We start from the raw sequence: 55814 nt of genomic DNA, 5'->3' as shown, positions 1-55814 counted from the left end.
ACGTGGCCGCCCTCGTCGTGCTGACCCTGCGCTACTCGGCCCAGACGCAGGAGTGGCTCGCCGGCCTGGCCCAGGCGGGCGGCTGGGCGGGCGGCGGCGCGCGCTGGCTGTCCGGCGCCCTGCTCGGCGGCCAGTACGCCGCTTCGGAGTGGCGGCAGGACGACGGCGGCGCGCTGTACGACATCGGCCCGCACGCGCTCGACATGCTGGACGCCGCGCTCGGCCCGATCACCGAGGTCGTGGCGGCCCGGCAGAGCCCCGGTGACCTCTGGCACCTGATGCTGGCCCACGAGGGCGGCGTCGTCAGCACGGCCACGCTCTCGCTGCGGCTGCCGGTACAGCCGACCGTCGTCGAGGTCGCGGTGTGGGGGCAGCACGGCTACCGGACGCTCGGGCGCAAACCGGGCACGGCCCAGGAGTCCTACACCGCGCTGCTGGACGACTTCGCGGCGATGATCGCGAGCGGCACGACGACGCACCCCTGCGACGTCCGGCGCGGGCTGCACCTGCAGGAATTGCTGGAGCAGGCGCGCGAGCTGGCGGCGAAGTAGTACACAGGCCCGCTTCACGCGTTTCCCCTGCGCCACAGGGGTTTTCCCAATGCGCCCCGAATTCATCCACAGGGTTGTCCACAGCATCCACTGTGGACGGTTTGCGGCCTCCTGACCAAACCACGGGCGGACAAACGGCGCCACCGGAAAGATCACCGGGTGGTGCGGGGTACGCGATATCTGATCCATGAGGGCCGGAAATCCGGTTGCCGTCCGTGCGACCATGGCCGGGAGAGCCCGTTCGAGTTCAAGGAATGACTGCCTATGCCTGGCGCCGTCTTCGGCGTCGGCCTCCGCTAGGCCCGACGCCCAGCGCCCCGCCCGCACGCCGGCCACCGGCTGCGGTTCCTTGACCTGCGCTCGAAGGGCTCACCATGTCCACCATCCAGACCTACGTCCGCAAGACGGCGCCACGCGGCCGCGAGACCGAGCGGGTCGGCCCGTTCCTCGCCACCTACTCGCCGGGCACACCGCATCCGATGCTCAACTACGCGATCCCGGACGACGGCGCCCAGCCGACGGCGGCCGAGATCGCCGCGCTCACCGCGGCCTACCGGCGCCGAGACCTGCTCCCGCGGCTCGAGTACTTCACCGACGTCGCTCCCGATCTGGAGAAAGTCCTGGTCAGGGCGGGGTACGAGCTCGAACGGCGAGTGCCGCTGATGACCTGCGCGCCGGGCGCGCGGGTCGACCAGCCGGTGCCGGCGGGCATCCGGCTGCGCGTGCCGGAGTCCGCTGACGACCTGCGGCGGATGCGGGAAGCGCAGAACATCGCGTTCGGCGAGCCCGCGGAAGCCGGCGACGGCGAAGAGCCGAGCGCCGGGGTGCGGCACCTCCTCGCGGAAGCCGGCGGCGTGGTCGTCGGCGGCGGGCTCGCCCTCGAAATCGTCGACGGCACCACCGAGATCGCCGGGATCGCGGTGCTCGAGGCCTACCGTGGCCGCGGGATCGCCGCGGCGATCACCGGGCACCTCACCCGCGAGGTGCACGAGGCCGGCGCCCACACGGCGTTCCTCACCCCCGGCGACCTGGTGATCGGGCACGTCTACGCCCGCGTCGGCTACCGGCCGGCGGGCGAGTGCGTGCACCTGTCCCTGGGTTAGTCGTCGAAGCGCCCGGAGCGGCCGCGTTTCACGTCGCTCCGGCGCTTCTTCGAGGCCAGGCGGCGCTCCTTCGAACCCCGGGAGGGCTTCGTGGGGCGCCGCTTGGCCGGCGGTGGGGCCGACGCGTCGAGCAGCAGGTTCGCCAGCCGGCCGCGCGCGGCCTCGCGGTTCTGCAGCTGCGAGCGGTGTTCGCTGGCCGCGATCGTCAGGACGCCGTCGACCAGCCGCGAGCCGAGCCCGGTCAGGACCCGGTCACGCAGGTGCTCGGGGATCGACGGCGAGGAAGCGACGTCGAAGGACAGCTCGACGCGCGAATCCGTGGTGTTCACGCCCTGCCCGCCCGGGCCGGACGACCGCGAGAAGCGCTCGCTCAACTCGGCTCCCGGGATCGTGAACCGGGAGCCGATCACCACGTCTTCGGCTGCCACGTCAACCAGTGTGACAGCCGGGTCGAAGGAATTTCAGAACCGCGGGTGGTCACCCGAGAGCACGGCTCGCGGGCCGTCGACGTCGCCGGCGGGCTGCACCTCGCCCAGGATCCACGCCGGGACGTGCCGCGCGGTCAGCATGGCCAGCGCCCGGTCGACGTCCTCGGCGCCGACGATGGCGACCATGCCGACCCCCATGTTGAACGTCTTCTCCAGCTCGGCCCGCTCGACCTTGCCGCGCTGGCCGATCAGGGCGAACACCGGCGCCGGCGTCCAGGTGCCGCGCTCGAGCCGGGCGACCAGGCCGCGCGGCATGACGCGGGCCAGGTTGGCCTCCAGGCCACCGCCGGTGATGTGCGCGAACGTCCGGACCTCGGTCTCGGCGGCGAGCGCCAGGCAATCCTTCGCGTAGATCCGCGTCGGCTCCAGCATCTCTTCGCCGAGGGTGCGGCCGAACTCCTCGACGTGCCCGTCGAGCGGCATCCGCGCGATGTCCAGCAGCACGTGCCGGGCCAGCGAGTAGCCGTTGGAGTGCAGGCCGGACGAGCCGAGGGCCAGCACGACGTCACCCGGGCGGACCTTCTCCGGCGAGAGCAGCTGCGACGCCTCGACGACGCCGACGCCGGTGGCCGACATGTCGTAGTCGTGCTCACCCATCAGGCCCGGGTGCTCCGCGGTCTCGCCGCCGAGCAGCGCGCAGCCGGCCTTGACGCAGCCCTCGGCGATGCCGCCGACCAGCGCGGCGATCTTCTCCGGGTGCACCTTGCCGACGGCGATGTAGTCCTGCAGGAACAGCGGCTCGGCGCCGGTCACGACCAGGTCGTCGACCACCATGGCGACCAGGTCGATGCCGACGGTGTCGTGCTTGTCGAGCGCCTGCGCGACCGCGATCTTGGTGCCGACGCCGTCGGTCGAGGACGCGAGCACCGGCTCCTTCCACCGGTCGAGCTTCAGGGAGAACAGCCCGGCGAAACCGCCGACACCACCCATGACCTCGGGTCGCGTCGCCCGCTCGGCGTGCGGCTTGAGCAGCTCGACGGCTTGGTCGCCGGCGTCGATGCTGACTCCGGCGGCGGCGTACGTGGCGCTCGTGGACTCGCTCACGGTGGACGGACTCCCTACTGGAAGGAACTCAGGGACGCCGGACGGCGTCTTCGGCACCGTACCCGGCGGGGCTGACCGGGGTCGCCGCGCCATTGACCGCGTCGAGGCTTTCGAGCAGGTGCTTCCCGATCAGCGCGTCCTCCGGCAGGGGGATCGGGTACTCGCCGGAGAAGCACGCCGTGCACAGCCGCGACTTCGGCTGTTCCGTAGCCGCGACCAGGCCGTCCAGGGAAATGTAGCCCAGGGAGTCGGCTCCGATCGAGCGCCGGATGCCGTCGGTGTCGACGCCGTTCGCGACCAGCTCGGCCCGCGACGCGAAGTCGATGCCGTAGAAGCACGGCCAGCGCACGGGCGGCGACGCGATCCGGACGTGCACCTCGAGCGCGCCGGCCTCCCGCAGCATCCGGACGAGCGCGCGCTGGGTGTTGCCGCGGACGATCGAGTCGTCCACCACGACCAGGCGCTTGCCGCGGATGACGTCCCGCAACGGGTTCAGCTTGAGCCGGATGCCCAGCTGGCGGATGGTCTGCGACGGCTGGATGAACGTGCGCCCGACGTAGGCGTTCTTGACCAGGCCGGTGCCGTAGGGGATGCCCGAGCCCTGCGCGTAGCCGATCGCGGCCGGGGTGCCGGACTCCGGCACGGGCATCACCAGGTCGGCCTCGACCGGCTGCTCGCCGGCCAGCCGGCGGCCGATCTCGACGCGGGTCGCGTGCACGCCCCGGCCGGCGATCGTGGTGTCGGGGCGGGCCAGGTAGACGTACTCGAAAACGCAGCCCTTGGGGTCCGGGTTCGCGAACCGGGAGGACCGCAGGCCCGCGGCGTCGATGGCGATGAGCTCGCCGGGCTCGACCTCGCGGACGAAGGACGCGCCGACGATGTCGAGGCCCGCGGTCTCGCTGGAGACGACCCAGCCGCGCTCGAGCCGGCCGAGCACCAGCGGGTGCACGCCGTGCGGGTCACGGGCCGCGTACAGCGTGTTCTCGTCGGAGAACACCAGGCAGAAGGCGCCCTTGAGGGTGGGCAGCAGCTCCATGGCTGCGGCCTCGATGCCCTTGTCGGCGGCGTTCGCGGCGAGCAGGCCGCAGATCAGGTCGGAGTCGCTCGACGAGCCGGTCAGGCCCGCGTGCGGCTTGAGGCCCGCTTCGATGGTGCGTTCGCGCAGTTCGGCCGTGTTGACGAGGTTGCCGTTGTGCGCGAAGGAGAGGCCGCTGCCGGTCTCGGTGGTGCGGAAGATCGGCTGCGCGTTCTCCCAGATGGTCGCGCCGGTGGTCGAGTACCGGCAGTGCCCGACGGCGATGTGGCCCTGCAGCGACTGCAGGATCTGCTCGTCGAACACCTGGCTGACCAGGCCGAGGTCCTTGAAGACCACGATCTGCGAGCCGTCGGAGACGGAGATGCCGGCGGCCTCCTGGCCCCGGTGCTGCAGGGCGTAGAGGCCGTAGTAGGTCAGCTTCGCGACTTCTTCCCCGGGAGCCCAGACGCCGAAGACGCCACACTCCTCACGGGGTTCCGGGTCGGGCTGGTCGGACACGACTTGCGGGTCGGAAACCACCGAGGAGCTCCTGGGAAGACGTGGTCAGGCCGATTTCAGTGTAAACGGTCCGATCGCCGGCCAGGCCCCGCCCGACGTGGCACTGACCACTTCGGACGGGCGCCGCGAGCCTGCACGTCTAGCACGCGTCCGGCAGGGAGAGGACCTCCGTCAGCACCTGCGCGCCCTCGCCGCGGCGGTACCACAACCACCGCTCCGGCTCGAAGATGTTCTCTTCGGTACCGGGCATCCTGGTCGCCACGACGTCGTCTTCGGCGTTGAGCCGCACCACGTCCACCACGTCGTCGTGCACCCGCACGCCGACGACGGCGAGGACCTCACCGCGCTCGTCGGCCGGGTGCACGAACTGGTAGCCGCGTGCCACCAGCTCCTGCAGTCCGGTTTCGATGTCGAAGACGGGGGCGACGGCCTCAGCCGAGGACATCGTCGAATTCGCCGTCCTTGGCACCCGCCAGGAACGCCGCCATCTCCGCACGCGTGTACACGAGCGCCGGACCGGTCGGGAAGCGCGAGTTGCGCATCGCGATCTCCCCGTTGGTCAGCGGCGCGACCTCGACGCAGTTGCCGACCGCGCCGCTGTAGCTCGCCTTGCGCCATTGGGCACCGGACAGCCGATCGGCCGGGATGCCGTTCTCGAATCGCTCAGCCATGATCCACCTCTCGAAGCGGAAGATCTTTCCGGGCCGATGCATCTGCATGTGCATTTGCCCGCGTATCGGAGACTAGCACGTTCGCATGCAGCGGTAAATGCACGTGCAGAATTTCTTGCAAGGTTCTCGGACAGTAAAGTATCACCGCACACTCGTTAACCCATCGGGTGACAGACAATTGCACGAATGGCGTAATCGCTACCCTTGGTTACCGATCACGAGGGCAAAAACGGTTACGGACCGAAGTCGCGGTGGTGCTACCGAGCGGCTCAGATCTCTTGGCGCCGCTTGCCGAGCATGGACCGGCTCCGCTCCGGAGTCTCCGCGTCCACGGCCAGCATGTCGAGCGCGCGGCTGTACTTTTCGATCTCTTCGCGCTTCTCGATGTAGTGCGCGCCGGTCAGGTATTCGACGTAGGCGATGTTCGGCAGTTCCGGCTCGCCGAACCGCAGCAGCGAAAACGCGTGCTCGGCCGACAGGCCGCTGCGCGAGTACGGCAGCACCTGGACCGACACGTGCGGCAGCGCGCTCATCTCGAGCAGGAATTCGATCTGCTGCTTGAGGACCTTCAGGCCGCCGATCGGGCGGTACAGCACCGATTCGTCGAGCACCATCCAGACGCGCGGCGCGTCCGGCCTGCTGAACATCTTCTGCCGCCGCATCCGCAGCGCGACGAGCTGGTCGACCCGCTCGTCGGCCATCTCCGGACGGCCGTGGCTGAAGATCGCCCGCGCGTACGGCTCGATCTGCAGCAGCCCGGAGACGTAGATCGGCTCCCAGATCTGGATTCGCGCGGCGGCTTCTTCGAGGCCGACGAGGTCGGTGAACCAGTTCGGCATGGTGTCGCCGAAGCGCCGCCACCAGCCTGGTTCGTTCGACTGCTTGACCATCTCGAGGAAGGTCCGGCGCTCGGTCGGGTCGTCGACGCCGTACATCGTGAGCAGGTCGGTGACGTCGCGTTCCTTGAACCCGACGCGGCCCAGCTCGAGCCGGCTGATCTTCGACTCGGACCCACGGATGTTGTAACCGGCCTGCTGACGGGTGATACCCGCCTCTTCCCGGAGCCGGCGTAGCTGCGAGCCCAGGATCATCCGGCGTGCCGTGGGGCCGATGTTCTGTTCACCTGCGGACGCGTTCACCGCGTTCATTCCCGGACCTTCCGCGCTCACGTCACCAGGGGGTTCTAGCCCGACTACCGAAAGTACACGTTGGGCCGTCCTGCGCAAAGAGGTGACCCGGTTTACCGCGTGCGTGTGTAGTCCTACTCTACGTAGGGTACGAGACTTTCGACACAAAACTTGCGAGGTTCAACATGCCCGACGCCGCGACCCGGACCGAACGAGTTCCCGTGGGGGTCGACCCGACCCGAGCGAGCATCGCGCGCGTGTACGACGCCTTCCTGCTCGGGAAGGACAACTACGAGATCGACCGGGAGGTCCTGCACAAGGTGCAGAAGGCCGCTCCGGAGGCTCAGGACCTGGCGTTCGAGAACCGCGGCTTCCTCATCCGCGCCTGCCGCTTCCTCGCCAGCCAGACCGGCATCACCCAGTTCCTCGACCTCGGCTCCGGCCTGCCGACGGCGGAGAACACCCACCAGGTCGTCCAGCGGATCAACCCGGAGACCAAGGTCGTCTACGTCGACAACGACCCGGTGGTCCTCGCGCACGGCCGGGCGCTGCTGGAGGAGAACGAGCACACCCACTTCGTCGCCGAGGACATCTTCGAGCCGCAGCGGATCCTCGAGAACGAGGTCGTGCGCGAGCACATCGACTTCAGCCAGCCGCTGGTCCTGCTGCAGATGGGCACGCTGCACCACTACAACGGCGAATCCGCCCGGCCGGCCGAGATCATGCGGGAGTACGTCGACGCCCTGCCGTCCGGTTCCTTCGTCGGGCTCAGCCACTTCTTCGACCCGGAGAACGAGGACTCCGCGACCGCGCGCCGGATGGAGGACTTCTTCCTGCACAGCCCGATGGGCTCCGGCACCTTCCGGACGCACAAGGAGATCGAGGAGCTGTTCCCCGGGCTCGAAATGGTCGAACCGGGCGTGACCCTGTGCGCCGACTGGTGGCCGGACGGCCCGCGGCTCAAGGAGCTCAACGTCGCGCAGCGGACGATCGCCGGCGGAGTCGGCCGCAAGCCGTGACCCGCGCTCCCCGTCCGTCAGAACCGGACGAGGGGGAGCCAGTGGGAAAGGTCGGCCCGGGTGCCCGATGCGGTCACCCGGCCGTCCGCCACCGCCGTGGTCCAGTCCAGCCGGCCGGTCGCCAGTTCGAGCCACGTCCGCGGGTCGGTTTCGATCACGTTCGGCGGGGTGCCCCGGGTGTGGCGCGGCCCTTCCACGCACTGCACCGCGGCGAAGGGCGGCACCCGCACCTCGACCGTCCGGCCCGGCGCGTCGGCCGCCAGCGCGCGCAGGGACAGCCGGACCGCCGCGGCCAGTTCCGGGCGCGCCGGATCGGGCGCATCGCCCTGCAACCACGGGGAAACCGCCAGCACCGCCGCACGTAACTGTCCGGGGTCGACCGAACGCGAAGAGGCCATGGGCAAACAGTAGAGTGGCGCACCAAGACTTGGCAGGCACACCCGAGGACGTGGGGATGACGATGGCGCAGCGGGACGAGGCGGATCGGATGGTTTCGCAGCAGCCCACCGGAAGCGGAGCCGATCGCCCCGGCAGGCACGGCAAGCACAACCGCGCCGCGCGGCGCGAAGGCCAGCAGGCGCGGCGCACCGGCAAGCACGGCACGCCCGAGATCACCGCGGAGATGCGCGCGAACGCCCGCGCCAACCCCAACAGCTGGCTCTACGTCATCGACGAGGCCTTCGACCCGAACGGCCCGGTGCCGTCGTGGGCGGTGGTCGGCGCCTACCCGGTGAACGGCGTCGGGGACGTCGTCGCCGACTTCCACCCGAACGACCGCTACCGGCCTTCGCCCAAGGCGCTCGGCTTCCCGGACCCGGCGAACGACCTCGAGCACCTGCTGCAGCTCGTCCGCACCGAGCACCGGCCGGCGTCGGACCTGCCGAAGGTCGTGCTCGACGCGACGCTGTTCGTCTACGCGATGTCGCCGGTGCAGCGGACCGTCATCGGCTTCCACAACACCGACGGCCGGGTGATGGTGCCCGCCTACACACGCAAGGCGCTGGTGCCGAGCGAGTGGCCGCACGCGCGCGCGGTGCTCGGCCGCGACATCGTCGGCCTGCTCGGCGGCCACCCCGTCGCGGTCAACCCGCACGACCTGATCACCGCCGTCGTGCCCGCGGAACACTTGCTGAAGGCGCTCGCCGACGAACGGCGTTGACCTGCGGTTCTAAGTCCATCGAGTGACCACCCGAGTCGCCGATCCGGCGGCTCGGGTGCATCGTGAGACTGAAGAAGTCTGACGAGACGGATGGGGTGCAAGAGGGTGAAACGTCGTTCGCTGGTGCCCTTCGCCGCCGCTGTCCTGCTCCTCGCCGGGCCGGCCCCGGCGAGCGTCGCGGACGGCTACGCCGGCGCCGAGGACCACTACGCGGGTTCGCAGATCGCCAAGGTCGAGGGCGTCGGCGAACCGCCCGACGTGCTGTACGGGGGCGACGACCAGCAGCTCGGCCACGACGTCAGCGGGCACCAGGGCCCGGTCGACTGGTCCGGCGCGGCGGGGTCGGGCGCCAAGTTCGTCTACGTCAAGGCGACCGAGGGCACCGGGTTCGTCAACCCGCAGTTCGCCCAGCAGTACAACGGGTCCTACACCGCCGGGATCATCCGCGGCGCCTACCACTTCGCGCGGCCGGACATCTCCGACGGCGCGTCGCAGGCGCGGTACTTCCTGGCCCACGGCGGCGGCTGGTCGGCCGACGGCAAGACGCTGCCGGGCGCGCTCGACGCGGAGTACAACCCGTACGGCGAAACCTGTTACGGCAAGGACGCCGCGGGCATGGTCACCTGGATCCACGACTTCTCCGACACCTACTTCGCGGTGACCGGCCGGCTGCCGACGATCTACACGTCGACGAGCTGGTGGAAGCGCTGCACCGCGAACAACGCCGGGTTCGGCGGCAACCCGCTGTGGATCGCGCGCTACAACACCTTCATCGGCGAGCTGCCGGCGAGCTGGAGCATCCACACGATCTGGCAGTTCGCCGACCGCGGTTCGCTGCCCGGCGACCAGAACTGGTTCAACGGCTCGGCGGACCGGCTGCTGGCGCTCGCGTTAGGCTGATCGGACCAGCGTCTCGATTAATAGGTGTTAACCAGTCACCAATTGAAGATCGACTTCCCGAGAAAATCACCCACACGTATACCCAATTTCACGGAACTGAGTGACAAACGCCACGACGTCCTCAACAATCGTGCACGGGCGGCTACCTGCAGTAAGCCGCTCACCGCGAGGGTATCTGTGAAGGGATCCGACATGTCCACTTCCCGAAGAAGGCGGCTGTTCGCCGCCCTCGTCGTCCCGGCCACGCTGCTCCTGCTCGGCGGCACGGCCCAGGCGACGACCTTCTCCCCCGAAGTCGACCCCGTGGCCGCGATCAACGCGGACATCGCGCAGCACAACCACGAGCTGGGGTCGCAGATCCGGCGCGTCGAAGGCGACAAGTCGACACCGGCGACGCAGCAGGCAGCGCAGCAACCGCAGCCGGCGCAGGCCATCCCGAACCAGGTGCTGGCCACGGTGGCCGGCATGGACGTCGCCAGCTACCAGGGCAACGTCGACTGGGCGAGCTGGTGGAACCAGGGCAAGCGATTCGTCTGGACCAAGGCCACCGAGAGCACCAACTACACGAACCCGTACTTCGCGCAGCAGTACAACGGCTCCTACAACCAGGGCTTCATCCGCGGCGCGTACCACTTCGCCACGCCGAACACCTCGAGCGGCGCGGCGCAGGCGACGTACTTCGTCGCGCACGGCGGTGGCTGGTCGAAGGACGGCCGGACGCTGCCCGGGGCGCTGGACATGGAGTACAACCCGTACGGCGCGACCTGCTACGGGCTGAGCAAGGCGGCGATGACGGCGTGGATCCTCGACTTCCACGACACCTACCACGCCAAGACCGGCCGGTACCCGGCGATCTACACGTCGACGAACTGGTGGGGCCAGTGCGTGAGCGGTGACTTCTCCAGCACCGCCCCGCTGTGGGTCGCGCGGTACTCCTCGTCGGTCGGCACCCTGCCCTTCAACTGGAGTTTCCACACCGTCTGGCAGTACACCTCGAGCCCGCTCGACCAGGACACCTTCAACGGTGCCTACGACCGGCTCCAGGCCCTCGCCAACGGCTGATCCACCTTCGCCGGCTCCCGGATCGTGACGGGTTCGCGTCGTCATGATCCGGGAGCCGGTTCCATGCCGTACCGTCCGAGCTTGCACAATGCTGCAGCCACGTCCGGGGAACCGCACGCGCCCACCGGACGTCGGAAGCGCACGAACACCGCCAGCGCCCGGAAGGCATGGACAGATGACCTACCCGCCTCAGCCGGGCCAGCCCGGTCAGCCCGACCCGTACGGCCAGCAGCCGCAGTCCGGCGGCTTCCCGCAGCAGCCGTACCCGCAGCAGGGCGGGTGGGACCCCAACCAGCCGCAGCAGCCGTACCCGACCCAGCAGTACCCGCAGCAGGGCTACCCGCCGGCGTCGGGCGGTTTCCCGGCGAACCCGCAGCCGGCGTGGGGCGACCCGTACGCCCAGCAGCAGTGGGCCGACCCGAACGCCCAGCAGCAGTCGGCGTGGGCGGACCCGAACGCGCAGCAGTACGGCCAGCAGGCGTGGGACCCGAACGCGGGCGGCCAGGTGTCCGGCTGGGACCCGGCGGCCGGCGGCTACGGGCAGGGCTTCGGCGGGCCGCCGGCGCCGCCGAAGAAGAGCAAGACCGGGATGTGGATCGCCATCGGCGCGGCCGTGGTCGTCGTGCTCGCCCTGGTCGGCATCACGGGGTTCGTCGCACCCGGGTTCTTCCTGTCCAAGGAGGACACCGCCGCGCCCCCGGCGACGAGCACGTCCGCCAAGCCGACGACCCCGAAGTCGTCGACGCCCAAGAAGACGCCGACGGCCACGAAGCCGTCGAAGCCCAGCGGCGGCGAGGGCGCTTCGGACGCCAAGGCCCTGTTGCAGGGGTTCATCGACAAGCTGAACGCGGGCGACAACGCCGGCGCCGTCGCGATGGGCTGCTCGGACTCGAAGGACCTGCTCGAATCGTGGCTCTCGACGTTCCTCAAGCCGCCGCTGCAGCTGCAGCTCGGCGACGTGCCGAACGACAAGTACCTGGTCGAGGGTCAGGTCACCGGAACGTCCGCGGGCAAGCCGGTCAAGGGCACGCTGAGCGCGACGAACTTCGACGACAAGGGCTTCTGCGTCAGCACCATGCTGGTGTCCTGAGCCGGTGAAGCTGTGGCGATCGCCGCTGGCGTGGACGTTCCTCGCCTCGGTGGCCCTGCTGCTCGGGGTCGGCGGCTGGCTGCTGACCGACCCCGCCACCAGCCGCAGCGACGCACTGAAGACGGGCGGCCTGGCGGGCGGCGCGATCGTGGCGCTGTACGCGCTGTGGCTGAACGACCGCCGCCGCCGGGTGGAGGAGCGCCGCCAGGACATCGAGCGACAGCGGCACGAGCTCGAGTCGCAGCGGGCGGAGCAGGACCGCGCCCGGGTCGCGGACGAGCGGTTCGCGAAGGCGGTCGAGCTGCTCGGGCACGCGGCGGACCAGGTGCGCGTGGGCGCGTTGCACGCGTTGGCGGGGCTGGCGCGGAGCCGGCCGGAGTACACGCAGACGGTGCTGGACGTGCTGTGTTCGTACCTGCGGCGGCCGTTTTCCCACGCCCGTTACACCGACCCGGCGGCGCAGGGTGAGCCGGAGCAGGAGCTGGAACTGCAGGTGCGGCTCACGGCCCAGCGGCTGGTGACCGACCTGCTGCCGGCCCGCGATTCGGACGGCCCGGCCTACGACCTGGACCTGACGGGCGCGACGCTCGAGTACTTCGACCTGTCCGGCAAGCTGATCGGCGGCCTGGTGCTGCGGTACGCCGCGTTGCACAGCAGCACCAACCTGAGCGGCTGCCGGTTCCGCGGCCGGGCGTACTTCACGGCGGCGGGCACCGCGGACGGCCGGCTGATCGGCTACTTCCGCTGCCGCAGCGCGGTGTTCGAGAGTCACGCGTGGTTCAGCGGAACCGGCTTCGCCGAGGACGCCGACTTCACGGCGACGACGTTCGCGGGGCCGACGGCGTTCAAGAACGCGAAGTTCGCGAAGGACGCGCTGTTCACCGACGTGCGCGCGACGGGCGACCTCGACCTGCGGCGGGCTTCTTTCCGGGGGCAGACGGACCTGCGTTTCGCGGCGCTGCCGGGGTCGGTTTCGTTGTACAACACGGTGGTGCGGGTGGAGAAGGACGTGCGGCTGCCGGAGGGTTGGCGGCTCGAGGAGCTGGGTGACGGGGAGGCGCGGATCGTCGCCAAGGCGGGCTGAGCAGCCCCCGTTTTCCAACCTGGCGGAGGGCACCGACAGAAGCCGGTGCCCTCCGCTCAGTTGTCCACAGGTCTCAGCCGAACAGGGCCGGGAGCGTGCTTTCCCAAGCCGCGCGCAGCTCGTCGAGGGTGAACTCCGTGATCCCCTGCAGCTCCAGGGCTCCCGACTCCGGGTCCACCACGCCCGTCTTGCGCCACGGGAGGCCGCGGGCCGTGCACATCTCCGTGAAGCGCAGCTCCTCCGTGCGGGGGACCGCCACCAGCACGCGGCCCGCCGACTCCGAGAACAGCTGGACGAACGGGTCCTGGTCCGCGTCCAGGAACACGCGGGCGCCGCACTGTCCGATCAGGACCGTCTCGACCAGCGTCTGGATCAGGCCGCCGTCGGACAGGTCGTGGGCCGCCGAGATCATCCCGTCGCGGGAACCCGCCACCAGGATCTCGCCGAGGAGCTTCTCGCGGGCCAGGTCCACCCGCGGCGGGACGCCGCCGAGGTGGCCGTGCAGCTCGCGGGCCCAGGCCGAACCGTCCAGCTCGTCGTGGGTTTCGCCCAGCAGCAGCAGGGTTTCGCCCGCCTCCGCGCCGATGCCCGTCGGGATGCGGCGGGTGACGTCGTCGATCACGCCCAGGACGCCGATCACCGGCGTCGGGAGGATCGCCGTCGAGCCCGTCTGGTTGAAGAAGCTGACGTTGCCGCCCGTCACCGGGATGCCCAGCTCGACGCAGCCGTCCGCGAGGCCGTGCACCGCCTGCTCGAACTGCCACATCACGCCCGGGTCGGTCGGGGCGCCGAAGTTGAGGCAGTCCGACACCGCCACCGGCGTCGCGCCGCCCGTGGCCACGTTGCGGTACGCCTCCGCCAGCGCCAGCTGCGCGCCGCGGTACGGGTTCAGGTAGACGAACTTGCTGTTGCAGTCCGTCGCGACCGAGACGCCGCGGCCGGACGACTCGTCGATGCGGATCATGCCCGAGTCCGACGGCTGCGACAGCACCGAGTTGCCGCGCACGTACCGGTCGTACTGCGACGTCACCCATTCCTTGGACGCCTGGTTGGGCGCCGAAATCAGCTTCAGCACGTCCGCGCGCAGTTCGTCCGGAGTGGACGGACGCGGCAGCTTCGCCGAGGTGTCCGCGATCAGCGCGTCCTGAGTGGACGGTCGCTCGATCGGCCGGTCGTACACCGGGCCCTGGTGGGCCACCGTGTGCGCCGGGACGTCGACGACGACCTCGTCGTGCCAGGTGATGACCAGGTGCTCGCCGTCGGTGACCTCGCCGATGTCGGTCGCGATGACGTCCCACTTGCGGCAGACCGCCATGAACGCCTCGACGTTCTCCGGTGAGACGACCGCGCACATGCGCTCCTGCGACTCGCTGGAGAGCACCTCCGCGGGCGTCATCCCCTTGGCGCGCAACGGAACCCGGTCGAGGTAGATGTGCATGCCGCCGTCGCCGGCCGCGGCCAGCTCCGACGTCGCGCAGGACAGCCCGGCGCCGCCGAGGTCCTGGATGCCGACGACGAGCTTCTGCGCGAACAGCTCGAGGCAGCACTCGATGAGCACCTTCTCGGTGAACGGGTCGCCCACCTGGACGCTCGGCAGCTTCTTGCGGCCCGACGCCGACTCGTCACCCGAAAAGGTGTCACTCGCCAGGACGGAAACACCGCCGATGCCGTCGAGGCCGGTGCGGGCGCCGAACAGGATGATCTTGTTGCCGGTGCCGGACGCGAACGCCAGGTGCAGGTCCTCGACGCGCATCGCGCCGACGCAGAGGGCGTTGACCAGCGGGTTTCCCGAGTACGACGGGTCGAAGACGAGCTCGCCGCCGATGTTCGGCAGGCCGAGGCAGTTGCCGTAGCCGCCGACGCCGGCGACCACGCCGGGCAGCACGCGCTTGGTGTCGGGGGCGTCGGCCGGGCCGAAGCGCAGCGCGTCGGCGACCGCGAGCGGCCGCGCGCCCATCGCCATGATGTCGCGCACGATGCCGCCGACGCCGGTCGCGGCGCCCTGGTAGGGCTCCACATAGGACGGGTGGTTGTGGCTCTCCACCTTGAAGGTGACCGCCCAGCCCTCGCCGATGTCGACGACGCCCGCGTTCTCGCCGATGCCGGCCAGCATCTTGGCCTTCATCTCGTCGGTGGCGGTCTCCCCGAAGTAGCGCAGGTGCTTCTTCGACGACTTGTAGGAGCAGTGCTCGCTCCACATGACCGAGTACATCGCCAGCTCCGCGTCGGTGGGCCGGCGGCCGAGGATCTCGCGGATGCGCGCGTACTCGTCGTCGGCGAGCCCGAGCTCGCGGTAGGGCTGGGTGTGGTCCGGGGTCGCCCCGGCGCGCTCGGTGGTGTCAACGGTGCTGGTCACGGTGTCCGTGTCAGGGTTCGCCACGGCCGTCAGGATACGTGCCGTCCACCGGCGCCCCGGACGGTGGGCCGCCGAAATCGGACGCGCGCGCCGCAGTGTGAGCGAGGCGACATCCACGGCGGTCGCGGGGACTCGGCGCGGGGGCGTTCCCTGTGGACAACCCGGGTGCGCGGGAACGGAATTGTCGGTGCTCGCGAGTAACGTTGAAACCGGGGGTCCCCCGAGCGGCCGGGCGGCGACGAGGGCGCATCGGGAGTCCCGGGAGGGTGCACCTGTGGGCGCGAAAGGGCACCCGAGCGGCCATGGTCCCGGAAAATCGGTCGCCTTCTCCCCGGGGTCGGCTTACCGTCGGGAATCGTGCTTTCCGCCACATATCCCTTCCCGCCGCTGCGGCTGCCCGCGCGGCCGACCGCGCGCCGCTTCCTGCTCGCCGTGTTCCGGGCCCGGCTCGGCTCGGTGCTCGGCGCCGCCGCGATCGGTGTCGTCTGGGCGCTGCCCGGTGCGCTCGTGCCGCTGGTGATCGGGCAGGGCATCGGCGCGGTCGAGGCGCACGACGGCGCCGCCGTCTGGCGCTGGGCGCTGGCCGCCGCCGCGCTCGGCGTGGTGCAGGCGCTGTTCGGGACCTGGATGCACTTCCTCAACTACGGCCTGTGGCTCCACGGCGCCGGCTCGACGCAGCGGGTGGTGTCGGCGCACACCACCCGCGTCGGCGCCGCGCTGCGCGAACACACCACCACCGGGAACCTCGTCGCGGTCAGCACGACCGACATCAACCACATCGGCAACACCGTCGAGATGACCGGGCGGGCGTTCGGCTCGCTGCTGGCCTTCGTCGTGGTCGCGGTGTGGCTGATCTCGACGTCGCCGCTGCTCGGCGTGGTCGCGCTGGTCGGTGTGCCGCTCGCGGTGCTGGGGATCGGGCCGCTGCTCGCGCCGCTGCAGAAGCGCAAGGCGAAGCAGCGCGAGAAGCGCGGCGACGTCAACGCGCTCGGCGCGGACATCGTGTCCGGCCTGCGGATCCTGCGCGGCATCGGCGGCGAGCGGCGGTTCTTCGCGCGCTTCCGCGAGACGAGCCAGCGGGTGCGGCGGTCCGGCATCGAGGTCGGGCAGGCCGAGGCGTGGCTGGCCGCGGCGGAGATCGCGCTGCCCGGCCTGGTCACCGTGGTGATCACCTGGCTGGGCGCGCGGCTGGCCGTGGCCGGCGAGATCGGCGTCGGGCAGCTGGTGTCGTTCTACGGCGTTTCGGCGTTCCTCATCTGGCCGGTCACCGCGGCCACCGAGGCGGTCGGCTCGATCACGTCGGGGCTGGTCGCGTCGCGGAAGGTCGTCGCGCTGCTGGCCATCCCGCCGAAGCTGGCGGACCCGGAGACGCCGGTGCCGCTGCCCGCGGGGCCGCTGGAGCTGGTGGACACCGGGTCCGGCGTCCGGGTCGCGCCGGGCCGGCTGACGGTCGTCGACTTCGGCGCCGGCGGCGAAGCGGTGGCCGACCGGCTGGCCCGGTTCGCCGATCCGGCCGAGGGCGAAGAAGTGCTGGTCGGCGGGGTGCGGGCGGACCACGTCGCGCTCGCGGAGCTGCGGCGGCGGGTCGTCTACGCGCACAACCAGGACATCTGGTTCTCGGGCGTGCTGCGCGAGCAGCTGGCCCCGGCGCGCCCCGGCGGCGTGAGCATCACCGAAGCGCTGTCCGCGGCCGACGCCGACGACATCGTCGACGCCCTGCCCGACGGCGTCGACGAGGTGATCGGCGAGCGCGGCCGCGAGGTGTCCGGCGGCCAGCGGCAACGGCTGAACCTGGCCCGCGCGCTGGCGACCGACGCCGACGTGCTGGTGCTCGACGAGCCGACGTCGGCGGTCGACGCGCACACGGAGGCCCGCATCACCGAACGGGTCGCGGCGCTGCGCCGCGGCCGGACGACGGTGGTGTTCAGCCAGAGTCCCTTGTGGACACATGTGGCGGACGAAGTCTTCACGGCGAAAGTAGTGACGGTATGAAACGGCTTCCCACGGCGTCCCGGCGGGACGTCCGCCGCTGGGCGTTGAAGACCGCGGCGCTCCACAAACGCGAGTTCGGCCTGCTGCTGGGCTCGCTGGCCGTGGCCACCCTGATCGGGCTGGCCGGGCCGCAGCTGCTCGGCGCGCTGGTCGACGACGTCGCGGCCGGCACCACGAACGGGCGCGTCGACGTGCTGGCGGTGGCGTTCGTCGCGATCCTCGTGCTGCAGGCGCTGGCGCGGAAGATCGCGCGGATGCGCGGCGCCGTGTTCGGCGAGCTGGTGCTGGCCGAGACGCGCGAGGAGTTCGTCGGGACGGCGCTCCAGCTGCCGCTCGGCACGGTCGAGGCGGCCGGGACGGGTGACCTGCTCAGCCGCGCGACCACCGACCTCGGCCGGATCGACCACGCCGCGCGGTTCGCGGCGCCGGAGATCCTGGTCGCGGCGGTGACCGTGGTGTTCACGGTCGTCGCGATGGTGGTGACGTCGCCGCTGCTGGCGCTGGGCCTGCTGGTCGCGCTGCCGCTGCTGGTGCCGGTCAACGTCTGGTACCAGCGGCGGATCCCGGCGGTCATGCAGTGGATGCTCGACCGCTGGGCGGACCTGACCACCAGCGTCCACGAGACGGCGGAGGGCGCGCGCACGGTCGAGGCGCTCGGGCTGGCCGAGCGGCGGATCGGCGCCGCGTACGACGCGCTGGACCAGAGCATCCTCGGTGAACGCCGGATGCGGCGGCTGCAGCTGCGGTGGCTGCCGTCGCTGGAGATCAGCTACGTGCTGCCGCTGGCGGTCATGCTGCCGCTCGGGCTGCTCGCGTACACGAACGGCTGGGCCGGGCTCGGCGAGATCACCACGATGCTGCTGTACGTCCAGGCGATGGCGGCGCCGCTCAACGAGGCGCTGTTCTGGCTGGAGGACCTGCAGGTCGCGGCGGCCGCGGCGCGCCGGATCCTCGGGGTCCGCACGGTCTCGGCCGAGGACTCGGCGAAGGTGACGGACATCCCGCGCGGGCGTGACATCGACGTGCACGGCGTCCGGTTCGCCTACACCGCGGACCGCGAGGTGCTGCACGGCATCGACCTGCGGGTCCCGCGCGGCGAGCGGCTGGCGATCGTCGGGCCGTCGGGCGCGGGCAAGTCGACGCTCGGGCGGCTGCTGGCCGGCATCGCGGCGCCGTCGTCGGGCTCGGTGCGGATCGGCGGCCAGGACGTCTCGGCGCTGGCCGACGACGTGCTGCGCGGCGAGGTCCTGCTGCTGACCCAGGAGCACCACGTGTTCTCCGGCACGCTGCGGCAGAACTTGGCGCTGCCGGCGCGGCGCGAGGGCGGCGACTGGACGGACGACGAGCTGCTGGCGGCGCTGGACTCGGCCGGCGCGTCGGACTGGGTGGCGTCGCTGCCGTCCGGGCTCGACACGAAGCTGGGCTCGGGCGAACACCCGGTGCCGGCGGCGATCGCGCAGCAGCTGGCGCTGGCCCGGGTGGTGCTGGCGGACCCGCACACGCTGGTCCTCGACGAGGCGACGTCGCTGCTGGACACCGGCTCGGCGCGGGACCTGGAGCGGTCGCTGAACAGCGTGTTGTCGGGCCGGACGGTGATCGCGATCGCCCACCGCCTGCACACCGCGGCGGCGGCCGACCGGGTCGCGGTGGTCGAGGGCGGCCGGATCACGGAGCTGGGCCCGCACGACGAGCTGCTCTCCGCGGGCGGCTCGTACGCCCGGCTGGTGGCGGCGGCTTCGTAGTCCGGAATGTCCGGCCCCGCGGACGTGTTGCTCCCCGGTGGATGGCCGGCTACCTGGGGAGTGACATGTCGTCGTTCGTGATGACCGCGGCGGAGCGCGAAGAGTTTCTGAGCGGGGTGCACGTGGGGGTGCTGGCGGTGGAGCGCGCCGGCCGGGCGCCACTGGCGGTACCGGTCTGGTACGACTACTCGCCCGGCGGCGAGCTGCTGATCTGGATGGAACGCGACACGGTCAAGGACCGCTCGATCCGCGCGGCCGGCCGGCTGAGCCTGGTGGCGCAGGACGAGAACCCGCCGTACAAGTACGTGACGGTGGAGGGCCCGGTGGTGGCGAACGACGAGCCGCCGACGCGCGAGCAGGCCCTGCGGATCGCGAAGCGGTACTGGCCGTCAGACCAGGCCACGGCCTACGTCGACTCGGCCCTCGGAGAGCGGTCGGTGCTGGTCAGGGTCCGGCCCGAGAAGTGGCTGTCGAACGACCAGAGCAAGAGCTGACCTGGTCCGGGGCTGTGGACAACTCGCGTCCGCAGCCCCGGAACTGTCGGTGCCCCCCGGTAGCATGGTTACCGGGGGGCGCGGCCCGCCCTCACGCCTTCACGAGCGCGTCCACCGCGCTGAAGAACATGCCCAGCCCGTCGTCCGACGGCCCCGTCAGCGCGTCGATCGCGTGCTCCGGGTGCGGCATCAGCCCGACCACGCGGCCGTTCTCGCTGCGGATGCCGGCGATGTCGTTGCGCGACCCGTTCGGGTTGCCGCCGACGTACCGGAACACCACGCGGCCCTCGCCCTCGAGCTCGTCCAAAGTGGACTGCTCGGCCACGTAGCAGCCGTCGATGTTCTTCATCGGGATGAGGATTTCCGCGCCGGCGTCGTAGCGGGTGGTCCACGCCGTGCCGGTGTCCTCCACGCGCAGCCACTGGTCGCGGCAGATGAAGTGCAGACCCTGGTTGCGGATCATCGCGCCCGGCAGCAGGCCGGCTTCGCACAGGATCTGGAACCCGTTGCAGATGCCGAGCACCGGCATGCCGGCGCGCGCCGCCTCGATCACCGGCGTCATGACCGGCGCGAACCGGGCGATCACGCCCGCGCGCAGGTAGTCGCCGTAGGAGAAGCCGCCCGGGACGACGACGGCGTCGACTTCACGCAGGTCCTCGTCGGCGTGCCACAGCGGCACGGCCTCGCCGCCGGCGTAGCGGACCGCGCGCGCGGCGTCGCCGTCGTCGAGCGTGCCCGGGAAGGTGATGACCCCGATGCGGGCGCTCACGCGTCCACCCGCGTGATGGTCCACTGCTCGATGACCGGGTTCGCGAGGAAGCCTTCGGCGATCTTCTCCAGCGTCGCGTCGTCGACCGTGTCGTCGACCTCGATCTCGAAGTGCTTGCCCTGGCGGATCTCGGTGATCCCGGTGAACCCCAGGCGGCCGGCGGCGCCGAGCGCGGCCTGTCCCTGCGGGTCGAGGATTTCGGGCTTCGGCATGACGTCGACGACGACTCGGGCCACGGCAGGCTGCTCCTTATTCACGCAGGTCGTGGGTACCTGGCCAGCATAGTTGACGGCTTCGGCGGGCCCCGCGCCCAGGTGGCGAGGGCCATAGACTGGCCGTCGGCGCGGGGCTGCGCCATGATGAGTCGTTGACATCTCGCCAACAGGAGGCACCGTGGCCGTCCAGGAGTCCTACGACTACGTCATCGTCGGCGCCGGCAGCGCGGGGTGCGTCCTCGCCAACCGCCTCACCGAGGACCCTTCGGCCCAGGTCCTGCTGCTCGAAGCGGGCGCGGAGGACACCGCGGACGAGATCCACATCCCCGCCGCGTTCGCGTCGCTGTTCAAGACCAAGTGGGACTGGAACTACGAGACCGTCGAGCAGAAGCACACGGGCAAGACGTCGTACTGGCCACGCGGCAAGGTGCTCGGCGGCTGCTCGTCGATCAACGCGATGATCTACATCCGCGGCAACCGCGCCGACTACAACGGCTGGCGCGATTCCCACGGCGCCGAAGGCTGGGGCTGGGACGACGTCCTGCCGTACTTCAAGCGCGCGGAGGGCAACCAGCGGCTCGGCGGGCCGCTGCACGGAACGGACGGCCCGCTGCACGTCGAGGACCGCCGGTTCACCCACGAGCTGTCGCACGCCTGGGTCGACTCGGCCGTCGCGTGGGGCCTCAAGCGCACCGACGACTTCAACGGCGAGAGCCAGGAGGGCGCCGGCGTCTACCAGGTGACGTGCAAGAAGGGCCGCCGGTGGTCGACCGCCGACGCCTACCTGCGCCCGGCGCTTGCGCGGCCGAACCTGACGGTGAAGACCCTCGCTCCGGCGACCCGCGTCGTCTTCGAGGGCACGCGCGCGGTCGGTGTGTCCTATTTGGACAATGGAGTGGAGCGCTCGGTGCGCGCGTCGGCCGAGGTGGTGCTTTCGGGTGGGGCGGTCAATTCGCCGCAGCTGCTGATGGTTTCGGGTGTCGGGCCGGCCGAGCACCTGCGTGAGCACGGGATCGACGTCGTGGCGGCGCTGTCCGGCGTCGGCGAGAACCTGCACGACCACCCGGCGTGCGGGATCATCTGGACCACGCGCGGGACCACCGACCTGGTCGAGTCGGCGACGCCGCGTGGGTTGATGCGCTACCAGCTGACGAAGCGCGGGCCGCTGACGTCGAACGTCGGCGAGGCGGGCGCGTTCTACCCGACCACGGACGGCCTGCCGGCGCCGGACATGCAGATCCACGTGGCGCCGACGTTGTTCTACGACAACGCGATGCGCGAATGGACGACGCCGGGATTCACCTCGGCGGCAACGCTGGTGGACGTCGCAAGCCGCGGACGGCTGCGGTTGAAGTCGGCCAATCCGACGTGGAAGCCGGAAATCGACCCGGCTTACTATTCGGATCCGCGTGATATGGAGACGATGATCGCCGGGCTGCGGGGGTTGATCGAGATCGGGAAAACGGGGCCGTTGCGGCGGTTCCTGGATCAGCCTTTCCTGCCTTCGCGGCATGACTTGAGTGATGCCGAGCTGGCGGAGCACGTCCGGCAGAACACGCAGACGCTTTATCACCCGGTCGGGACATGCGCTATGGGGTCGGTGGTTGACGCGGAGTTGCGGGTGCAGGGGGTGGACGGGCTGCGGGTGGTGGACGCTTCGGTGATGCCGGTGGTGCCGCGGGGAAACACGAACGCGCCGACGATCATGGTGGCGGAGAAGGCGGCGGACCTGATCCGGGGGCGGTCGGTTCAGGTGTGATTTCGTGGCCTGTGGACAACTTGGGTTCGGGGCCGCGGGATTGTCGGTGGTCGCCGGTAGAATGGATACCGGGGGCCGAGGGCCGCTCTATGCCTGCTGCGGACGGTTGTCGTGAGCCTGGGCGGCGGCCGGCCGCCGCCCAGTTAGAAGTCAGTTCAGACTGAGTTCGCGGAGACAGATGATCGAGCAGACCAGGCTGAGGATGGCTTGGTGGATGTCGGCGCGTCGTTCGGTGCGGATACGTAGCCGGCGGAAGTTCTTGAGCCAGGCGAAGGTGCGCTCCGCGGGTCAGCGGACTTTGCCCAGGCCGGAGCCGTGTTCGACGCCGCGGCGGGCGATGAGCGGGGTGATGCCGCGGGCGCGGACCAGGCGGCGGTACTTGTCCTGATCGTAGCCGCGGTCGGCGTAGAGCCGACGTGGCCGGCGCCGTGGTTTGCCGACTCGGCCGCGGATCGGTGGGATGGCGTCGATCACCGGGATCAGCTGAGTGACGTCGTTGCGATGGCCACCGGTGAGCGTGACCGCGAGCGGGGTGCCGTGGGTGTCGGTGATCAGGTGGTGCTTGGAGCCAAGCTTGCGGCGGTCGACCGGGCTGGGCCCGGTGTGGTCCCCCCTTTGAGGGCACGCAGGTGGGTGGAGTCGACCAGCACCGCCGACAGGTCCAGCAGCCCAGCAGCACGCAGCTCGGTGAGCAGGCGTTCATGCAGCTGCTGCCAGACGCCGGCCTCGTGCCACTCGGTCAGCCGCCGCCAGCAGGTGGCGCCCGAGGCGCCGAACAGCGCGGTGGGCAGGCGGTTCCAGCCGATGCCGGTGCGGATCACGTACAGGATCCCTTCCAGCGCGGCGCGGTCATCGGCGCGCTTGCGGCCGGGATAGCGGAACCGCCGTGGGTGCACCAAAAGCAGCCGCTCCCACAGCTGGTCGGTCAGACCTCCTCACGCATACCGAGATTCTGGAAAGCCTTGCAGTCCAGGCAAAGACGACACGCCGACTCATTCTGAACTGACCCCTTAGTGCGGTGGCGGCAAGGCGTCGCGGCCGACCCTGCCCACCGGGGTCAGCGGAGCCGGTCGAGCACGACGAACTGGTCCGGCATCTCGTGCGGGACGAACCGCTCGGCCAGCGGTTCGGCCGCCGGGCCGTTCTCCAGGACGTCCGGGACGTCTCCGGAGCTCCCCGGCCGTGGTGTCGCCGCAAGCCGCCCTCCAGGCGGCGATTTCGGCGTGCAGCACGGCCCCGATCGTGGGACCCGCCTCGGCCGCACCGATCGAAGCCTCGGCGGGCCGACGGGCGGCGAGCAGAAGCTCAGCGCGGCCCTCGGCCCCCCGGTATCCATGCTACCGGCGACCACCGACAAATCCGGCGCGGTTCCGGGGCTGCGGACCGACTCATCCACAGCCCCGGAACGCCATCAACGCTTCCCGTGCAGGATGGTCACCAGCTTCGCCACCAAAGCGTCCGTCCATTCCTTGCGGTTGAACGACGTCAACGTCAACGGCGCCGTGAACCGCTGCCGGGCGATCGCCTTCGTGCGAGCGAACTCGCGCAATCCCTCCGGCCCGTGAATCCTGCCGAAACCCGAATCGCCCACGCCGCCGAACGGCAGGGAAGCGATGCCCGCGAACGACAGCGGTGCGTTGATCGCCGTCATGCCCGTTCGCAGCTTCTCCGCCAGCTCCACGCCGCGGGACTTCGAAAACACCGTCGACCCCAAGCCGTACTTCGTGTTGTTCGCGCGCTCGATCGCTTCGTCCATGTCGCGGACCTTCGCGATCGTCACCGTCGGGCCGAACGTCTCCTCCGTCACCGCCTCCGAGTCCTCCGGGACGTCCACCAAGACCGTCGGCTGGGCGTAGCGGTCGCCGACCGCGTCCTCGCCACCGAGGACCGCCTTGCCGCCCCTGGCCAGGGCGTCGTGGATGTGGCGCCTGATCACGCCCAGCTGGGAAGGCATCGTCACCGGGCCGTACTGGGCCGCCTCGTCCGAACCCGCGCGGACGTCCTTCGACTTCTCGACCACCTTCGCCACGAACTCGTCGTGGACCTTTTCGTGGACGTACACCCGCTCGACGCCGATGCAGGTCTGGCCCGAATTGGAGAACGCGCCCCACACCGTTGCGTCCGCCGCCGCGTCGAGGTCGGCGTCCGCGTCGACCAGGACCGGGTCCTTGCCGCCCGCCTCGATCACCACCGGGGTCAGTGTCTCGGCCGCCGCCGCCATGATCCGCTTGCCCGTGGCCGTCGAACCGGTGAACGCGATCTTGTTCACGCCCGCCGTCACCAGCGCCGCGCCCGTTTCGCCGAAGCCCGTGATCAGCTGCAGCACCGGCTGCTCCGGCACGATTTCGGCGAACGCGTCGACCAGCCACTTGCCGACGCCCGGGGTGTACTCGCTCGGCTTGAACACCACCGCGTTGCCCGCCGCGAGCGCGTACGCGATCGAGCCCAGCGGGGTGAACACGGGGTAGTTCCACGGGCCGATCACGCCGACCACGCCCAGCGGCTGGTACTCCACCGTCGCCGCCTGGTTCGACATCAGCAGGCCCGCGGACCGCTTCTGCTTGCCGAGCACCTTGCGAGCGTTCTTGCCCGCCCACGCGATGTGCTCGATGGCCAGGACGCTCTCCAGCTGCGCGTCGGCGATCGGCTTGCCGGTCTCGTCGCGGACCACCTGGCACAGCTGCGGCAGCCGCCGCGTCAGCACGCCCTTCCAGCCCTTGAGCCGCTCCGCGCGCCCGGCGAACCCGAGGCCCGCCCACCACTCCGCCGCGACGCGCGCCCGCTCGACGGCCGTCCTGACGTCCTCCGCGGTGTGGATCGGGTACGTTCCGACCACCTCGTCGGTCGCCGGGCTGAGCGAGTCGAAGGTCTCGCCGACCGTCGTCGGCTTCGGCTGGACGGCAGTCATCGGCGTCTCCCGTAGGTCGAGGGTCAGCCCAGGTTACGACGTTACTGACACCGTGCCAATAGCTCGTGCGGGCTTCCGCACCAGCATTGCACCGGCGATCGCCGCGGCAAAGACACCGGACAACGGAGCCAGCCACAGCGGCAGCACGCCGACCGACAGCGAGCCGAGCCCGAAGCCGCACGCCTGCACGGTGAAGCTCAGCGAGAACCCCGCTGACCTGCGGTTCTTCGGCAGCAGCCGCTGCAGGTTGACCGAAGTGGCGGCGACCAGCGGGCCGGTGCAGCCGCCGATGAGCGCGATCGACGCGACCAGGCCCGGCCAGCCGAGGTCCACGGCGAGCACGACCCCGCCGACGACGAACCCGCCGAGGAGCAGGCGAGGATCCCCGGTCCGGCCGCGCCACGCGTAGAGCGCGCTGCCCGCGATGCTCGCCCCGCTCAGCACGGCGATCACCACCGGCGCGGCCGTCTCCGGGGCGCCGAGGCGCTGGACCAGCGGCAGCGCGCCACCTCGATCGTCGACAGCAGCAGGCCGACGGTGAACGCGCAGCACAGCCACGGCAAATAAGCGCTCAGCCGCACGGGCGGGACGTCGGCGGCGGATTCCACCCGGTCGTGGGATGCCGGGCGGCGCGGGACGAGCGCGGCAGCGACCACGCAGGCGACGGCCATGGCGGCCAGCGGGACGACCGTGCCGGCCAGGTCGAGCAGCGCGACCAGCGTCGGACCGCCGATCAGCACGCCTTCGAGCAGCATCGCGTCGACGGAGATGGCACGCGGCAGCAAGGCGTCGTCGACGGTGTCGGCCAGGAGCGTCCGGAACCCGCCGGCCAACGCCGCGCCCGAAATCCCCGGCAGCAGGACGAGCGCGAGCAGCACCGGGGCGGGCGCGTCGGCGGCCACGGCGAGGGCGGCGTACCCGGCGGCGGTCAGCAGCAGCAGCGCCGACAGGCCGCGGGCCGGGCCGACGCGGTCCAGCAGCCGCCCGACCGGCACCGCGCACACCATTTCGGTGGCGACGTAGACCGACATCAGCACGCCGCCGAGCCGGTACGAGCCGGTCGTGGCCGTGGCGAGCAGGGTGAACGCGAGTGGCGCCATGGTCCCCGGGAGCCGCGCGAGCTGCACACCGGCCGACCAGCGCCAGTAGGCGCGGTGCGTGAACAACGACATGCCGGCACGCTCGCGCAGTGCCCGGCTGCGGCACACTGATTCGGGTGAGGCCGAATCGGTGATCGAGCTCGTGCTGACCGCGGCCGGGAGCCAGCGCGTCCGGTTCGCGATCTCGCCGCTGGAAGAGGTGCTGGGCGCCGTTCAGACGCTGCTCGGCGTCCGCGGGCACCCGGCGCACCTGCCGTGGGTGTCCGACGCGCCCGCGCTCGACGTCCCGGAACTGGCCGCGGTCCTGAGCGCGCGGCACTACATCACCGAGTTCCTGAGCCCGCCGCCCGACGGCCCGGAGACGACGGCGGCGGCGCAGCTGCGGGTGGTCCGGGCGACGCCGCCGGCGCAGGTGGCGCTGGAGCTCGGGATGGTCGACGCGGACCTGTCCGGCTTGCCCGCCGACCCGGCGGCCGCGCGCGACCTGCTCGCCGGCCAGCTGAAGACGGTGTGGCACACGCTGCTGGCGCCGGAGTGGCCGCGCCTGCGCGAGCTGCTGGCGGCCGACATCGCGCACCGGACGCGCCAGCTGGGTTCGGGCGGCCTCGCGGCGATGCTGGCCGGCCTGCACCCGCGGGTGCGGCCGGCCGGGACGTCGGTGCTGGTGGACGTCCGGGCGCGCGAGCGGCTGGAGATCGATTCGCGTGGGTTGCTGCTGATCCCCGCGGTGTTCGCGTGGCCGAACGTCGGGGTGGTGACGGTGCCGCCGTGGCAGGTTTCCGTGCTGTACCCGGCGCGCGGGGTCGCTTCGCTGTGGACGTCGGCGGTGGCGCCGCCGGAACCGCTGGCGGAGGTGCTGGGCCGGACGCGGGCGTTGCTGCTGGCGACGCTGGACGCCCCGGCGGCGACGACCGAGCTGGCCCGGCGCCACGAGCTGGCGCCGGCGACGGTTTCGGCGCACCTGACGGCGTTGCGCGGGGCGGGGTTGCTGGCTTCGGAGCGGCGCGGGCACCGGGTGCTGTACCGGCGGACGGAGCTCGGCGACGCGTTGCTGACCGGCAACCTGTGACGGATGAGCAGAGCAGTGGCTTGGGACGGTTTCCACAACACCCGGGACCTCGGCGGCCTGCCGGTCAAGACGGGTGGCACGACCCGCCGCGGCGCGTACTACCGGGCGGCGGACCTGCGGTTCGTGACCGACGCCGGCTGGGCGCAGGCGCGGGACGCCGGCGTCCGGACCGTCATCGACCTGCGCAACCCCGACGAGATCCGGCCGACGGCGGGCTCCCCGACGGCGCTGGCGGGTTCGGCGCGGTTCACCGCCGCGGCGGCCCCGGTCACGCCGCCGGGCATCGACCGCGTGGAGGTCGCCCTCGACGACATCGACGACATCGAACTCTGGCGGCGCATCAACCGCGAGCGGCTCAACGGCACCCGCTCTACTACCGGCTCTTCCTCGAACGGAAGGCCGGCCGCTGCGCCGCCGTGATCGAAGCGATCGCCCGGTCCGCGCCCGGCGGCGTCCTGTTCCACTGCGGCGCCGGGCGCGACCGGACCGGCTTGGTCGCGCTCCTGTTGCCGGCCCTCGCCGGCGTCGAGGCCGACGCCATCGCCGCCGACTACGACCTGTCGGCCGAGGCCGTGAAACCGCTGTTCGCCGCGCTGGGCGCCGAGGACCAGGGCCCGCGCATCGCGGCTGCGCTCGCGGAGCGGGGCACGACGACCGCGGCCGCCATCCGGGACACGCTCGACGGTTCGACGCCGAGCGGTACCTCCTCGAGGCCGGGGTCGCCCGCGCCGACCTCGCCGACGTCCGGCGCCGGCTCACGCGACGGGACTAGGCTGGAAAACGACCACCCGTGAAGGAGAACCATCGATGCGTATCGTCCATTTCGGACACGCCTGCCTGTTGCTGGAGACCGGCTCCGAGCGGATCCTGATCGACCCCGGGGTGTTTTCCACCGGCTTCGAAGGCGAGCGGGAGCTGTCCGCCGTGCTGGTCACCCACCAGCACTTCGACCACCTCGACGTCGACCGGCTGCCGAAGATCCTCGAGGCCAACCCGGACGCCAAGCTGATCGTCGACCCCGGATCCGCGCCCGAGGTCGAGAAGCTCGGCCTCGAGTTCGAGGTCGCAGACGTCGGAGCCGCTTTCACCGTCGGGGAAACCGCGATCAACGCCGTCGGCGGGCAGCACGCCGTCATCCACGCCGACATCCCGGTCATCCCGAACATCGGGTACGTCTTCGACCACGGGGCCTTCTTCCACCCCGGCGACTCCTTCTTCGTGCCCGAGCAGAAGATCGACGTCCTGGGGCTGCCCACCGGGGCGCCGTGGCTGAAGGCCGGGGAAGCCGTCGACTACCTGCGGGCCGTCGCGCCGCGGGTGGCCGTGCCCATCCACGAAGCCGTGCTCGCCAACCCCGCCATGCACTACGGGCTGTTCGGGAACCTCGCGCCCGAGGGCACCGAGGTCAAGGTGCTGGAACGGGCGGAGCCGGTGAAGGTCTAGCCCACTGCTGCTCGAACGCCGCAACCCGTCAGGCTGCGACCGTGCGCAGCGAGCCGTAGGTCGCGCCGAACGCGCGGTTCTCCAGAGCCACGTCCACCGCGTCGAGCAGGGCCTGGCGGAGGCCGGGGCGGGTGAGGTCCGCCGCGGTCACTCCCAGGCGGACCAAGCCGCCCCGGCGGGCTGACCGCGCCGAGGCCAGGACCAGCGCGAAGCAGCGCACCGTCTCCGTGCGGTGCGACTGGCTCGTGAACTCACTCACCCGCGCGCGGCGGACCTCGCCGGTGACCAGGTCGCGCACCGCGCCGAGGTCCGCGCACAGCCGGAACCCGTGCTCGGCCAGCGCCAGCAGCGTGCCCTGGGACGCGATCCAGCGCGGTGGGGCGAAGCCGTCGACCGCGAGCCCCGCCGAATCGAGGGACGCCTTCGCCGCGATCAGGCGCAGCCGCGCCTCGTGCGCCGGCAGCGTCGCGAACTCGGCCTTCTTGCCCAGGTACACCGTGCGGTGCGTGGGCGTGACCGTGTGGTCGTAGCCGTGCAGCAGCACGGAATCACCGCCGCGGGCGCGCGTGCGCACCCACTCCGTCACCGGGCCTTCGCCGGTGCGGGCGGCGTACAGCAGGGAAAGGGGCACCCGGCGGCGGTCGAGCTCGGCCGCGAGGTCGGCGCACCGGTGCAGCGTGCGCGGGGTGATTCCCGACAGCGAAACCAGCAAGCGAGCGTCCACGGCCCCCATTGGGACGCACGCGGCTGACGTCGCCGTGAACTGCGCAGAACGGGCGGGCGTCCGTTGCCGGAAGGGTCAGCCGCCTTCACGCAGGCGCTGGACGGCCACCGCGATGCGGCCCCGCAGGTCGGGGTCGGCGACCTGGCCGTCGGCGACGTCCGCCCGGGCGATCGGGATCCGCACGCACGCCTCTTCGACGATCTTCGCGCCCGCGTACGTCAGGACCTTGCGCAGCGAGTCGTGCGCGTCCCGGCCGCCGGTCGGCGCCGCGATCGACGACGCGTTGATCCAGGCCACCGGCTTGCCGTAGATCTCGCCGCCGCCGACCGTCCAGTCCAGCAGGTTCTTGAACGAGCCGGGCAGCCCGCCGGCGTACTCCGGGGTGCAGATCAGGATCGCGGACGCCTCCTTGATCGCCGCCCGCAGGGCCGCGACCGCCAGGGGCAGCGGGTCCCGGTCGTCATCGGGGTTGAAGTGCGGGAGCTCGCCAAGGCCGGTGTAGGTCGTGGTCGAGGTGAGCGTCGCGACGGTCCCCAGCACCGCCGCATTGCCCGAGCCTGCTCGCAGGCTGCCGCAGATCAGCAGGATCACGCGGCCAGTCTGCCAGGGAAAGCCCAGTGATGCGGTGGTACGCCTCCAGGTAGCGGTCGCGGGTCGCCGTCACCACTTCGGGGGGCAGCGGTGGCAACGCGGACACGCAGTCCCAGCGGGACGCGGGATCGATCAGCCAGTCGCGCACGTGCTGCTTGTCGAACGACGGCCGCGGCCGGCCGGGCCGGTGGCCGTCGGGCAGCCAGTAGCGCGCCGAATCCGGGGTCAGCAGCTCGTCCGCGAGCACCAGGCCGCCGTGGGCGCCGATGCCGAACTCGAACTTCGTGTCGGCCAGCAGCAGGCCCTGCTCGGCCGCCCGCGCGGCCCCCCGGCGGTAGAGCTCGAGCGACGCCTCCCGGACCTCCTCGGCGAGCACGCGGCCGAGCACGGACACGAACGTGCCGAAGTCGATGTTCTCGTCGGCGTCGCCGGGCCGGGCCTTGGTCGACGGCGTGAAGATCGGCTCGGGCAGCCGGGCCGACTCGGTCAGCCCCGGCGGCAGCGTCAGCCCGCACACCGCCCCCGACCGGCGGTAGTCGGCGTACCCGCGCCCGGTGAGGTGACCGCGGACGACCGCCTCCACCGGCAGCATCTCCAGCCGCTCGACCAGCAGCGCGCGGCCGCGGACGGGGGCCGGGACGAGTGGCCCGTCCCAGGCCACCAGGTGGTTCGGGAGGACGTCGGCCAGCTCGCGGAACCAGAACACGCTCATCGCCGTGAGCACCCGGCCCTTGTCCGGGACGGGGGTCGGGAACACGCGCTCGAAGGCCGAGATGCGGTCGGAGGCGACGACCAGCAGGCGGTCGTCGCCCACGGCGTACAGGTCGCGAACCTTGCCGGAGGCGAGCCTCGGGCCCGTGAGGAGGGGTGTCACGCACCGAACCCTAACGGGCACCCTCCGCCACCATGGATGATGCTGGCATGGCGTACGACTGGATCTCGGTGACGACCGATTACGGCCTGCGCGACGGCTTCGTGGCGGCCTGCCACGGCGTGATCGCGCGGCTCGCTCCCACCGTCCGGGTGATCGACGTGACGCACGAGGTGCCGCCCCAGGACATCCGGCACGGGGCGATGGCGCTGGCCCAGACGGTGCCGTTCCTGCCGGCGGCGGTCCACGTGGCCGTCGTCGACCCGGGCGTCGGCACGACCCGGCTCGGCGTGGTCGTCGTCGCCCGGGACGGGCTGCTGGTCGGGCCGGACAACGGCCTCCTGCTGCCGGCCGCGCAGGCCCTGGGCGGCGTCGAAGCGGCGTACGAGCTGGCGGAGCCCTCGCTGCGGCTGCCGGCGACGTCGGCGACCTTCCACGGGCGGGACGTCTTCGCGCCCGCGGCCGCCCACCTCGCGCTGGGCGTCGCGCCGTCCGACTTCGGCGACCCGGTGGCCGGCCTGGTCGCGATGCCGGAGCCGTTCGTGGCGGCGTTTCCCGGGAAGCTCGTGGCGGAGGTGCTGACGGTCGACCACTTCGGCAACGTCCAGCTCGCCGCGACTCCGGCGGACCTCGAGCTGTCCGGGCTGGCGGGCGCGGTTTCGGTGCACAGCGAGCGGGTGGCCGTGACGACGGTGATCGGGCGGACGTTCGCGGACGTGCCCGCGGGCGCGAGCGTGCTCTACACCGATTCGGCCGGCCGGCTCGCCGTCGCGGTCAACGGCGGCTCCGCGGCCGCGGTGCTCGGGCTCGGACCGGCCCAGGAGTGCACGATCACCTCGTCCCCGACCGCGACCTGACCCGGCCGCAGCACCGCGGCCTTCATGCCGAAGGTGACCCCGCCGTCGGGGTGACGGCGGTAGGTGGCGAGCGTGCGGATCGGCTCCGGGCCGGCCTTCTCGCCGGTCTCCTGATCGACCATCGGAACCGTGCAGCGGACGCATTGCCTGGCGTAGCCGAACTTGGCGGTGCCCGCGGTCAGCTCGCGGACCTCGTCCTCGGTGTGCGGGTCCGGCCAGCCGGCGACGACGATGTTGGGGCGGAAGCGATCCATCGGCACGGGCTCGCCGCCGCGTTCCAGGATCCGCGCGTTCAGATTGTCCAAAGAGGACTCCGAGACGACGAGCAGCGCGTGCCCGTCGGCGAACGCGGCCGTGCCCGGGGTCTCGCCGCCGGTGACGCGCTCGTGGTCAGGGGCGACGCCGACGAGGACCGACGGGAGGCCCAGCAGGTCCGAGAACCACCCGGCGGCTTCGGTGCCCTGGTGGACGCCTTCGCCGTGCCAGGAGAACGTCGAAGCCGGGTGCCGCGGGCCGTCCCGGCGGCTGTCGAGGACGAGGTCTTCCCGGCCGGGCGCGGACAGCGTGAGCCGGCCACCGTGGACCCGCGGCCGGACCGCGGCCAGGCCGGGGTGGCGGCGCTGGCTGCGGAACTCCCCGTCCGGCGCGACGACCTGGAAGACGCGGTCGTGCGCCAGCCCGGCCGGGGTCACTTCGGCGGCCGGCACCGAAGTGCCGGCACACCCCTTGACCGGGTAATACGTCAGCCGCACGAGCTTCGCCATGCCCGCAGGCTACCCGCGGAACGGGCGGCGAAGCCCCCGGTTTCAGAGCACCTGTGACAGGAATCGCTGCAGGCGGGGGCTCTGCGGCTCGTCGAAGAGCTTCGCCGGTGCGCCCTGCTCGACGATGCGGCCCGCGTCCATGAACGCCACCTCATCGGCCACGCTGCGGGCGAAACCCATCTCGTGCGTCACCACGATCAGCGTCAGGCCGCGCTCGGCCAGGCCCGCCATCAGGTTCAGCACACCCTTGACCAGCTCCGGGTCGAGCGCGCTGGTGGCCTCGTCGAAGAGCATCACCTCGGGGTCCATCGCCAGCGCCCGGGCGATGGCCACGCGCTGCTGCTGGCCGCCCGACAACGCGCTCGGGCGGTACGGGGCCTTGTCCGCCAGGCCGACCTCCGCCAGGCGGGCGCGGGCGATCTCCGCCGCCTCCTCCTTGCCCAGCTTCTTGACACTGCGCAGCGGGAGCACGATGTTGTCCAGCACGCTCCGGTGGCCGAACAGGTTGAAGTGCTGGAACACCATGCCGACGCGCTGGCGCAGGGCGTCCGGGTCCGCGCGGATCACCGACTCGCCGTCGAGCAGCAGGTCGCCGGAATCCGGCTCCTGCAAGCGGTTCACGCAGCGCAGCAACGTCGACTTGCCCGAGCCCGACGGCCCGATCACGCACGTCGTCCGGCCGCTTTCCACGCGCAGGTCCACGCCGCGCAGGACTTCGAGCGTGCCGAAGCTGACGTGGATGTCCCGCAGCTCCACACTGGACGAACGCACCGCCGTCGTCGTCACGAGCTGACCTTCCCGCTGGCGACCAGGTCCAGCTCATCACCCTCGCCCGGCTCGTCCGCGCGCACCTTGCGGCCGGTCCGGAGCTTCTTGTCGATGTAGTTCACCAGGTGCGTCAGCGGCACCGTGATCACCAGGTAGACGAACCCGGCCGCGACCAGCGGCGACAGGTTGCCGGTGTTGGCCGCCAGGTCCTGGCCGATCCGGAACAGTTCTCGCTGCTCGGACAGCAGGCCGAGGAAGTAGACCAGGCTGGAGTCCTTGATCAGCGCGATGAACTGGTTCACCAGCGCCGGCAGCACCCGCCGGACACCCTGCGGGATAATCACCAGCAGCATCGCCGTGCTGTAGCTCATCCCCAGCGCGCGGCTGGCCTCCAGCTGTCCTTTGTCGACGCTCTGGATGCCGGACCGGAAGATCTCGCCGATGTAGGCGGCCGCGATCAGGCTCAGCGCCAGGATGCCCAGCGGGTACGGGTTGGTGCCGACGACGTTGCGCGCGAGCACGCCGAGACCCTGACCGATCACGAGGATGGTCAGGATCGCCGGCAGCCCGCGGAAGACGTCGGTGTACACCCGCGCCGGCCAGCGCAGCCAGATTTTCGTGGACAGGCCCATCACGGCCAGCACCATGCCGAGCACGGTGCCGATCAGCGCGGACGTGACCGCCAGGACCAGCGTGTTGAGCAGGCCGGTCTTCAGCAGGTCCGGGAAGACCTGCCAGATGTACTCCCAGTTCAGGAAGGTGTCGAAAAACTGTTCCATGGGTGGATTACTGCCCCGGCTTGAACTCGGCGGGCACCGGCGCGCTGGGCTCGAACCGGTCGTGCACCTTGACCCAGGTGCCGTCCGCGATGACCTTCTTGAGGCCGTCGTTGACCTTGTCGATCAGGTCGGTGTTGCCCTTCTTGAACGCGAACCCGTGCGGGATGGTCGTGGTGATCGCCTTGGTCACCTTGAGCTTCGCGTCCGGGTTGTTCTTCGCGTAGTCCTCGGCGGTGGCCTGGTCGAACACCGCGCCGTCGACCGCGCCGGTCTTCAGCGCGGCCAGCGCCGCCGCGTCGTTCGGGAACCGGACGGCCTGCGCGCCCGGGGCGTTGGTGCCCAGCCAGGTGTCCGAGACCGTGCCCTGGACGACGCCGATCCGCTTGCCGGACAGCGAGTTCTCGTCCGTGATGCCGGCCGTTTCCTTCGCCTCGATGCCGAGGGCCTGGTAGTTGTACGGCGCCGAGAAGTCGACCGTCTTCTTGCGGGCGTCGGTCTGGGAGATCGCCGAGCTGCCGATGTCGAACGTGCCGTTCGCGACCTGGCCCAGCAGCGCCGAGAAGTCGGTCGCGACGAACTCCAGCTTCAGGTTCTCCTTCGCCGCGATGGCCTTCAGCAACTCGTTGTCGAAGCCGGTGAACGTGCCGTTCTCCTGGTAGGCGTTCGGCTTGGAGTCGCTGAGCGTGCCGACGCGCAGGGTCTTGCCGTCGCCGCCGCTGTCCGAACCGCCGCCGCACGCGGTCAGCGCCGCCAGCAGCGTCGCCGCGATCGCCGTGACCAGTGTCTTCTTCATGCTTCTCCTAACCCTGGAACCCGGCCGGCACCGGAGCGGTCGGCAGGAACTGCTGGTGCAGCTTAAGCCAGGTCCCGTCGGAGATCACCTGCTTGAGCCCGTCGTTGATCTTGCCGAGCAGCTCGCCGTTGCCCTTCTTCACCGCGAACCCGTGCGGCACGTCGGTGACGAAGCTCTTGACGACGACCAGCTTGGCGTCCGGGTTGTCCGTGACGTTCTTGTCGGCGATGGACTGGTCCAGGATGTACGCGTCGACCGCGCCGGTCTTGAGCGCGGTCAGCGCGGCGGCGTAGTCGGGGAAGCGCACGGCCTGGGCCGCCGGGACCGTGGTGCCGAGCCAGTGGTCGCCGACGGTCGCCTGGATGACGGCGACGCGCTTGCCCGCCAGCCCCTTCTCGTCGGTGACCGGCGTGCCCTGCTTGGCCTGGATGCTCATGGTCTCGAAGTCGTAGGCCGCGGAGAAGTCGACGGTCTTCTTGCGCTCGTCGGTCTGCGCGATCGCCGAACTCGCGATGTCGTAGCGGCCCGACGCGACCTGCCCGAGCAGCGCGGAGAAGTCGGTCGCGGCGAACTCCAGCTTCAGGTTCTGCTTGGCCGCGATGGCCTTGAGCAGCTCGTTGTCGAACCCGGTGTAGTTGCCGTTCTCGAGGAAGATGTTCGGCGGCGCGTCGCTCAGGGTGCCGACGCGCAGGGTGGCGGAAGCGCTGTCCGAGCCACCGCCGCACGCGGTCAGCGTGAGGGCGGCGGCCAGCACGGTGACGATCAGTTTCTTCATGTCACGCACCCGCGTTCTTCACGGGCAGGCCGGGGCCGCCCTGCTGGAGTTCCTTCGACAGCGGCGTGTTCTTGTAGAACTGCGCGTAGATCCGGGCGACCGTGCCGTCCGCGACCGCCTTCGCGAGCCCGTCGTTGAGCTTGTTCAGCAGGTCCGTGTTCTTCTTCGCGACGGCGAACGCCGACGGCGTGTCCTTGTCCTCGACCGTGTACCCGAGTTCGAGCGGGACTCCCGGGTTCTGGTCCAGGTACTTCTGGCCGATGTCCTGCGGCACGACCCAGCCGTCGAGGGTGCCGTTCTTCAGCTGCGCGAAGCCCGCGTTGTAGTCCGGGAAGCGCACGACCTGGGCGCCGGCCACCTTGCCGCCGGCGAACTCGTCCTGCACCGAGCCCTGGACCACGCCGAGGCGCTTGCCGGACAGCGACGCGAGGTCCTTGAGGTTCGCGCCCTTCGCGGTCACGACCGTGGTGAACCCGGTGTTGTAACCGTTGGAGAAGGCGACCGTCTTCTTCCGCGCCTCGGTGCTGGAGATCGTCGAGCTGCCGATGTCGAACTTGCCGTTCGCCACGCCCGCGAGCAGCCCGGAGAACTCCGTGCCGACGAACTCGACCTCGAAGCCCTCACGCTTGGCGATGTCGCGCAGCAGCTCGTTGTCGTAGCCGGTGAAGCGGCCGTTCTCCAGGTAGATCGACGGCGGGGCGTCGCCGAGGGTGCCGACGCGCAGGGTGGTCGCCCCCGCGCTCGAACCACCGCAGGCGGCCAGGGTCATGGTCAGCGCGCCCGCGGTGAGGACGGCGGTGATCTTGGACAGCGTGGATCTCATCGCTTCTTCCATGGTGAGGACTGGCGCCTCGCAGCGCTCCGTGGTCAGCGATCGAGATTAGGGATTCCGCCCGTTCGAGTGGATTTGTTCCACTCCGTGGACGGGTGCGTCAGCTCACAGGATCGGCTGCGGCGCGTAGCCCGCGGCCTCGGGGAACCGTTCGAGCACCGTCGCGACGCGCTCGGCCACCTGTGCCACCTGGCGCCCGGCCGTCCCGGTGAACGAGATCCGGTCGGCCAGGAGTTTGTCCAGCTCACCGCGGTCGAGCGGAATGCGGTCGTCGGCGGCGAACCGGTCGAGCAGGTCGTTCTCGGCGCGGCCTTCGCGCATCTCGAGCGCGACGGCGACCGAGTGCTCCTTGATCGCCTCGTGGGCCGTCTCACGCCCGACGCCGCCGCGGACCGACGCCATCAGCACCTTGGTCGTGGTGAGGAACGGCAGATAGCGATCGAGCTCACGCTCGATGACCGCCGGGAAGGCACCGAACTCGGCGAGCACGGTAAGGAAGGTCTCCAGCAGGCCGTCGAGCGCGAAGAACGCGTCCGGCAGCGCGACCCGGCGGACGACCGAGTCGGAGACGTCACCTTCGTTCCACTGGTCACCGGCCAGCTCGCCGATCATCGACAGGTAACCGCGCAGCACGACGGCGAGGCCGTTCACGCGCTCGCAGGACCGGGTGTTCATCTTGTGCGGCATGGCGGACGAGCCGACCTGGCCGGGCTTGAAGCCCTCGGTGACCAGCTCGTGGCCGGCCATCAGCCGGATGGTCTTGGCCAGGCTGGAGGGCGCCGCGGCGAGCTGGACCACAGTGGACAGCACGTCGAAGTCGAGCGAGCGCGGGTACACCTGGCCGACGCTGACGAACCGCCGGTTGAAGCCGAGGTGCTGCATCACGCGGTCTTCCAGCTGGTCCAAAGTGGACTCGTCGCCGAGCAGGTCGAGCATGTCCTGCGCGGTGCCGACCGGGCCCTTGATACCGCGCAGCGGGTACCGCTCGACGAGGTTGTCGAGCCGCTCGAAGGCGACCAGCAGCTCGTCGGCCGCGGTGGCGAACCGCTTGCCGAGGGTGGTGGCCTGCGCGGCGACGTTGTGGGAGCGCCCGGCCATCACGGTGTCGGTGTGTTCGACGGCGAGGGCGGCCAGCCGCGCCAGCACGGCGGCGACGCGGGTGCGCACGAGCTCGAGCGAGCGGAGCAGCTGCAGCTGCTCGACGTTCTCGGTGAGGTCGCGGGAGGTCATGCCCTTGTGGATGTGTTCCTGGCCGGCGAGGTCGCTGAACTCCTCGATGCGCGCCTTCACGTCGTGCCGGGTGACGCGCTCGCGGGCGGCGATCGACTCGAGGTCGACGTTCTCCAGCACCCGCTCGTAGGCCTCGACGACCCCGTCGGGCACCTCGACACCGAGGTCCTGCTGCGCCTTGAGGACGGCGAGCCAGAGCTGCCGTTCCAGGACGACCTTCTGCTCCGGCGACCAGAGCGAGACCAGCTCCGCGGAGGCGTAGCGGGCGGCGAGTACGTTCGGAATGCGGGGCTTGTCCGTCACGCCCTCACGATACCTGCGCAGGTCAGCGCGGTGACGGCCCGGGGTTTCACCACTCGGCGAAGCCCCCGTCGTCGTGGCGCCACACCGGTGAACGCCACGCGTGCCCGATCTCGTCCGCCCGGCGCACGGCTTCTTCGTCGACCTCGATACCCAGGCCGGGCCCGAGCGGGCGGGCCGCGTAGCCGTCCCGGAAGGCGAAGATCGACGGATCGGCGAGGTAGGTGTGTTCGCGGCCCTCGTGGTAGTGCATGCCCACACTTTGTTCCTGGATCAGGAAGTTCGGCGTCGCGAAGGCGACCTGCAGGGACGCCGCCAGGGAAATCGGCCCGAGCGGGCAGTGCGGGGCCAGCGACGCGCCGTACATCTCGGCGAGCGCCCCGATCCGCCGCAGCTCGGAAATGCCGCCCGCGTGCGACGGGTCCGGCTGGACCACCGCGACCCCGGCGTCGAGCACCGGCTTGAACTCCCAGCGCGAGTACAGCCGCTCGCCGACCGCGATCGGCACGGTGGACGCCTCCACGACCGACCGCAGCGCGTCGCCCTGGGTCTCCGGAAGGACCGGCTCCTCGACGAACATCGGCTGGACGTCCTCCAGCATGCGCACCAGCCGGCGCGCCATCGCGGGCGAAGCCCGGCCGTGGAAGTCGATCGCCAGGTCGCGGTGCGGGCCGAGCGCCTCCCGCGCCTCCCACGCGCGGGCCACCGCCGCGTCGGCCTCGGCCGGTGACGCGATCGGCGTCAGCGGGCCGGCGACGTTCATCTTCACCGCGGTGAACCCCGCCTCGACCTGCGCGGTCACCGCTTCGCGGATGCCGGACGGCCGGTCGCCGCCGACCCAGCTGTACACCCGGACGCGGTCGCGGACCGGCCCGCCGAGCAGCTCGTGCACCGGGGCGTTGCGGACCTGGCCCGCGATGTCCCACAGCGCGTGGTCGTACCCGGCGAGCGCGCTGGAGAGCACCGGGCCGCCGCGGTAGAAACCACCGCGGCGCAGCACCTGCCAGTGGTCCTCGATGCGCAGCGGGTCCTGGCCGATCAGCAGCTCGGACAGCTCGTGCACGGCCGCGCGCACGGTCTCCGCGCGGCCCTCGACCACGGGCTCGCCCCAGCCGCTGACCCCTTCGTCGGTGCTGACCTTGAGGAACAGCCAGCGTGGTGCGACCAGGAACGTCTCGACGGCGGTGATCTTCACCGGTGTCCCCCCTCTACGCGGAATCCTTGGCGGCGGACCAGCCGCCGTCGACGGTCAGCTCGGCCCCGGTGACGAACGACGCGGCGGCCGAGAGCAGGAAGGCGATGACGTTCGCGACTTCGCCCGGTTCGCCGAGGCGGCCCGCCGGCGTCGCCCGCGCGCTGCGTTCGCGGTCCGCCGGCGAAATGCGGTTCCACGCTTCGGTGAGCACCGGCCCCGGCAGCACGGAGTTGACCCGCACCTCGGGCGCGTACTCGACGGCCAGCTGCCGGGCCAGCGCGACGAGCGCACCCTTGCTCGCGGCGTACGCCGGGTGGCCGGGCAGCCCGAAGTGCGCGTGGACCGACGAGACGAGCACGATCGCGCCCCGCCGTTCCCGCAGCGACGGCAGGCACGCCTTCACGGCGAGGTAGGCGCCGGTCAGGTTGACGTCGAGCTGCCGCTGCCACTCGGCGCGGTCGATCTCGTGCAGCGGCCCGGCGCTGGGCACGTAGGCGTTGCTGACCAGGGCGTCCACTTCGCCGATCGCCGCCCAGGTCGCTTCGTCGCTCACCGAACCGCGGATCGGCGTGATGCCGCCGGGCAGTTCGGCGAGGTCGACGCCCAGCACGCGGTAGCCGTCCTCCAGGAGTTTCCGCGCGGTCGCCGCCCCGATGCCGGACGCCGCTCCGGTCACCACCGCTGTCGGCATCGTCTCTCCCGTCCTCGATGGGCAAGAATAAATCCTAATTTAAGATTTCACAAGGTAAGCTGCCGCCATGAGCTACCGGTGGGAGATCACGGCGAAAGCATTGCAGCAGGGCGTGGTCGGCATCGTGCGCACGCGCGACGCCGAGACCGCGGTGGAAGCGGCCCGCGCGGCCCTCGAAGCCGGGCTGCGCTCGATCGAACTGCCGCTGACCAACCCGGGCGCGCTCGACGCGATCTCCGGGCTCGCCGCCGCCTACCCGGACGCGACGATCGGGGCGGGCACGGTGCTCGACGAGACGTCCGCGGTGCTCGCGATCCGCGCGGGCGCGCGGTTCCTCGTGTCCCCGTCGGTCGACAGCGCGGTGATCCGCACCGCGCACCGGTACGGCGCGGCGGCCTTCCCGGGCGCCGGCTCGGTGACCGAGATCGTGCGTGCGCTGGAAGAAGGCGCCGACGCCGTGAAGGTGTTCCCCGCGTCGGCGCTGGGGCCGTCGTGGGTGTCGGACGTGCGGGCGGCGCTGCCGCAGGCGCCGTTGGTACCCACCGGCGGCATCGCGCCCGCGGACGTGCCAGGCTGGCTCTCGGCGGGGGCGGTGGCCTGCGGGATCGGCTCGGCGCTGACCCGCGGCACCGCGGCGGAGATCGCCGCCCGGGTCGGAACGCTGTTGAGGAGCGCGCATGGCTGAGCTGGTCTTCGTCGGGTGCTACACCGGTGACGCCGGGAAGGGCACCGGGATCACGACGCTCTCGCGGTCGCCTTCGGGCTCGTTGCGCGAAGTGGCTTCGCTGCCGCTGGAGTCGCCGTCGTGGCTGGCGAAGCACCCGTCGTTGCCGGTGCTCTACGCGGCCAACGAGACCGGCACCGGCGGCGTCACGGCGTTGGCGATTTCTCCCTCCGGCCAGCTGTCGGTGCTGGGCACGGCCGAGTCGGGTGGCGCGCACCCGTGTCACCTCGCGGTGACGCCGGACGGCCGGTTCCTGTTGTGCGCCAACTACACCGGCGGCAGCGTGGCGGTGTTCTCGCTGTCCGGGTCCGGCGAGCTGGAGTCGCGGACGGCGCTGGTCCGGCACCACGGCCGCGGCCCGGTGGCCGACCGCCAGGAGGCGGCGCACGTCCACATGGCCGTCCCGTCGGCGGACGGTTCCGTGGTGAGCGCGGTCGACCTGGGCACGGACGAGATCCGCAGCTACACGTTGTCCCCCACGGGTTCCCTGGAGCTGCTGGCGGTGTCGCCGCTGCCGCCGGGCACGGGACCGCGCCAGCTGGTGCGGCGGCCGGGCACGGACCTGGCCTACGTCGTCGGCGAGCTGGCCGGGACGCTGGTGACGGTCCGCGAGACGTCGCCGGGCGCGTTCGACGTCGTGTCTTCGACGCCGTCGACGCTGTCTTCGGTGAAGCCGAACCTGGTGGCGCACCTGGAACTGACGGAATCGCGGCTGTACGTGTCGAACCGCGGGCCGGACTGCGTGACGGAGTTCGCGCTGGACGACGCGGCCGCGGTCGCGGACCAGCCGTGCGGCGCGAACCCGCGGCACTTCGCGCTGGTCGACGGGACCTGTTACGTGGCGGCGCAGTCGGAGGACGCCATCACGGCGTTCACCCTGACCGCGTCCGGCGAGGCCGAGCTGCGGTACCACCCGACGGGGTCGCCGACGTTCGTACTGCCGGTTTCCCTGCCCTGACTACGTAGGATGCAGCGGTCACGACCGGCCGGCTGAGAGGGCCCTCCATTGAGCGAACACCGGCCACGCGGGTTGCACGGCCAGACCGTGGAGACCCTGGCCAGCCGGATCCTCTCCGACGAGTGGGGCGAGGGCACCGTCCTGGACCTGCCCGCGCTGCGCGAAGAGCTCGACATCAGCCTGACCGCGTTGCGGGAGGCGCTGAAGGTGCTGGCCGCCAAGGGCATGATCGACGCCCGGCAGAAGCGCGGCACCTTCGTCCAGCCGCGCGAGAGGTGGAACCTGCTCGACGCCGACGTGATGCGGTGGCAGACCGCGGCCGCCGACGACCCCGGGCTGCTCGACGAGCTCACCGAGGTCCGCGCGGTCGTCGAACCGGCCGCCGCGCGGATCGCCGCCGAGCGGGCGTCGGAGGAAGACCTCGAAGGGCTGCGGGACGCGCTGGCCGGCATGGCCGCCGCCGGGCACGACCCCGAGGCGAGCGTCCAGGCCGACCTCGCCTTCCACCGGCGGCTGATGGCCGCCACCCACAACAACTTCCTGATGCGGATGGAACGGGTCATCGCGATCGGGCTGGCCGAGCGGGACAAGCTCGTGCACGGCGCGTCGACGGCGGAGGACCCGGTGCCGAGCCACCGGAAGGTGTTCGACGCGATCGTCGCGGGCGACGCGGCCGCGGCCGAGCAGGCGATGCTCGCCCTCGTCACGAAGGCCCGCGAAGACCTGGAGAAGGCTCAGCGCACGCGGTCGTGAGCGGCCGGCTCCAGCGCCGTCCGGAGCATCCGGGCCGCCGCCGCGCGGGGCTCCGGGTCGACCGCGATCAGGGCGTTGACGACCGCGCCGTCGACCAACGCGACCAGGCGCTCCAGCTCGGGGTCGGCCACCGGGGTGCCCGAGCGGGCGAAGATCTCCGTCAGCAGCTCGTTGAGCTGGGCCGACAGCGTGCGCATCAACGGCCGCAGGTACGGGCGGCGGCCGGTCGCGACCAGCCGTTCGTACCGCAGGAGCACGGCTTCGGCGTCGGCGGCCGGGTCACCGCTCTCCGGGCCCAGCAGCATCTCCAGCACCAGCTCGACGGTCGCCTGCACGCCGCGGTTGCGGGTCGCCAGCTCCTCCAGCCGGCGGCGGCCGGTCGCCAGCTCGGCGTTCGCGTGGTGCTCGACGGCCGCCGTGACCAGGTCTTCCAGCGAGTCGAAGTAGTACGTCGTCGACGCCAGCGGCAGGCCCGCGCGCTCGGCGACCGCCCGGTGCCGCACGGCGTCGAACCCGCCCTCGACGAGCAGTTTCGCGGCGGCCTCGACGAGCGCGGCGCGCCGTCGTTCCCCCTTGGGGGTGGTCGCAGCGGTCATGGCCGGTCATTCTGCCAACCGGGCGGACCCGGGCTCAGAAGCGGGGCGCGAGACGGTGCGCGAACGTCTCCACCTGCCCCGCGTACGGCGCCGCCGCTCCCGCGGAAGGCACGCTGACGAGCACCAGCACCCCACCGGAGGCCGTGCCCACGCGGGCCGTGACCGTGCCCGCGGGCTGGGACTTGAAGACTTCCGGGATGCCCTTCGGGTACACCGCCGCGGCGATTTCGCCACCCGGCACCGGGAACCCGGCGGACCCCGCCACCGTCGAACAGGCGCCACCCGGGACGGCCTGGGTGGCGTCGACGTGGCCGGGGAGCTCGCCAGCGAGGGCAGTGGCGAGCTCCCCGTCCACCTGTTCGCACCCGGAGGCGCCTTCGGCCAGCTGGCCGGTCTTCCCGTCCCCGGCACCCCCCTGCTGAGGTGGCTGGGCCGAGAAGTTCGGTGACTCCCCACCGACCTGAGGACGCATCGGGCCGTCTCCCGGTTGCGCGGAGCCGGCGTCCGACTGGGTGGACGACGCGTTGTCCCTGGCCGCGGTCAGCGATTCCGGGGTACCCCCGGAGAGCACTCCGTACGCCCCGAACCCGACGACGACCAGCGCGGCGGCGCTCACCCCGGCGGTGATCCGGTTCCGGCGGCGCGCGGTCTGGCGGCGGGATTCGCGGACGACGTCGTCGTGGCCGAACCCCGGCGACGGCGCGTCCGGCGGCGCGGCGGAGAACAACGAGCGCAGCTCCTGCTCATCCATTGGTCTCCACCTCCCGTTCGAGGACCTGCCTCAGGTTCGCCAGCCCGCGGGCGGTCTGGCTCTTGACGTTGCCTTCGCTGCAGCCCAGCGCCCGCGCCGCGCCGGTCACGTCGAGCCCTTCGAAGAACCGCATGACCAGCACCGCCCGCTGCTTGGGCGGCACTTCCTTCAACGCCGCGAGCAGGTCCTCCCTGGTCGCGACGAGGTCGTCGAGGCCCGGCGTGTCGTCGGCCGGCTCCGGCAGCGTCTCGGTCTGCCACTCGCGCCGCCACGGACGCCGCGATTCGTCGATCGACGCCCGCACCAGCGTCTTGCGGACGTACGCGTCGGTCGCCGCGCGATCCCTGATCTTCTTCCACCTCCGGTGCAGTGCCACGAACGCCGTCTGCGCGAGGTCGTCCGCACGGTGCCAGTCGCCGCAGAGCATGTACGCGGTCCGGCGCACGGCGTCCCGCCTGGCGGCGAAGTACTCCGCGAACTCCTGCTCGTCGCGCTGGTCCACGCGCAGTCGTGCTCCGCTCTGTTGTCGTTCGCCCGGGAGGACGGAATCAGGGGCGTCCACGGTTGCACGGACGGAGTGGGTTCGACCACTCAAGGGCTGATTGATCCCCACGACGTGGGTGTGATGTGATCGCAACGTGACCTTCAGCCCGCCTGTCCTGGACTTCCGCTCCGACACCGTCACCCGGCCGGACGACACGATGCGGGCGGCGATGGCCTCCGCCGAGGTCGGCGACAACGTCCTCGAACGCGATCCCACGGTCGCCGAGCTCGAGGAGCGGGCGGCGCACGTCCTGGGCATGCCCGCCGCGCTCTGGGTGCCGAGCGGGACGATGGCCAACGTCATCGCGCTCAGCCTGCACCTGCAGCGCGGCGACCGGTTCCTGGCCACGCGGGGCGCGCACGTGCTGGTCAACGAGCTGGGCTCGGCGGCGTGGCTGGCCGGCGGCATGCCGGACATCCTCGAGCACGACGGCGGCCCGGGCCGCCCATCGCCCGACGCCCTCGCGGCCGCGATCGGACAACCCGGGCCGTACTTCACATTACGGACATCGCTGCTCTGCCTCGAGAACACCCACAACGCGGCCGGTGGGGCCGTGACGCCGCCGGACGAGCACGCCCAGCTGCTGTCCGTCGCGAAGGAGGCGGGCCTGACCGTGCACCTCGACGGCGCCCGGCTGTGGCAGGCCGCGGTGGCGCTCGAAGTGCCGCCCGCCGCACTGACCGTCGGCGTCGACACCGTGTCGGCCTGCTTCAGCAAGGGGCTCGGCGCGCCGGTCGGCTCGGTCGTCGCGGGCAGCAAGACCTTCGTCGAACGCGCCCGCCGGATGCGCCAGATGCTCGGCGGCGGTGTCCGGCAGGGCGGCATCCTGGCCGCGGCCTGCCTGATCGCGCTGGACCGCGTCCCCGAACTGACCGAGTCGCACGAGAACGCCCGGCGGCTCGCCGAGGGCCTGCGCGAACACGGCTGGCCGACCAACACGCCCGACACCAACATCGTGCTCGCCGAGGTACCCGACATCCCGACCGCGCTCACCTGGCTCGACTCCCTCGGCATCCGCGCGGTGCCGATGGCGGGCAAGGTCCGGTTCGTCACCCACCGGGACCTGAGCGCGACCGACGTCGAAGAAGCCGTGCGCCGCATCAAGACCGGCGCCTGAGACCCGCGGGGGACCTCGTGAACTGGATCGTGTTCGACTACGGCGACGTGCTCAGCAAGCCGAGCGCGGCGCTGCCGGACCTGGCCGCGGCGATGCGGGCGCCGTTGCCCGAGTTCCTGCCGGCGTACTGGGAGTACCGGATCCCGTACGACGCCGGCAGCACGCCGCTGGAGTACTGGCAGGCCGTCGGCGACGCCGTGGGCGTGCCGGTCGACGAGGCGTTGTCGGCCGAGCTGACCCGCATCGACGTCGAGGGGTGGGGCCACCTGGAGCCGGCTTCGCTGGCGCTGCTCGAAGGGCTCGCCGAGGCCGGTGCGAACCTGGCGCTGCTGTCGAACGCGCCGATCGCGTTCGGCGAGTGGGTCCGCGCGCAGGACTGGGCGCGGCACTTCCGCGTGACGCTGTTCTCGGGCGACGTCCGGTGCGTCAAGCCCGACGCGAAGATCTTCCGCCTGCTGCTCGACGAGCTCGGCGCCGAACCGGCCGACTGCCTGTTCTTCGACGACCGCGAGTCCAATGTGGAGGGTGCGCGGGCGGTCGGGCTCCGCGCCCACGTCTGGAACGGCGCCGACGCGGCCCGGGCCTGGCTGGATTGATTCAACGCGTACCACACGGCCGCCTACCCGCCGTGATCCCGATGACCTAGGCTGAGCGTCCCCGACTTCCCCCCGGTAAAGGTGCCCATGGCGGAGAGCGAACGACCGTCGGCGCGCGTCGACTTCGAGCGGCCGAGCATCGCCCGCGTTTCCGACGCGCTGCTGGGCGGGCAGGACCACTACGAGGCCGACCGCGCGGTGCTGCGCCAGCTCGTCGCCATCGCGCCGGAAGCCCCCGCGATGGCAAGGGAAGTGCGGCAGTGGCAGGTCCGCGCCGTCCGCTACCTGACCGAGCGGCTGGACGTCGACCAGTTCCTCGACCTCGGGTCCGGCTTCCCGGCGGCGGAGAACACCCACCAGGTGGCGCAGAAGTACAACCCCGAGGCCCACGTCGTCTACGTCGGCGACGACCCGGTGGTCGAGGCGCACAACCGGGCCCTGCTCGTCGACAACGACTTCACGCACGTCTGCGGCACCGACCCGCTGAACCCCGGCGAGACGCTCGCCGGGGTCACCCGGTTCATCGACTTCGACCGGCCCGCCGGGCTCGTGCTGTGCGGGGTCGTCGACCACATCGCCGACCTCCAACAGGCGCAGCAGGTGGTCAAGTCCTACGTCGGCGCGCTTGCCCCGGGTTCGTACCTGCTCCTGCTCCACCGGCACAACCCGGCCGACGGCTCCGACGCGGCCACCGTGGCGGCGTCCCTGCAGGACCGCTTCGCCCGCATCGGCCTCGACACGCTCTACCGGACGCGGGCCGAGATCACGTCGTTCTTCGACGGCCTCGAGCTGCTCGAACCCGGGCTGACCGCGCCGCACCAATGGTGGCCGGACGGGCCGCGCCTGGCGCCGCTGACGCCGGTCAACCGGACGGCGCTCGGCGGCGTGGCGCGGATCCCCTAGTAGCGGTTGATCCGCCGCGGGTCCTTCTTGCCGCCGGTGACCGCCTTGTAGCCGGCCGCGCCGAGGAAGGCGATGCCGCCGATGATGGCGATCCACAGGACGGCCTTGAACACGAAGCCGATCACGGCGCCCAGCACCATGAACGCCACCCAGGCGACGATCAGGCCGCCGACGATCTTCCAGAACATGGCTCCTCCGACTCTTCCCCGTGGCCCCACCGGCCCGATGACTCCACACTGCCACCTGACGCGGTGAAACTCCCCTCGGCGAGTCAACGTTCGGGGTTTATTCAGGGTTCCCCCTGGGCAGCCACGCCCCCAGCCGTCGGACGCCTTCGTCGATGTCCTCGGCGCTGCCGGCGAAGGAGAACCGCACGTACTTGCCGCCGTCGACCGGGTCGAAGTCGACGCCGGGGGTGATCGCCAGCCCGGTGTCGGCGAGCAGCCGCTGGCACCAGCTCAGGCTGTCGTGCGTGTACGCGCTGACGTCGGCGTACGCGTAGAAGGCGCCGTCGGCGGGGGCGAGCTTGCCGAGGCCGATGCGCTGCAGGCCGGCGAAGAGCCGATCGCGGTTGGCGCGGTACCGCTCGACGTGCGCGTCGGCTTCCGCATACGCCTCGGGCGTGAAGGCGGCGAGGGCCGCGTACTGCGAAACCGCGGGCGGACAGATGGTGAAGTTGCCGGTCAGGACGTCGATCGCGCGGTGCAGCCGCTGCGGGGCAAGCATCCAGCCGAGCCGCCAGCCGGTCATCGCGAAGTACTTCGAGAAGCTGCCGAGCACGACCGGCTCGCGCCCGTACTGCCACGCGCAGTCGAGCTCGGCGCCGTAGGAGATGCCGTGGTAGATCTCGTCGCTGATCAGCTGCACGCCGTGCGAGGCGCACCAGCCGGTGATGGCGGCGAGCTCCCCGGGCGGCAGCACGGTCCCGGTGGGGTTGCTCGGGCTGGCGACGATCAGGCCGTCGATCGGGCCGAGCTCGTCGAGGAGCTTTGTCGTCGGCTGGAAGTTGGTTTCCGCGGTGGTGGCGAACTCGACGACCTCGCAGCCGAGGACGGCGAGCAGGTTGCGGTAGGCGGGATAACCGGGCCGCGCCATGGCGACCTTGGCCCCGGGGTCGAAGGCGCTGAGGAAGGCGAGCAGGAAGCCACCGGAGGAACCGGTGGTCAGGACGACGTCGTGCGCCTGGACGTCGACGTCGTACCGCATCCGGTAGTGCCCGGCCACGGCTTCGCGGAGCTCGGGGATGCCGAGCTGTTCGGTGTAGCCGAGGGTGCTCTTCCGGAGGGCCTCCTGAGCAGCCTCGAGCACCGGCTTCGGCGCGGGCGCGGAGGGCTGCCCGGCAGCGAGCGACACGAGATCGCCGTGACTGCGCTGCCGGGCCCCGGCCGCGGAGAGGACGTCCATGACGTGGAAGGGCGGCACACCGGCCCGCAGCGCGGGCCCCGCGAAGGCTCCGAGATCGACCATGCGGCCAGGCTAGTAGCCGCGGTAGGCACCACCGTGGGCCATGGCCTTGATGCCGGGCACGTTATCGAGGCTCCCGTACCGGTCGAAGGAGTACCGCACGCCGGCGATGATGTTGTCGACCGGGTTGTAGATGTTGTCGTGCCCGGCGAGCTTGTGCGCGTTGAAGGTCGAGTCGATGCACTGCATGAGCCCCTTGGACGGATGCCCGGCGGCGGCGTTCGAATTACCGGTCAGGAAGAGGTGGTCGCCTTCCTGGGCCGTCCACGTGCCCAGCTCCGTGGTCACGCACCACACGTCACCCCGCCCGGCGGCCTCCTTCCGCAGGAAGGCCCCGGTGATGATCGGGTTGTTCAGGTGCACGGCGAATTCCGGGCGCCAGGCCTCCGGCCGGTTCTCCCGCGCCACCGGAAGCACCCGGGGCCGCGCCCCGGACAGGTAGCCGGCCAGCGCGATCGCGTCGAGCACAGCACCGGGCGCCTGGTAAACGACGACCTGCGGCTTCGCGTAACCGGGTCGCACGTACCGGGTGCCCTCGGCGTCGATGATCGCCTCGAGCCACGCCTCACGCTGCTCGGTGGACATCGCCAGCACCTGGGCGACCGCGTCGGACCGGGGGTGCCCGGCGCGCGCCAGCAGGTCCCGGGCGTAGTCGTGGTCCAGCCGGAACTGGTGCCGCGGCCCGCACCCACCGCGGTCGTCGACGTACACCGCGTGCGGCACACCGTCGAGGAGCTCGCGGAGCTTCGCCACCATCTCGGGCTTCGACTGCGCGATGGACATGGTCGGGCGGTGCCGGCGGGTCTCGACGTGCCCGTCGCCGGCGATCCACCCGAGGATGGCCGCTTCCGGCACGCTGACGTCCAGCGACGAACCGGTGGTGGCCGGCGCCGCCAGGAGGATCCGGTCGCGCGACCGGACGTCCTCGGTGGTGACGAAGGTGGCCTCGGTCTCGTAGCGGTGCTCCTGCTTCGGCGAAACGAAGCCGTGCTTCTTCCGGCGGTGCACGGCGACACCGGTCCCGGGCTGCTTGACCGCACGCGGCTCCCAGCCGCACTCGGGGCAGACCACCGGCAGGTCCTCGCGTCCGACGCTGACCCGCGGGAGGTTGAGCCACCGGTGGTTCGGCGTCGTGGTTGCCTGCCACCGCGAGTTGCTCATCCGGACCAGCTCGGCGTCTTCGTGGTGGACGACCCGGGTGATCCGCGTCCATTCGCCGCGTCCGGTGGCCGGGTTGAACCCGATCGTCTCGTCGCCGACCGCGACCGCGTCGTGCTTCAGCAGGCCGCGCCGGGTGACGATCTGCGTGTCCAGGGGTACGCAGTCCCAGTTGTTGATGGCGTTGGGATTTCCGCCGGACTCGTGCTGGATGATCGCCCAAATCTTCGGGATGTCCGCGTCCGTAACCGGAATGCCGGCGGCCTGCAGCGCCTTCATGGCTTCCTGGATCCACTGCTGCACGTTCCCCGGCGGCGGCGAGGAAGGCGGCCCGCCACTCGGGCCGAGGCCGCCACCACCGCCTCCGCCGCCACCACCCCCGCCACCACCGCCGTGGTGGGACGAGCCGTTGCTGTGGATGCCGCCCGTGCTCTGGGGCGGTGCTGCGGAGCTGCTCGGCAGCGGGACCTGGTCGTAGCCGCCCTCGATCTGCTGGGACATCAGCTTCTGGGACGCCTTGATCGCCGTGTCCGCCTGGGTTTGCAGGCCGGTCACGTCACCGTCGTAGCCGGCGGTGATGTTGTGGATGTCCGTCTTCGCCGTCGCCAGGATCTCCGCCGAGCTCGGGCTCGGACCCGGCTCGCCCTCGTGGTGGGCGGCCCGTTCCGCGGCCTGCGCGTTCTTGATGTCCGTCTCGGCCTTGGCGTTGCGCTCGTTGACCGCCTTCTCCGCGGCGATCTGCTTGTCCTGGACGGTCTTCTTGATCTGCGCCAGGCTCGACTGCAGGTCGTCGAGGTCCTTGGCGACGTCCTCGAGGTGGGTCTGCACCTTGGTCCCGGCGTCGCGGACCTGGCGGACGTACTGGAAGAACTGGTCGGCCGCCGGACCGGCCCACACGCTGCCGTTGAGCGCGTCGGTCGAATTCTTCAGGGACGCGTTGTGGTCGCCCGCGTTCTTGCCCGCCTCGCGGAACTGCGTCGCCGCCGCCGAAATCTTTTCCAGGTCGACCTTTTCGACCTGGTCGACCTTCTTCATGAAGGCATCCCAATTGTCCGGCGTTCCGGCGCCGCCCGGGTTCAGTCCCACTCTGGTGCCCCCTGCTTACTTGTCGACGTGCAGTTTCAGGTCGCTCGCCCCGACCTGGTCGGTCTCGGCGATCAGGCCGGCGGCCTTGCGCATGGCGTACCCGAGCGCCTCCATGTGCTTGCCCGCGGCGTCGAACTGGCTGTGCACGCCGTCCTTGAACTTGCCGACCGCGCCGTGCGCGTCGCCCGTTTCGTCCATGCCGCCGAAGGGGCTTTCCTTCTCGTGGTCGAGGCCGGTGACCTTGTGCTTGGACTTTTCGAACTCGTCCTTGAGCTTCTCCACCTGGCCGGCCGCGATGGCCATCGAGTCCGGGTCGTAGACAGGCACGGTTCGTCATTCCCTTCGGAAACTTGTCTCCGCCCGGTCAGACGTCGTCATGACCAGGACGGTTCCCGCGCTTACTTTATGACTTCACCCAGGACGCGGGTACGGATCTCCGCCAACTTCCACCCCCGCGGGGATCAGGCCTCGGCCATCAGCTCGCGAATCCGGGTGGCCAGCAGGGCGTTGTCCGCCGGTGTCACCGTCGCCCACTCGCGGGCGTCGCGGTCGCGGCCGACCTGGAACAGGTAGCGGCCCGCGTCCGTGTCGAAGAACGCCACCACCCGGGCGGCCCGGTGGACCACGCCGTCGCGGGTGGTGCGTTCGGCGCCGAACTGGCCGCGGGCCTCCTGGCCGAGCAGCATGCCCGACAGCTCCTGGGCCTGGAACAGCGGCACGCCGCGGTCCTCCAACGCCGTGACCAGCGCCTTCGCTTCGCCCTTCGCCGCCGCGTCGGCGGACTTCACGACGTCGTACGGGAGGCTCACCGTCTGGCCGATGCCCGGGCCCAGGTCGCCCGCGACCGAGACCGCCGCCTCCGGCAGGCCGTCCTCGGTGGCCGGGATCAGCCAGACCTCGCCGTTGTCCACCACCGCCAGCACCGCCTGGCTGCGCAGGCTGACCGCGCGGCCGCGGATCTCGCGTTCCGCCCACACCCACACGTCGATGCCGAACCCGGGGCGCGCCAGCAGGTGCAGCATGTCGGCCAGCTCACCGGACGGCCGCCCGTTGCGGGCCAGGCGCCGCTCGCTCAGCGACGCCCACGCCGACTCCACCAGCTCCCGCCGTTCGGTGCGGGTGGCTCCGGCGCTCGGCACGTCCAGCGCGACGTGCCGCCGCGGCAGTTCGAAGGACTCCCAGAGCACCTCGAACTCGAGGGCCGACAGCACGAGCGACACGGTCAGCGCCCGTCCCCGCCGTGGTCGCCGAGCACGTCGGGGGAAACCATCCGCTGGTCGGCGAACAGGTCCTGGTCGTCGACGCCGTAGCGGCGGACGTGTTCGGCGTCGTCCTCCTGCGGTGCCGCCTCCGACAGGAACTTGGCCTCGCCGGGCCGCTGCTTCGGGCTGATCTGCTCCGACTTCCGCAGCGCGACGGCTTCCTCTTCGGGCAGCTCGCCGACCGGCAGCGGCCGCACCGGGCCCTTCGGCCCGCTCTTCTCACGCCGCTGACGCTCCTTGTCGCCGCTCAACGCGCCGCCGGCCGCGCCCGCGCCGATCGCCGCCGCGCCCGCGCCGAGCTCGCCCGGCGTCGCGCCGGGTTTGGCCGTGAAGCCGCGTTCGCCGGTGTACTGGCCGGGCGGGAGCGGGGCCTGCGGCATCGCGCCGACCGTGCGGCCCTTCGCCAGCAGGCCGTCCGGGCCGCGGCCGGCCGAGCTGTCGATGCCGGTCGAGCCGCCGGTCGAACCACCGGCGGTGCCGCCGGACGTGCCGCCACCGCCGAGGGACTTGATCGGCGCCGTCGCCGGGGCCGAGCCGGGCGGCAGCGCGCCGGGCGCGCCGGGCGCGCCCGGCGGCACGAACGGATCACCCTGGCCGGCGGTCGCCGGGCCGGGCGTGAAGCGGCCGGCCTGGTCGCCGGCCGGGCCGCGGCCCGGGGCGGGGACCCAGCCGGGCGACGGCGACGGCGCCTTCACGCCCGCCGGCGTCGTCGACGAGCTCGGCGTCGTGTGCTGGGCCGGCGCGGCGCCCGCCGAGCCGGTCTGCCGCGGCTGCTGCACCGGCCGGGCCGCCGGCTGCTGCTGCGCCGCGACGCCGTAGGCCGGGGTCGGCGGATCGGCGTGCACGGTGTGGGACACCGGCTGCACCACCGGCGGGTCGACGTGCACCGAGCGAACCCTGTCGGAAGCCGGCTTCACGCCGCCGTCCGGCGTCACCGAGACGGCGGCGCCGGCGACGTCGAGCACCCCGGGCGTGACGCCGGGGACGGCCAGTTTCAGCGACTCGGGGTCGGACAGCGACTGCGTCGAGAGCAGGTTCGTGCCGCTCTGCTGCGCGTATTCGTTCAACGCCTGCTGCGCCTGGGCCTTGGCGTCGTTCGCGGCCTCGACCTGCCGGGCGTGGTCGGTCTCGAAGCCGATCAGGCTCAGCAGCGCGCCGTCGGTGAGGGTGAAGCCGCCGGCGCCCTTCCGGACCGTCTCGGCGTCCGGCAGCTTGTACTTCGTCCGGTTGAACGCCTCGCCCTGCTCGAACACCATCTCCGCGGCGTGCGCGACCTTCGTGGTGGCGTCCTGGGAGAAGCCGGCCTGCTCGGTGAGCACCTGGCTCGCCGCGCCGCCGGCCCGGCTCTGCCATTCGACGCCGAGCTTCAGCAGCTGCGCGCGCAGCGTCTGGTCGGTGTGGGCGAGCGCGGTCGCGACGGCCTTCAGCGCGTCGACGGCGGTGCCGATGCTGCCGGTGCCGTCGCCGTCGACCATCCGCGTGATCTGCGTGGCGATCGCGGTGTTGGTCCAGCCGTCGAACCGGTGGTTCTGGATCCCGGCCGCGAGCTCGGAGAATTCCACGCGCCCTCCCTAGTTGCGTGCTTTCAGGGTCTGCAGCGCCGCGTCGGCGGCTCGCGCCGACATCTCGCACAGCTGCGGCTGGGTGAACCCGCCGCGGGTGATGGGGAACGTCCGGATGGTCAGCGTCTTGCCCTTCGCGACGCCGACGAGGGTGGTGCAGTCGGCCGGGTCGGCGGCCGCGCGGTAGCTGGTCAGCGCCGGGTAACCGCCGACGGCCTTCGGTTCGGTGGTCAGGCTGTTCTTGCGCCGGGACCCGGTGATCCACTGGTCGAGGTCCGCGGCGACCGTGCCGGCCTCGTAGCCGTGGAAGGGTTCCGCCTTGTCGGCGTCGAACACGCAGACCGGCCCGTCCGCGCCGTCGGCCGGCCGAGGCACGCTGCTGATCTTCATCGCGTCGAGCTCGACCTGCGGGAACAGCTCGCACAGGTTGACGCCCTGCATCGGCAGATCCGCCGGGCGCCGCGGCAGCTGGGCGGCCTTCGCGCTCTGCGAGGCCGCGGTGGCGGCCGTCTCGACCGGGTACGGCGTGCCGCCGGTGCCCGCCGAGCAGCCGGCGAGCGCCGCGGTCGCGAGCACGCCTCCGGTGACCAGCAGCGTGTTACGCACCGTGCCTGCCGCGGTCACCGAACACCGCCGCCTTCTCCTCGTCGCTGACCTTGTAGTCCTTCGCGGCGTCGCGCAGCTGCGAAACCAGCCGCTTGAGGCCCGCGACGTACTCGCGGACCTGGCCGGCGTAGGAGCGGTCGCCGTCGGCGATGAGGGAGTTCCACGCCTCGACCGACTGGGTGCTGATCACGTCCGCCGACGGCGCGTCGATCCGCAGCTGGTCCAGCCGGGTGATTAGCTGGTCTTCGAGGGCGTTGGCCTGTTCTTCGACGATCCGGGCGACGTCGAGGAGTTTGTCCGGGTGGACCAGGACGTCCGCGGCCGCCGGCACCTCCGGGACGGCCGAGCCGAGGTCTTGCGGGGGTCCGGGTGGCGGAGCCCCCGGCCCGGGGCGAAGCCCCGGAACAATGCTGTCGTACGAGGGTCCTGACATGCGCTCCCCTGACGTCATACGGACAGTGACCGGCCGGTTCCCGTCGAGGCTACCAATCCGCGTGTGGCGGCAGCCTGAGTTTGGACGAAGAGCAGGCCCCGCCGGTTCCCCCGATCCGTTGGAATCAGGCGCGCTGCTTCGCCGTCGGGGCGCCGACCTCGCCGTTCGCCGCCTTCAGGGCGATGTCGGTGCGGTGGTGCGAGCCGGCGAGGTGGACCTTTTCGACGGTTTCGTACGCGTGCTTGCGCGCGGACTTCAGCGTCTTGCCGGTGCCGACGACCGAAAGCACGCGGCCACCGGCGGAGACGACGGCGCCGTCGTCACGGCGGCGCGTGCCGGCGTGCAGGACGCCTTCGAGTTCGGCGCCGGTGATGACGTCACCGGTCCGCGGCTTGCCGGGGTAGCCGTCGGCGGCGATCACGACGGTGACCGCGGCCCCGCCGGCCCACTCCAGCGGCGGGTGCTCGGCGAGCTTGCCGGTGGCCGTGGCGTGCATGAGGCCGGCGATCGGGGTGCGCAGCAGGGCCAGCACGACCTGCGTCTCGGGGTCCCCGAAGCGGCAGTTGAACTCGATGACCTGCGGGCCGTCGGAGGTCATCGCGAGCCCGGCGTAGAGCAGGCCGGAGAAGGAGGCACCGCGGTTCACCAGCTCGTCGGCGACCGGCTGGACGACCCGTTCGACCAGCTCGTCGACCAGGTTTTCGGGCGCCCACGGCAGCGGCGCGTACGCACCCATGCCCCCGGTGTTCGGGCCGGCGTCCCCGTCGCCGACGCGCTTGAAGTCCTGCGCGGGCAGCAGCGGGACGACGGTGTTGCCGTCGACGAAGCAGAAGAGGGAGGCTTCCGGACCGTCCAAGTAGGACTCCAGCAGCACGGGGTGCCCGCCGTCGAGCAGCATGATGGCGTGCTTGCGAGCGACGTCGTAGTCGGTGGTGACGACAACGCCCTTCCCGGCGGCGAGCCCGTCGTCCTTGACCACCCAGGTCGGTCCGAACCGCCCGAGCGCGGCATCGAGCCGGGCCGGGTTGTCGACGACCTCGCTGCGCGCGGTGGGCACGCCCGCGGCGGCCATGACATCTTTGGCAAAGGCCTTGGAGCCCTCGATCCGAGCCGCGGCAGCCGACGGCCCGAAGCAGGCAGTACCGGCCTTCCGGACAGCATCGGCCACCCCGGCGACGAGCGGAACCTCCGGCCCGACGACGACGAGATCGGCCTGCCAGCTCTTGGCGAGCGCAGCAACGGCTTCGGGATCAGCGGCTTCGACACCAAGCTGCTCGGCAACAGCGGCGGTCCCGGCATTGCCGGGAGCACAGGCCAGAGCGGTGACGGCGGGATCACCGGAGGCCGCGAGGACGAGGGCGTGCTCACGGGCGCCGGAGCCGATTACCAGTACGCGCACGCCGCACAGCGTATCCGGCCGGGTTGGCGGGGGGTATTGCGCCGTCCTCGGGT

57 protein-coding genes and 4 pseudogenes (1 of these 61 running past the window's edge) are annotated in these 55814 nt (G+C 71.5%); 23 read left to right on the top strand and 38 right to left on the bottom strand.

The window, feature by feature from the left end; all coding sequences use genetic code 11:
• Together C2L59_RS02590 and C2L59_RS02585 are read left to right on the top strand one after the other, a co-directional pair.
• A protein-coding gene (locus C2L59_RS02590) for a Gfo/Idh/MocA family protein (protein ID WP_103347889.1) crosses the window boundary here: on the top strand, positions 1–551 show its 3' portion. Its footprint begins 358 nt before the window's first position; the window shows 551 of its 909 coding nt (coding positions 359–909); its start codon lies off the left edge, out of view; its stop codon occupies positions 549–551.
• 374 nt (positions 552–925) lie between these two features.
• Positions 926–1654 (top strand): GNAT family N-acetyltransferase, encoded by a 729-nt coding sequence (locus C2L59_RS02585; RefSeq protein ID WP_103347888.1) that lies wholly within the window; start codon positions 926–928, stop codon positions 1652–1654.
• On the opposite strand, the gene arfB is transcribed toward C2L59_RS02585, so the two are convergent.
• From arfB to C2L59_RS02555, 6 genes are all read right to left on the bottom strand, one after another.
• A complete protein-coding gene (gene arfB / locus C2L59_RS02580; RefSeq protein WP_103347896.1) occupies positions 1651–2067 on the bottom strand; it encodes an alternative ribosome rescue aminoacyl-tRNA hydrolase ArfB in 417 nt (138 codons plus the stop codon). The two genes, C2L59_RS02585 and arfB, sit on opposite strands and share 4 nt — an antisense overlap.
• A gap of 48 nt (positions 2068–2115) precedes the next feature.
• Complete coding sequence (gene purM, locus C2L59_RS02575; protein ID WP_103347887.1) at positions 2116–3186, bottom strand: phosphoribosylformylglycinamidine cyclo-ligase; 1071 nt, start codon at positions 3184–3186, stop codon at positions 2116–2118.
• 28 nt (positions 3187–3214) lie between these two features.
• Positions 3215–4741, bottom strand: coding sequence for an amidophosphoribosyltransferase (gene purF, locus C2L59_RS02570; RefSeq protein ID WP_103347886.1), 1527 nt, complete (start codon positions 4739–4741; stop codon positions 3215–3217).
• A gap of 118 nt (positions 4742–4859) precedes the next feature.
• Complete coding sequence (locus tag C2L59_RS02565) at positions 4860–5165, bottom strand: hypothetical protein (RefSeq protein ID WP_103347885.1); 306 nt, start codon at positions 5163–5165, stop codon at positions 4860–4862.
• The gene (locus C2L59_RS02560; protein WP_103347895.1) at positions 5152–5391 is read right to left on the bottom strand and encodes a DUF397 domain-containing protein; all 240 of its coding nucleotides are present in this window, start codon (positions 5389–5391) and stop codon (positions 5152–5154) included. The genes C2L59_RS02565 and C2L59_RS02560 overlap by 14 nt, the downstream gene beginning before the upstream one ends.
• Positions 5392–5660: 269 nt before the next feature.
• Positions 5661–6539, bottom strand: coding sequence for a helix-turn-helix transcriptional regulator (locus C2L59_RS02555; protein WP_103347884.1), 879 nt, complete (start codon positions 6537–6539; stop codon positions 5661–5663).
• Between the two features lie 200 nt (positions 6540–6739).
• On the opposite strand from C2L59_RS02555, the gene C2L59_RS02550 reads away from it, so the two are divergent.
• Entirely contained in the window at positions 6740–7537 is a 798-nt protein-coding gene (locus tag C2L59_RS02550; protein ID WP_199198874.1) for an SAM-dependent methyltransferase, read from the top strand.
• A 17-nt stretch (positions 7538–7554) separates the two neighbouring features.
• Here the strand turns inward: C2L59_RS02550 and C2L59_RS02545 are convergent, their stop codons facing one another.
• Complete coding sequence (locus C2L59_RS02545; protein WP_199198873.1) at positions 7555–7935, bottom strand: sterol carrier family protein; 381 nt, start codon at positions 7933–7935, stop codon at positions 7555–7557.
• A 56-nt stretch (positions 7936–7991) separates the two neighbouring features.
• Between C2L59_RS02545 and C2L59_RS02540 the strand changes: the two genes are divergently transcribed.
• From C2L59_RS02540 to C2L59_RS02520, 5 genes are all read left to right on the top strand, one after another.
• Positions 7992–8696 carry a type VII secretion system-associated protein gene (locus C2L59_RS02540; RefSeq protein WP_103347881.1) on the top strand — a complete coding sequence of 235 codons (705 nt, stop codon included), beginning with the start codon at positions 7992–7994 and terminating at the stop codon, positions 8694–8696.
• A gap of 90 nt (positions 8697–8786) precedes the next feature.
• Positions 8787–9596: a lysozyme gene (locus C2L59_RS02535; RefSeq protein WP_199198872.1), complete on the top strand. Its 810-nt coding sequence runs from the start codon at positions 8787–8789 to the stop codon at positions 9594–9596.
• 192 nt (positions 9597–9788) lie between these two features.
• Entirely contained in the window at positions 9789–10658 is an 870-nt protein-coding gene (locus C2L59_RS02530; protein WP_103347879.1) for a lysozyme, read from the top strand.
• A gap of 175 nt (positions 10659–10833) precedes the next feature.
• Positions 10834–11748 carry a hypothetical protein gene (locus C2L59_RS02525; protein ID WP_103347878.1) on the top strand — a complete coding sequence of 305 codons (915 nt, stop codon included), beginning with the start codon at positions 10834–10836 and terminating at the stop codon, positions 11746–11748.
• 4 nt (positions 11749–11752) lie between these two features.
• The gene (locus tag C2L59_RS02520; RefSeq protein ID WP_103347877.1) at positions 11753–12832 is read left to right on the top strand and encodes a pentapeptide repeat-containing protein; all 1080 of its coding nucleotides are present in this window, start codon (positions 11753–11755) and stop codon (positions 12830–12832) included.
• A 73-nt stretch (positions 12833–12905) separates the two neighbouring features.
• Here the strand turns inward: C2L59_RS02520 and purL are convergent, their stop codons facing one another.
• Positions 12906–15212 (bottom strand): phosphoribosylformylglycinamidine synthase subunit PurL, encoded by a 2307-nt coding sequence (gene purL / locus C2L59_RS02515; protein WP_370444710.1) that lies wholly within the window; start codon positions 15210–15212, stop codon positions 12906–12908.
• Positions 15213–15545: 333 nt separating this feature from the next.
• On the opposite strand from purL, the gene C2L59_RS02510 reads away from it, so the two are divergent.
• The 3 genes from C2L59_RS02510 to C2L59_RS02500 all read left to right on the top strand — a co-directional run bounded on the left by C2L59_RS02510 (position 15546) and on the right by C2L59_RS02500 (position 19416).
• Positions 15546–17180, top strand: a complete 1635-nt coding sequence (locus C2L59_RS02510; protein ID WP_103347876.1) for an ABC transporter ATP-binding protein — start codon at positions 15546–15548, stop codon at positions 17178–17180.
• Positions 17177–18922: an ABC transporter ATP-binding protein gene (locus C2L59_RS02505; protein ID WP_103347875.1), complete on the top strand. Its 1746-nt coding sequence runs from the start codon at positions 17177–17179 to the stop codon at positions 18920–18922. Before C2L59_RS02510 ends, C2L59_RS02505 begins: the two co-directional genes overlap by 4 nt.
• 65 nt (positions 18923–18987) lie before the next feature.
• The gene (locus C2L59_RS02500) at positions 18988–19416 is read left to right on the top strand and encodes a pyridoxamine 5'-phosphate oxidase family protein (protein WP_103338080.1); all 429 of its coding nucleotides are present in this window, start codon (positions 18988–18990) and stop codon (positions 19414–19416) included.
• Between the two features lie 91 nt (positions 19417–19507).
• On the opposite strand, the gene purQ is transcribed toward C2L59_RS02500, so the two are convergent.
• Both purQ and purS read right to left on the bottom strand, forming a co-directional pair.
• Positions 19508–20185, bottom strand: coding sequence for a phosphoribosylformylglycinamidine synthase subunit PurQ (gene purQ / locus C2L59_RS02495; RefSeq protein ID WP_103347874.1), 678 nt, complete (start codon positions 20183–20185; stop codon positions 19508–19510).
• The gene (gene purS, locus C2L59_RS02490) at positions 20182–20421 is read right to left on the bottom strand and encodes a phosphoribosylformylglycinamidine synthase subunit PurS (RefSeq protein WP_013230759.1); all 240 of its coding nucleotides are present in this window, start codon (positions 20419–20421) and stop codon (positions 20182–20184) included. Before purS ends, purQ begins: the two co-directional genes overlap by 4 nt.
• A 157-nt stretch (positions 20422–20578) precedes the next feature.
• On the opposite strand from purS, the gene C2L59_RS02485 reads away from it, so the two are divergent.
• A complete protein-coding gene (locus tag C2L59_RS02485; protein WP_103347873.1) occupies positions 20579–22159 on the top strand; it encodes a GMC family oxidoreductase in 1581 nt (526 codons plus the stop codon).
• A 150-nt stretch (positions 22160–22309) separates the two neighbouring features.
• Here C2L59_RS02485 and C2L59_RS02480 read toward each other — a convergent pair.
• From C2L59_RS02480 to C2L59_RS02470, 3 genes and pseudogenes are all read right to left on the bottom strand, one after another.
• Positions 22310–23088, bottom strand: a pseudogene (locus C2L59_RS02480) (IS5 family transposase).
• Between the two features lie 482 nt (positions 23089–23570).
• Positions 23571–25067, bottom strand: coding sequence for an aldehyde dehydrogenase family protein (locus C2L59_RS02475; RefSeq protein WP_103347872.1), 1497 nt, complete (start codon positions 25065–25067; stop codon positions 23571–23573).
• Between the two features lie 33 nt (positions 25068–25100).
• Positions 25101–26239: pseudogene (locus C2L59_RS02470) on the bottom strand (MFS transporter).
• 58 nt (positions 26240–26297) lie between these two features.
• On the opposite strand from C2L59_RS02470, the gene C2L59_RS02465 reads away from it, so the two are divergent.
• From C2L59_RS02465 to C2L59_RS02455, 4 genes are read left to right on the top strand one after another with little or no spacing between them, the layout of a single operon-like run.
• Positions 26298–27236, top strand: a complete 939-nt coding sequence (locus C2L59_RS02465) for a DUF5937 family protein (RefSeq protein ID WP_199198876.1) — start codon at positions 26298–26300, stop codon at positions 27234–27236.
• Positions 27237–27239: 3 nt separating this feature from the next.
• The gene (locus C2L59_RS49770; RefSeq protein ID WP_255410225.1) at positions 27240–27656 is read left to right on the top strand and encodes a tyrosine-protein phosphatase; all 417 of its coding nucleotides are present in this window, start codon (positions 27240–27242) and stop codon (positions 27654–27656) included.
• Complete coding sequence (locus C2L59_RS49765) at positions 27566–28030, top strand: tyrosine-protein phosphatase (RefSeq protein WP_255410227.1); 465 nt, start codon at positions 27566–27568, stop codon at positions 28028–28030. The genes C2L59_RS49770 and C2L59_RS49765 overlap by 91 nt, the downstream gene beginning before the upstream one ends.
• A gap of 13 nt (positions 28031–28043) precedes the next feature.
• The gene (locus tag C2L59_RS02455) at positions 28044–28679 is read left to right on the top strand and encodes an MBL fold metallo-hydrolase (RefSeq protein WP_103347870.1); all 636 of its coding nucleotides are present in this window, start codon (positions 28044–28046) and stop codon (positions 28677–28679) included.
• Positions 28680–28707: 28 nt separating this feature from the next.
• Here the strand turns inward: C2L59_RS02455 and C2L59_RS02450 are convergent, their stop codons facing one another.
• The 3 genes from C2L59_RS02450 to C2L59_RS02440 all read right to left on the bottom strand — a co-directional run bounded on the left by C2L59_RS02450 (position 28708) and on the right by C2L59_RS02440 (position 30868).
• A complete protein-coding gene (locus C2L59_RS02450) occupies positions 28708–29412 on the bottom strand; it encodes a DUF2334 domain-containing protein (RefSeq protein ID WP_199198871.1) in 705 nt (234 codons plus the stop codon).
• A gap of 66 nt (positions 29413–29478) precedes the next feature.
• Positions 29479–29943, bottom strand: coding sequence for an NADPH-dependent FMN reductase (locus C2L59_RS02445; RefSeq protein WP_103347868.1), 465 nt, complete (start codon positions 29941–29943; stop codon positions 29479–29481).
• Complete coding sequence (locus tag C2L59_RS02440) at positions 29864–30868, bottom strand: phosphoribosylaminoimidazolesuccinocarboxamide synthase (protein WP_103347867.1); 1005 nt, start codon at positions 30866–30868, stop codon at positions 29864–29866. Before C2L59_RS02440 ends, C2L59_RS02445 begins: the two co-directional genes overlap by 80 nt.
• A gap of 47 nt (positions 30869–30915) precedes the next feature.
• On the opposite strand from C2L59_RS02440, the gene C2L59_RS02435 reads away from it, so the two are divergent.
• Positions 30916–31722 (top strand): S-adenosyl-l-methionine hydroxide adenosyltransferase family protein, encoded by an 807-nt coding sequence (locus C2L59_RS02435; RefSeq protein ID WP_103347866.1) that lies wholly within the window; start codon positions 30916–30918, stop codon positions 31720–31722.
• Here C2L59_RS02435 and C2L59_RS02430 read toward each other — a convergent pair.
• The 9 genes from C2L59_RS02430 to C2L59_RS02390 form a co-directional block, all read right to left on the bottom strand.
• Positions 31605–32486, bottom strand: coding sequence for an MOSC domain-containing protein (locus C2L59_RS02430; protein WP_146060263.1), 882 nt, complete (start codon positions 32484–32486; stop codon positions 31605–31607). The two genes, C2L59_RS02435 and C2L59_RS02430, sit on opposite strands and share 118 nt — an antisense overlap.
• A gap of 42 nt (positions 32487–32528) precedes the next feature.
• On the bottom strand, positions 32529–33272 hold the full coding sequence (locus C2L59_RS02425) for an amino acid ABC transporter ATP-binding protein (RefSeq protein ID WP_103347865.1): 744 nt from the start codon (positions 33270–33272) through the stop codon (positions 32529–32531).
• Positions 33269–34033: an amino acid ABC transporter permease gene (locus C2L59_RS02420; protein ID WP_103347864.1), complete on the bottom strand. Its 765-nt coding sequence runs from the start codon at positions 34031–34033 to the stop codon at positions 33269–33271. Before C2L59_RS02420 ends, C2L59_RS02425 begins: the two co-directional genes overlap by 4 nt.
• A gap of 7 nt (positions 34034–34040) precedes the next feature.
• Complete coding sequence (locus tag C2L59_RS02415) at positions 34041–34826, bottom strand: ABC transporter substrate-binding protein (protein WP_103347863.1); 786 nt, start codon at positions 34824–34826, stop codon at positions 34041–34043.
• A 7-nt stretch (positions 34827–34833) separates the two neighbouring features.
• Positions 34834–35601 (bottom strand): ABC transporter substrate-binding protein, encoded by a 768-nt coding sequence (locus C2L59_RS02410; protein ID WP_103347862.1) that lies wholly within the window; start codon positions 35599–35601, stop codon positions 34834–34836.
• A gap of 1 nt (position 35602) precedes the next feature.
• Positions 35603–36424, bottom strand: a complete 822-nt coding sequence (locus tag C2L59_RS02405; RefSeq protein WP_103347893.1) for an ABC transporter substrate-binding protein — start codon at positions 36422–36424, stop codon at positions 35603–35605.
• Positions 36425–36538: 114 nt separating this feature from the next.
• Positions 36539–37966 (bottom strand): adenylosuccinate lyase, encoded by a 1428-nt coding sequence (purB, locus tag C2L59_RS02400; RefSeq protein ID WP_103347861.1) that lies wholly within the window; start codon positions 37964–37966, stop codon positions 36539–36541.
• 46 nt (positions 37967–38012) lie between these two features.
• The gene (dgoD, locus tag C2L59_RS02395) at positions 38013–39158 is read right to left on the bottom strand and encodes a galactonate dehydratase (protein ID WP_103347860.1); all 1146 of its coding nucleotides are present in this window, start codon (positions 39156–39158) and stop codon (positions 38013–38015) included.
• Positions 39159–39171: 13 nt separating this feature from the next.
• The gene (locus tag C2L59_RS02390) at positions 39172–39849 is read right to left on the bottom strand and encodes an SDR family NAD(P)-dependent oxidoreductase (RefSeq protein WP_103347859.1); all 678 of its coding nucleotides are present in this window, start codon (positions 39847–39849) and stop codon (positions 39172–39174) included.
• Between the two features lie 67 nt (positions 39850–39916).
• Between C2L59_RS02390 and C2L59_RS02385 the strand changes: the two genes are divergently transcribed.
• From C2L59_RS02385 to C2L59_RS02375, 3 genes are read left to right on the top strand one after another with little or no spacing between them, the layout of a single operon-like run.
• The gene (locus C2L59_RS02385; RefSeq protein ID WP_103347858.1) at positions 39917–40534 is read left to right on the top strand and encodes a bifunctional 4-hydroxy-2-oxoglutarate aldolase/2-dehydro-3-deoxy-phosphogluconate aldolase; all 618 of its coding nucleotides are present in this window, start codon (positions 39917–39919) and stop codon (positions 40532–40534) included.
• The gene (locus C2L59_RS02380) at positions 40527–41531 is read left to right on the top strand and encodes a beta-propeller fold lactonase family protein (protein ID WP_103347857.1); all 1005 of its coding nucleotides are present in this window, start codon (positions 40527–40529) and stop codon (positions 41529–41531) included. Before C2L59_RS02385 ends, C2L59_RS02380 begins: the two co-directional genes overlap by 8 nt.
• A 48-nt stretch (positions 41532–41579) precedes the next feature.
• Entirely contained in the window at positions 41580–42284 is a 705-nt protein-coding gene (locus tag C2L59_RS02375; RefSeq protein ID WP_103347856.1) for a FadR/GntR family transcriptional regulator, read from the top strand.
• Here C2L59_RS02375 and C2L59_RS02370 read toward each other — a convergent pair.
• Genes C2L59_RS02370 through C2L59_RS02360 form a run of 3 tightly spaced genes read right to left on the bottom strand, consistent with a single transcriptional unit; the run spans position 42266 to position 44133 of the window.
• Complete coding sequence (locus C2L59_RS02370) at positions 42266–42880, bottom strand: TetR/AcrR family transcriptional regulator (protein WP_103347855.1); 615 nt, start codon at positions 42878–42880, stop codon at positions 42266–42268. The two genes, C2L59_RS02375 and C2L59_RS02370, sit on opposite strands and share 19 nt — an antisense overlap.
• Positions 42881–42914: 34 nt before the next feature.
• On the bottom strand, positions 42915–43631 hold the full coding sequence (locus C2L59_RS02365; RefSeq protein ID WP_103347854.1) for a hypothetical protein: 717 nt from the start codon (positions 43629–43631) through the stop codon (positions 42915–42917).
• A complete protein-coding gene (locus C2L59_RS02360) occupies positions 43624–44133 on the bottom strand; it encodes a SigE family RNA polymerase sigma factor (RefSeq protein WP_103347853.1) in 510 nt (169 codons plus the stop codon). Before C2L59_RS02360 ends, C2L59_RS02365 begins: the two co-directional genes overlap by 8 nt.
• Positions 44134–44269: 136 nt before the next feature.
• On the opposite strand from C2L59_RS02360, the gene C2L59_RS02355 reads away from it, so the two are divergent.
• From C2L59_RS02355 to C2L59_RS02345, 3 genes are all read left to right on the top strand, one after another.
• Positions 44270–45292: a low specificity L-threonine aldolase gene (locus C2L59_RS02355; protein ID WP_103347852.1), complete on the top strand. Its 1023-nt coding sequence runs from the start codon at positions 44270–44272 to the stop codon at positions 45290–45292.
• Positions 45293–45309: 17 nt separating this feature from the next.
• Entirely contained in the window at positions 45310–45888 is a 579-nt protein-coding gene (locus tag C2L59_RS02350) for an HAD family phosphatase (protein ID WP_103347851.1), read from the top strand.
• Between the two features lie 87 nt (positions 45889–45975).
• Positions 45976–46791 carry an SAM-dependent methyltransferase gene (locus C2L59_RS02345; RefSeq protein WP_103347850.1) on the top strand — a complete coding sequence of 272 codons (816 nt, stop codon included), beginning with the start codon at positions 45976–45978 and terminating at the stop codon, positions 46789–46791.
• Here the strand turns inward: C2L59_RS02345 and C2L59_RS02340 are convergent.
• From C2L59_RS02340 to purD, 10 genes and pseudogenes are all read right to left on the bottom strand, one after another.
• Positions 46788–46979: a hypothetical protein gene (locus tag C2L59_RS02340; protein WP_103347849.1), complete on the bottom strand. Its 192-nt coding sequence runs from the start codon at positions 46977–46979 to the stop codon at positions 46788–46790. The two genes, C2L59_RS02345 and C2L59_RS02340, sit on opposite strands and share 4 nt — an antisense overlap.
• A gap of 97 nt (positions 46980–47076) precedes the next feature.
• Positions 47077–48258 carry a pyridoxal phosphate-dependent aminotransferase gene (locus tag C2L59_RS02335; protein WP_103347848.1) on the bottom strand — a complete coding sequence of 394 codons (1182 nt, stop codon included), beginning with the start codon at positions 48256–48258 and terminating at the stop codon, positions 47077–47079.
• Between the two features lie 9 nt (positions 48259–48267).
• Positions 48268–48483 (bottom strand): annotated as a pseudogene (locus C2L59_RS02330) (transglycosylase SLT domain-containing protein); the annotation flags it as partial.
• A gap of 1707 nt (positions 48484–50190) precedes the next feature.
• Positions 50191–50448: pseudogene (locus tag C2L59_RS48560) on the bottom strand (WXG100 family type VII secretion target); the annotation flags it as partial.
• Between the two features lie 66 nt (positions 50449–50514).
• The gene (locus C2L59_RS02320; protein WP_003096034.1) at positions 50515–50826 is read right to left on the bottom strand and encodes a hypothetical protein; all 312 of its coding nucleotides are present in this window, start codon (positions 50824–50826) and stop codon (positions 50515–50517) included.
• A gap of 134 nt (positions 50827–50960) precedes the next feature.
• Positions 50961–51719: an ESX secretion-associated protein EspG gene (locus C2L59_RS02315; protein ID WP_103347847.1), complete on the bottom strand. Its 759-nt coding sequence runs from the start codon at positions 51717–51719 to the stop codon at positions 50961–50963.
• A 2-nt stretch (positions 51720–51721) separates the two neighbouring features.
• Complete coding sequence (locus tag C2L59_RS02310; RefSeq protein ID WP_103347846.1) at positions 51722–53323, bottom strand: hypothetical protein; 1602 nt, start codon at positions 53321–53323, stop codon at positions 51722–51724.
• A gap of 9 nt (positions 53324–53332) precedes the next feature.
• Positions 53333–53899: a DUF3558 domain-containing protein gene (locus tag C2L59_RS02305; RefSeq protein WP_103347892.1), complete on the bottom strand. Its 567-nt coding sequence runs from the start codon at positions 53897–53899 to the stop codon at positions 53333–53335.
• Positions 53900–53921: 22 nt separating this feature from the next.
• On the bottom strand, positions 53922–54362 hold the full coding sequence (locus tag C2L59_RS02300; RefSeq protein ID WP_233223237.1) for a hypothetical protein: 441 nt from the start codon (positions 54360–54362) through the stop codon (positions 53922–53924).
• Positions 54363–54486: 124 nt separating this feature from the next.
• Positions 54487–55761, bottom strand: a complete 1275-nt coding sequence (gene purD / locus C2L59_RS02295) for a phosphoribosylamine--glycine ligase (RefSeq protein ID WP_103347844.1) — start codon at positions 55759–55761, stop codon at positions 54487–54489.
• Between the last annotated feature and the right edge of the window lie 53 nt (positions 55762–55814).

The sequence above is a fragment of the Amycolatopsis sp. CA-128772 genome, from assembly GCF_002904295.1.
Lineage (GTDB): Bacteria > Actinomycetota > Actinomycetes > Mycobacteriales > Pseudonocardiaceae > Amycolatopsis.
Note: the sequence above shows the minus strand (reverse complement) of the source record. Positions and strands in the feature narration are given on the sequence as shown.

What these genes read in the sequence shown, in the direction of transcription:
- C2L59_RS02585 (WP_103347888.1), top strand. Translation starts at nt 926, where the DNA reads ATGTCCACCATCCAGACCTACGTCCGCAAGACGGCGCCACGCGGCCGC.
- C2L59_RS02565 (WP_103347885.1), bottom strand. Translation starts at nt 5,165, where the DNA reads ATGTCCTCGGCTGAGGCCGTCGCCCCCGTCTTCGACATCGAAACCGGA.
- C2L59_RS02560 (WP_103347895.1), bottom strand. Translation starts at nt 5,391, where the DNA reads ATGGCTGAGCGATTCGAGAACGGCATCCCGGCCGATCGGCTGTCCGGT.
- C2L59_RS02555 (WP_103347884.1), bottom strand. Translation starts at nt 6,539, where the DNA reads ATGAACGCGGTGAACGCGTCCGCAGGTGAACAGAACATCGGCCCCACG.
- C2L59_RS02545 (WP_199198873.1), bottom strand. Translation starts at nt 7,935, where the DNA reads ATGGCCTCTTCGCGTTCGGTCGACCCCGGACAGTTACGTGCGGCGGTG.
- C2L59_RS02540 (WP_103347881.1), top strand. Translation starts at nt 7,992, where the DNA reads ATGACGATGGCGCAGCGGGACGAGGCGGATCGGATGGTTTCGCAGCAG.
- C2L59_RS02535 (WP_199198872.1), top strand. Translation starts at nt 8,787, where the DNA reads ATGGGGTGCAAGAGGGTGAAACGTCGTTCGCTGGTGCCCTTCGCCGCC.
- C2L59_RS02530 (WP_103347879.1), top strand. Translation starts at nt 9,789, where the DNA reads ATGTCCACTTCCCGAAGAAGGCGGCTGTTCGCCGCCCTCGTCGTCCCG.
- C2L59_RS02525 (WP_103347878.1), top strand. Translation starts at nt 10,834, where the DNA reads ATGACCTACCCGCCTCAGCCGGGCCAGCCCGGTCAGCCCGACCCGTAC.
- C2L59_RS02505 (WP_103347875.1), top strand. Translation starts at nt 17,177, where the DNA reads ATGAAACGGCTTCCCACGGCGTCCCGGCGGGACGTCCGCCGCTGGGCG.
- C2L59_RS02500 (WP_103338080.1), top strand. Translation starts at nt 18,988, where the DNA reads ATGTCGTCGTTCGTGATGACCGCGGCGGAGCGCGAAGAGTTTCTGAGC.
- C2L59_RS02475 (WP_103347872.1), bottom strand. Translation starts at nt 25,067, where the DNA reads ATGACTGCCGTCCAGCCGAAGCCGACGACGGTCGGCGAGACCTTCGAC.
- C2L59_RS49770 (WP_255410225.1), top strand. Translation starts at nt 27,240, where the DNA reads ATGAGCAGAGCAGTGGCTTGGGACGGTTTCCACAACACCCGGGACCTC.
- C2L59_RS02455 (WP_103347870.1), top strand. Translation starts at nt 28,044, where the DNA reads ATGCGTATCGTCCATTTCGGACACGCCTGCCTGTTGCTGGAGACCGGC.
- C2L59_RS02450 (WP_199198871.1), bottom strand. Translation starts at nt 29,412, where the DNA reads ATGGGGGCCGTGGACGCTCGCTTGCTGGTTTCGCTGTCGGGAATCACC.
- C2L59_RS02435 (WP_103347866.1), top strand. Translation starts at nt 30,916, where the DNA reads ATGGCGTACGACTGGATCTCGGTGACGACCGATTACGGCCTGCGCGAC.
- C2L59_RS02430 (WP_146060263.1), bottom strand. Translation starts at nt 32,486, where the DNA reads ATGGCGAAGCTCGTGCGGCTGACGTATTACCCGGTCAAGGGGTGTGCC.
- C2L59_RS02420 (WP_103347864.1), bottom strand. Translation starts at nt 34,033, where the DNA reads ATGGAACAGTTTTTCGACACCTTCCTGAACTGGGAGTACATCTGGCAG.
- C2L59_RS02415 (WP_103347863.1), bottom strand. Translation starts at nt 34,826, where the DNA reads ATGAAGAAGACACTGGTCACGGCGATCGCGGCGACGCTGCTGGCGGCG.
- C2L59_RS02410 (WP_103347862.1), bottom strand. Translation starts at nt 35,601, where the DNA reads ATGAAGAAACTGATCGTCACCGTGCTGGCCGCCGCCCTCACGCTGACC.
- C2L59_RS02405 (WP_103347893.1), bottom strand. Translation starts at nt 36,424, where the DNA reads ATGAGATCCACGCTGTCCAAGATCACCGCCGTCCTCACCGCGGGCGCG.
- C2L59_RS02390 (WP_103347859.1), bottom strand. Translation starts at nt 39,849, where the DNA reads ATGCCGACAGCGGTGGTGACCGGAGCGGCGTCCGGCATCGGGGCGGCG.
- C2L59_RS02385 (WP_103347858.1), top strand. Translation starts at nt 39,917, where the DNA reads ATGAGCTACCGGTGGGAGATCACGGCGAAAGCATTGCAGCAGGGCGTG.
- C2L59_RS02380 (WP_103347857.1), top strand. Translation starts at nt 40,527, where the DNA reads ATGGCTGAGCTGGTCTTCGTCGGGTGCTACACCGGTGACGCCGGGAAG.
- C2L59_RS02370 (WP_103347855.1), bottom strand. Translation starts at nt 42,880, where the DNA reads ATGACCGCTGCGACCACCCCCAAGGGGGAACGACGGCGCGCCGCGCTC.
- C2L59_RS02365 (WP_103347854.1), bottom strand. Translation starts at nt 43,631, where the DNA reads ATGGATGAGCAGGAGCTGCGCTCGTTGTTCTCCGCCGCGCCGCCGGAC.
- C2L59_RS02345 (WP_103347850.1), top strand. Translation starts at nt 45,976, where the DNA reads ATGGCGGAGAGCGAACGACCGTCGGCGCGCGTCGACTTCGAGCGGCCG.
- C2L59_RS02340 (WP_103347849.1), bottom strand. Translation starts at nt 46,979, where the DNA reads ATGTTCTGGAAGATCGTCGGCGGCCTGATCGTCGCCTGGGTGGCGTTC.
- C2L59_RS02335 (WP_103347848.1), bottom strand. Translation starts at nt 48,258, where the DNA reads ATGGTCGATCTCGGAGCCTTCGCGGGGCCCGCGCTGCGGGCCGGTGTG.
- C2L59_RS02300 (WP_233223237.1), bottom strand. Translation starts at nt 54,362, where the DNA reads ATGTCAGGACCCTCGTACGACAGCATTGTTCCGGGGCTTCGCCCCGGG.